Annotated in this window: 46 protein-coding genes (2 of these 46 running past the window's edge); 34 read left to right on the top strand and 12 right to left on the bottom strand. The window is 56.0% G+C overall.

Translation table 11 applies throughout. From position 1 onward, the window contains the following. From H8S61_RS04745 to H8S61_RS04675, 15 genes are all read left to right on the top strand, one after another. Positions 1 to 1,504: the 3' portion of a glycosyltransferase family 4 protein gene (locus H8S61_RS04745; protein ID WP_186938114.1), read on the top strand. It extends 20 nt beyond the left edge of the window; 1,504 of the gene's 1,524 nt are visible here — the last part of the coding sequence; the start codon falls outside the window, past its left edge; its stop codon occupies positions 1,502 to 1,504. A gap of 181 nt (positions 1,505 to 1,685) precedes the next feature. Next, on the top strand, positions 1,686 to 3,434 hold the full coding sequence (locus H8S61_RS04740; protein WP_186938113.1) for a cell wall-binding repeat-containing protein: 1,749 nt from the start codon (positions 1,686 to 1,688) through the stop codon (positions 3,432 to 3,434). Next, entirely contained in the window at positions 3,431 to 5,656 is a 2,226-nt protein-coding gene (locus H8S61_RS04735) for a cell wall-binding repeat-containing protein (RefSeq protein WP_186938112.1), read from the top strand. Before H8S61_RS04740 ends, H8S61_RS04735 begins: the two co-directional genes overlap by 4 nt. A gap of 103 nt (positions 5,657 to 5,759) precedes the next feature. Further along, positions 5,760 to 6,866: a glycosyltransferase family 2 protein gene (locus H8S61_RS04730; protein ID WP_186938111.1), complete on the top strand. Its 1,107-nt coding sequence runs from the start codon at positions 5,760 to 5,762 to the stop codon at positions 6,864 to 6,866. 210 nt (positions 6,867 to 7,076) lie between these two features. Beyond that, positions 7,077 to 11,273, top strand: coding sequence for an RICIN domain-containing protein (locus H8S61_RS04725; RefSeq protein WP_186938110.1), 4,197 nt, complete (start codon positions 7,077 to 7,079; stop codon positions 11,271 to 11,273). A 194-nt stretch (positions 11,274 to 11,467) separates the two neighbouring features. After that, entirely contained in the window at positions 11,468 to 12,592 is a 1,125-nt protein-coding gene (locus H8S61_RS04720) for a glycosyltransferase family 4 protein (protein ID WP_186938109.1), read from the top strand. 12 nt (positions 12,593 to 12,604) lie between these two features. After that, positions 12,605 to 13,594 (top strand): LCP family protein, encoded by a 990-nt coding sequence (locus H8S61_RS04715; protein ID WP_186938108.1) that lies wholly within the window; start codon positions 12,605 to 12,607, stop codon positions 13,592 to 13,594. 74 nt (positions 13,595 to 13,668) lie between these two features. After that, positions 13,669 to 14,487, top strand: coding sequence for an ABC transporter permease (locus tag H8S61_RS04710; protein WP_233789708.1), 819 nt, complete (start codon positions 13,669 to 13,671; stop codon positions 14,485 to 14,487). Next, complete coding sequence (locus H8S61_RS04705) at positions 14,477 to 15,274, top strand: ABC transporter ATP-binding protein (RefSeq protein ID WP_186938107.1); 798 nt, start codon at positions 14,477 to 14,479, stop codon at positions 15,272 to 15,274. The genes H8S61_RS04710 and H8S61_RS04705 overlap by 11 nt, the downstream gene beginning before the upstream one ends. Before the next feature lie 9 nt (positions 15,275 to 15,283). After that, positions 15,284 to 16,012, top strand: coding sequence for an IspD/TarI family cytidylyltransferase (locus H8S61_RS04700; protein WP_186938106.1), 729 nt, complete (start codon positions 15,284 to 15,286; stop codon positions 16,010 to 16,012). Positions 16,013 to 16,014: 2 nt separating this feature from the next. Next, positions 16,015 to 17,040 carry an alcohol dehydrogenase catalytic domain-containing protein gene (locus H8S61_RS04695; protein WP_186938105.1) on the top strand — a complete coding sequence of 342 codons (1,026 nt, stop codon included), beginning with the start codon at positions 16,015 to 16,017 and terminating at the stop codon, positions 17,038 to 17,040. A gap of 15 nt (positions 17,041 to 17,055) precedes the next feature. Next, positions 17,056 to 18,201 (top strand): CDP-glycerol glycerophosphotransferase family protein, encoded by a 1,146-nt coding sequence (locus H8S61_RS04690; RefSeq protein WP_186938104.1) that lies wholly within the window; start codon positions 17,056 to 17,058, stop codon positions 18,199 to 18,201. Between the two features lie 188 nt (positions 18,202 to 18,389). Beyond that, complete coding sequence (locus H8S61_RS04685) at positions 18,390 to 19,499, top strand: DegT/DnrJ/EryC1/StrS family aminotransferase (protein ID WP_186938103.1); 1,110 nt, start codon at positions 18,390 to 18,392, stop codon at positions 19,497 to 19,499. Positions 19,500 to 19,548: 49 nt separating this feature from the next. Then, complete coding sequence (locus H8S61_RS04680) at positions 19,549 to 20,757, top strand: ATP-grasp domain-containing protein (protein WP_186938102.1); 1,209 nt, start codon at positions 19,549 to 19,551, stop codon at positions 20,755 to 20,757. A gap of 48 nt (positions 20,758 to 20,805) precedes the next feature. After that, positions 20,806 to 22,638: a TDP-N-acetylfucosamine:lipid II N-acetylfucosaminyltransferase family protein gene (locus H8S61_RS04675; RefSeq protein WP_186938101.1), complete on the top strand. Its 1,833-nt coding sequence runs from the start codon at positions 20,806 to 20,808 to the stop codon at positions 22,636 to 22,638. Positions 22,639 to 22,674: 36 nt separating this feature from the next. Here H8S61_RS04675 and H8S61_RS04670 read toward each other — a convergent pair whose 3' ends face one another. The 6 genes from H8S61_RS04670 to H8S61_RS04645 all read right to left on the bottom strand — a co-directional run bounded on the left by H8S61_RS04670 (position 22,675) and on the right by H8S61_RS04645 (position 30,256). Next, positions 22,675 to 23,949, bottom strand: coding sequence for a sugar-transfer associated ATP-grasp domain-containing protein (locus tag H8S61_RS04670; RefSeq protein WP_186938100.1), 1,275 nt, complete (start codon positions 23,947 to 23,949; stop codon positions 22,675 to 22,677). Then, positions 23,922 to 24,221: a hypothetical protein gene (locus tag H8S61_RS04665; protein ID WP_186938099.1), complete on the bottom strand. Its 300-nt coding sequence runs from the start codon at positions 24,219 to 24,221 to the stop codon at positions 23,922 to 23,924. The genes H8S61_RS04670 and H8S61_RS04665 overlap by 28 nt, the downstream gene beginning before the upstream one ends. Before the next feature lie 75 nt (positions 24,222 to 24,296). Further along, positions 24,297 to 25,178: an NAD-dependent epimerase/dehydratase family protein gene (locus H8S61_RS04660; RefSeq protein ID WP_186938098.1), complete on the bottom strand. Its 882-nt coding sequence runs from the start codon at positions 25,176 to 25,178 to the stop codon at positions 24,297 to 24,299. A 28-nt stretch (positions 25,179 to 25,206) separates the two neighbouring features. Beyond that, positions 25,207 to 26,184 (bottom strand): aminotransferase class V-fold PLP-dependent enzyme, encoded by a 978-nt coding sequence (locus H8S61_RS04655; protein ID WP_186938097.1) that lies wholly within the window; start codon positions 26,182 to 26,184, stop codon positions 25,207 to 25,209. 20 nt (positions 26,185 to 26,204) lie between these two features. Next, on the bottom strand, positions 26,205 to 27,497 hold the full coding sequence (locus tag H8S61_RS04650) for an ATP-grasp domain-containing protein (RefSeq protein WP_186938096.1): 1,293 nt from the start codon (positions 27,495 to 27,497) through the stop codon (positions 26,205 to 26,207). A 1,658-nt stretch (positions 27,498 to 29,155) separates the two neighbouring features. Next, positions 29,156 to 30,256 (bottom strand): glycosyltransferase family 2 protein, encoded by a 1,101-nt coding sequence (locus H8S61_RS04645; protein ID WP_186938095.1) that lies wholly within the window; start codon positions 30,254 to 30,256, stop codon positions 29,156 to 29,158. A gap of 118 nt (positions 30,257 to 30,374) precedes the next feature. Here H8S61_RS04645 and rfbA point away from each other — a divergent pair, with 118 nt between their 5' ends. The 5 genes from rfbA to H8S61_RS04620 all read left to right on the top strand — a co-directional run bounded on the left by rfbA (position 30,375) and on the right by H8S61_RS04620 (position 35,841). After that, positions 30,375 to 31,268 (top strand): glucose-1-phosphate thymidylyltransferase RfbA, encoded by an 894-nt coding sequence (gene rfbA, locus H8S61_RS04640; protein WP_186938094.1) that lies wholly within the window; start codon positions 30,375 to 30,377, stop codon positions 31,266 to 31,268. A gap of 2 nt (positions 31,269 to 31,270) precedes the next feature. Further along, on the top strand, positions 31,271 to 32,344 hold the full coding sequence (gene rfbB / locus H8S61_RS04635) for a dTDP-glucose 4,6-dehydratase (protein ID WP_186938093.1): 1,074 nt from the start codon (positions 31,271 to 31,273) through the stop codon (positions 32,342 to 32,344). 399 nt (positions 32,345 to 32,743) lie between these two features. Then, complete coding sequence (locus H8S61_RS04630) at positions 32,744 to 33,757, top strand: LCP family protein (RefSeq protein ID WP_233789713.1); 1,014 nt, start codon at positions 32,744 to 32,746, stop codon at positions 33,755 to 33,757. Between the two features lie 54 nt (positions 33,758 to 33,811). Further along, positions 33,812 to 34,834: a glycosyltransferase family 2 protein gene (locus H8S61_RS04625; protein WP_186938091.1), complete on the top strand. Its 1,023-nt coding sequence runs from the start codon at positions 33,812 to 33,814 to the stop codon at positions 34,832 to 34,834. Between the two features lie 20 nt (positions 34,835 to 34,854). Further along, positions 34,855 to 35,841, top strand: coding sequence for an LCP family protein (locus H8S61_RS04620; RefSeq protein ID WP_186938090.1), 987 nt, complete (start codon positions 34,855 to 34,857; stop codon positions 35,839 to 35,841). 56 nt (positions 35,842 to 35,897) lie between these two features. Here the strand turns inward: H8S61_RS04620 and H8S61_RS04615 are convergent, their stop codons facing one another. Next, a complete protein-coding gene (locus tag H8S61_RS04615; protein WP_186938089.1) occupies positions 35,898 to 37,007 on the bottom strand; it encodes a glycosyltransferase family 2 protein in 1,110 nt (369 codons plus the stop codon). A 132-nt stretch (positions 37,008 to 37,139) separates the two neighbouring features. On the opposite strand from H8S61_RS04615, the gene H8S61_RS04610 reads away from it, so the two are divergent. Continuing rightward, a complete protein-coding gene (locus H8S61_RS04610) occupies positions 37,140 to 39,242 on the top strand; it encodes a DUF6541 family protein (RefSeq protein ID WP_186938088.1) in 2,103 nt (700 codons plus the stop codon). Here H8S61_RS04610 and H8S61_RS04605 read toward each other — a convergent pair. Next, complete coding sequence (locus H8S61_RS04605; RefSeq protein ID WP_186938087.1) at positions 39,239 to 40,342, bottom strand: glycosyltransferase family 4 protein; 1,104 nt, start codon at positions 40,340 to 40,342, stop codon at positions 39,239 to 39,241. The genes H8S61_RS04610 and H8S61_RS04605 overlap by 4 nt on opposite strands. A 215-nt stretch (positions 40,343 to 40,557) precedes the next feature. Here H8S61_RS04605 and H8S61_RS04600 point away from each other — a divergent pair, with 215 nt between their 5' ends. The 13 genes from H8S61_RS04600 (at position 40,558) to H8S61_RS04540 (ending at position 54,579) form a co-directional block, all read left to right on the top strand. Next, the gene (locus H8S61_RS04600) at positions 40,558 to 41,259 is read left to right on the top strand and encodes a glycosyltransferase family 2 protein (RefSeq protein ID WP_160943306.1); all 702 of its coding nucleotides are present in this window, start codon (positions 40,558 to 40,560) and stop codon (positions 41,257 to 41,259) included. Continuing rightward, positions 41,256 to 41,636, top strand: a complete 381-nt coding sequence (locus H8S61_RS04595) for a DUF2304 domain-containing protein (RefSeq protein WP_160943307.1) — start codon at positions 41,256 to 41,258, stop codon at positions 41,634 to 41,636. Before H8S61_RS04600 ends, H8S61_RS04595 begins: the two co-directional genes overlap by 4 nt. Then, the gene (locus H8S61_RS04590) at positions 41,614 to 42,405 is read left to right on the top strand and encodes a LicD family protein (protein WP_160943308.1); all 792 of its coding nucleotides are present in this window, start codon (positions 41,614 to 41,616) and stop codon (positions 42,403 to 42,405) included. Before H8S61_RS04595 ends, H8S61_RS04590 begins: the two co-directional genes overlap by 23 nt. 110 nt (positions 42,406 to 42,515) lie before the next feature. Further along, a complete protein-coding gene (locus H8S61_RS04585; protein WP_366457822.1) occupies positions 42,516 to 43,694 on the top strand; it encodes a lipopolysaccharide biosynthesis protein in 1,179 nt (392 codons plus the stop codon). Continuing rightward, positions 43,691 to 44,821, top strand: a complete 1,131-nt coding sequence (locus H8S61_RS04580; RefSeq protein WP_186938085.1) for a glycosyltransferase — start codon at positions 43,691 to 43,693, stop codon at positions 44,819 to 44,821. The genes H8S61_RS04585 and H8S61_RS04580 overlap by 4 nt, the downstream gene beginning before the upstream one ends. A 3-nt stretch (positions 44,822 to 44,824) precedes the next feature. Beyond that, on the top strand, positions 44,825 to 45,673 hold the full coding sequence (locus tag H8S61_RS04575) for a LicD family protein (RefSeq protein WP_160943311.1): 849 nt from the start codon (positions 44,825 to 44,827) through the stop codon (positions 45,671 to 45,673). 102 nt (positions 45,674 to 45,775) lie between these two features. Then, a complete protein-coding gene (locus H8S61_RS04570; protein WP_015760903.1) occupies positions 45,776 to 46,771 on the top strand; it encodes an extracellular solute-binding protein in 996 nt (331 codons plus the stop codon). Then, positions 46,771 to 47,589 (top strand): ABC transporter ATP-binding protein, encoded by an 819-nt coding sequence (locus tag H8S61_RS04565; protein ID WP_229079676.1) that lies wholly within the window; start codon positions 46,771 to 46,773, stop codon positions 47,587 to 47,589. Before H8S61_RS04570 ends, H8S61_RS04565 begins: the two co-directional genes overlap by 1 nt. A 127-nt stretch (positions 47,590 to 47,716) precedes the next feature. Beyond that, positions 47,717 to 49,198, top strand: a complete 1,482-nt coding sequence (locus H8S61_RS04560; RefSeq protein ID WP_366457819.1) for an ABC transporter permease subunit — start codon at positions 47,717 to 47,719, stop codon at positions 49,196 to 49,198. 37 nt (positions 49,199 to 49,235) lie between these two features. Further along, positions 49,236 to 50,138, top strand: a complete 903-nt coding sequence (locus H8S61_RS04555; protein WP_160943312.1) for a sugar phosphate nucleotidyltransferase — start codon at positions 49,236 to 49,238, stop codon at positions 50,136 to 50,138. 176 nt (positions 50,139 to 50,314) lie between these two features. Continuing rightward, complete coding sequence (locus H8S61_RS04550) at positions 50,315 to 52,084, top strand: phosphotransferase (RefSeq protein WP_186938083.1); 1,770 nt, start codon at positions 50,315 to 50,317, stop codon at positions 52,082 to 52,084. A gap of 5 nt (positions 52,085 to 52,089) precedes the next feature. Beyond that, positions 52,090 to 53,301: an ethanolamine utilization protein EutH gene (gene eutH, locus H8S61_RS04545; protein WP_186938082.1), complete on the top strand. Its 1,212-nt coding sequence runs from the start codon at positions 52,090 to 52,092 to the stop codon at positions 53,299 to 53,301. Between the two features lie 312 nt (positions 53,302 to 53,613). Beyond that, a complete protein-coding gene (locus H8S61_RS04540; RefSeq protein ID WP_255466420.1) occupies positions 53,614 to 54,579 on the top strand; it encodes an extracellular solute-binding protein in 966 nt (321 codons plus the stop codon). Between the two features lie 27 nt (positions 54,580 to 54,606). On the opposite strand, the gene H8S61_RS04535 is transcribed toward H8S61_RS04540, so the two are convergent. The 4 genes from H8S61_RS04535 to H8S61_RS04520 form a co-directional block, all read right to left on the bottom strand. After that, on the bottom strand, positions 54,607 to 55,068 hold the full coding sequence (locus H8S61_RS04535) for an Hpt domain-containing protein (protein WP_244977524.1): 462 nt from the start codon (positions 55,066 to 55,068) through the stop codon (positions 54,607 to 54,609). Between the two features lie 12 nt (positions 55,069 to 55,080). Then, complete coding sequence (locus tag H8S61_RS04530; protein ID WP_186938081.1) at positions 55,081 to 55,686, bottom strand: sugar transferase; 606 nt, start codon at positions 55,684 to 55,686, stop codon at positions 55,081 to 55,083. Continuing rightward, on the bottom strand, positions 55,686 to 56,912 hold the full coding sequence (locus tag H8S61_RS04525) for a DegT/DnrJ/EryC1/StrS family aminotransferase (RefSeq protein ID WP_160943317.1): 1,227 nt from the start codon (positions 56,910 to 56,912) through the stop codon (positions 55,686 to 55,688). Before H8S61_RS04525 ends, H8S61_RS04530 begins: the two co-directional genes overlap by 1 nt. A gap of 117 nt (positions 56,913 to 57,029) precedes the next feature. Further along, positions 57,030 to 57,671, bottom strand: the 3' portion of a protein-coding gene (locus tag H8S61_RS04520) for a glycosyltransferase (RefSeq protein WP_255466419.1). The gene runs 594 nt beyond the window's last position; only the last 642 of its 1,236 coding nucleotides appear in the window; its start codon lies beyond the right edge, outside the window; the stop codon is at positions 57,030 to 57,032.

The following is a 57,671-nucleotide window of genomic DNA, read 5'->3' as shown; positions in this document are numbered from 1 at the left end:
CGATGGTCTTTTCCGCTCTGTCATACCTAACGCTGGAGATGCGGGCTATTACCATATTTCCTTCGAGGGTGAAAAGCTTTTGGGGAGTGCGGGCGTGCTATACGTGGTGGACGAATACAACCACGTGCTGGGTGAGGCCACGCTGGGATCTAAGACACTGCTCAAGTTGCCTGCCGCCCAAGAACATGCGCTCTTGGTGAAGGTTTTTCCTCATTCCGGCGTGTTGGTGACTCGTGCAGCCGTGGCTCCCGCGACCGGAGAGGACCCGGTTCGCGCGTTTTGCGATTCGGCGCTCAAGGGCAACGTGGCGGTGGTGGTGCCCGCTTATCCGGCTTATGAGAACACCTACCCTTGCGCGTTCGTTCATGCTCGCGTGCGAGCATATCGCGAGGCGCATGTGGCATGTGATGTTTTGTGCGTTTTTGACTATGAGGGATATTGCGCTTACGAATTCGAAGGTGTACGCGTTCTGCGCATGCCCATGGACGAGCTTGGTCGGCTATTGCGCTGGAGGAGCTATCGAGCGGTTTTGCTGCACTTCTTTGATCTGCGCTATGCCCGCGAGCTTGATCGTGCTGATCTGGACGATACGCCGATCTTTCTGTGGTCGCACAATCCCGAGACTCGTTATTGGGATTGGCCCTTGTTTACTGCGCCGTACTTCAGCGACCTACCCGAGATCTCGCCGAAGCAAGAAGATGAGTTTCGCGAGCGCGATGCGGTCATCGCTCGATACAACTCCAAGCCTAATGTGTCGTGGGTGTTTGTGTCCGAGGCGTTGAAGCAGCGCAGCGAGGAGCTATTGGGCTTTACTTTCAGACGGGCTCATGTAATTCCCAATTTGGTGGACGACAAGATTTTTCGCTTTGAGGAAAAGGATCCCGATCTGCGTAAGAAGGTGTTTCTGACGCGCAAGTTCGACAACGTGTCCACCTATGCATTGGATGTGGTGGCGAACGTTATCGTGGAGTTGAGCCGCCGACCGTTTTTCTCTGACATGGAGTTCGACCTGTACGGTACGGGCGACTTATACGACCGGCTGGTTCAACCCTTGCGCGGATTTCAGAACGTTCGTTTGCACCGTCGCTTTCTGTCGCGCTCCGAGATAGCGAGCGAACATCGAAGTCACGGTATCGCGTTGTATCCTACACGGTTTGACTCGCAGGGTGTGTCGATGGGCGAGGCGGCTATGTCCGGTCTAGTCGTGGTGAGCTCGGACATCGATGCTGCTCGGTGTTTTTTGCCTGACGATCGGGGGTTGCTATGCGAGGTTGAGGACGCCGAGGCGTATGCCGACGCCGTCGAGCGGCTTTACTATGACCAGCGGGCGTTCACGGCCGCTGCGCAGGCGTGTCATGAAAAAGTTCGGCGCTTGTGCGGACGCGAGCAGACCGTCGATCGCGAGATCGCGCTGATCAAAGGGTGTACTGGTCGCGGAGTTATTTGCGCACTCGGTAACATTGTGAGGGATAGGCGTTATCGCTCGGGTATGAGCGCGCACTAGGCTGCGATTATCAGATCGGTGCGGAATCCGAGGTAGGCTTGCGCTTCTGAGCTTATCGTAGCTGCGTGGGTGCCACAGCGCTGTGATTAGTCGCTCCGTTATAGATATGAACGGAAGTTCGCGTGCAAAGCACTTCGTTCGTGGTACGTTGTTCAAAAGGCGAATGGGGAAGGATGTTTCGATGGACTCATCTCGAATGAGCCGCACGTACGTTGCGGCACTGTTTTCGTTATTGCTAGTGTGCCTGCTGGCGATGCCTTCGATCGCTTGGGCAACGACGGAAGAGAACCGGGACCCGGCGAGCGATGCCGAGATTGCCGATGCGTTAACGAGCGGCGTCATCAAGTCCGAGAGAGATGTGGATGACGGGCAATCGGCCGACGGCGAGGCTGCGGCTCTTTCCTCGTCAAGGTTATCGTATCCCGTCTCCGTAAAGAGTTTTTCTGGCGCGACCATGTTCGAGACGGCCGTTGCCGAGGCGAAGGCTGCCTACCCCTCGTCCGATACGGTGATCTTGGCGGGTCCCGGCGACTCCTGGGTCGACGCGCTCGCGGGCGCGGGCTTGGCAGGCGCGCTGGACTGCCCCATCCTGTTCACCGAGCGGACGTCCTTGCACGCCGCGACCAAGGAGGCTCTCGAGCAGATGGGCGTGAAGAGCGCCGTCGTCCTTGGGGGCACGGCCGCCGTCTCTGACGGCGTGGTGGAGGAGCTCAAGGGCATGGGCATCACCTTGAAGGCGCGGCTGGGCGGCGCCGACTGCTACGACACGCAGATGAAGATCTACGACTACGGCCTGGACAACGGCTTGTGGGGCAAGGATGTAGTGATTTTCGCAACAGGCGGGCATTATGGCGATGCGCTGTCGGCTTCGCCCGTGGCGTTCGCCAAGAAGGCTCCCATCTTTCTGGTCGACAGCGCTACGAAGGATTTGAGCGAGGTCCAACGCGAAAGCCTGACGCAGGCTGCGAAAAACGGTTACGGTACAACCGTGTTGATCGCTGGCGGTGTTGAAGCCGTGTCAGCTGCAGCGGCAGGCACTGCTGATTTCGTGAGCTCGCTGGCTGGCGGTTCGGGTGAAAGCACGCGCCTCGGTGGTGCTACGCAGTACGAAACCAGTTCAGCTATTGCTTCGTGGGCGGTCGCTAATGCCGAATTCAGCTGGGATAACACCGCTTTCACTACAGGCGATGCTCCTTACGATGCGCTGGCGGGATCGGTTCTGCAGGGCAAGGCGAAATCGGTGATGTTACTGGTATCGCCTACGAACGTGAGTGCGATATCCGTTGCAGCTGGCGGGAAGGCGAGCGTGTCGTCCTTGCGTATCTTCGGTGGGAAGAGCGCGGTGGAGCCATCGGTACGCATTCGTTTGGCCGAGGCGTTCGATATCCCCGCTGCTTCATTGCCAGGCTTCAAGGTGTATGTCGATGCGGGTCATGGGGAGAATGATACTGGCAACGGTGCGTATGCCTCGGGCGCGGTGAGCGGCGGCTACGTGGAAGCCAAGCTGACGGCTGAGCTGGCCGACATGGTAGGCAACATTCTAAAGAACGACTACGGTGTGAACGTGTACGTAAACGACGATGGCGGGCCGTACAAGTACCGTCATGCCGAGGCGAAAGCGCTAGGATGCGACGCTATCGTTTCCATCCATTTCAACGCCGGGGGAGGAACGGGTACTGAATCCCTCATCCATAACTACAATGCGTCGTTCATGTCGTCTTTCTGGCAAAGCCAGATCCATCCTTACCTTATTAAAGGTGTAGGTTTGACGGATCGAGGCAAGAAAACGCAGGAGGTTGCCATTTTGGGCGGTACGTTGCCGGCGACGCTCTTGGAAGTATGTTTCATCGACAATGCAAGCGACATGAGGCAGTACCAGTCGCGCAAGGTTGAGATTGCTTACGAAATAGCAGAAGGGATCGTATCATGACGTACTCCACAACGAAGAATCGAACGGTCGGTCAGGTGCTACTGGCCTCGGTTCTCGCGATTCTGCTATGCGTGTATTCCGTGCCCATGGCTCCGGTGCGCGCGTATGCTGACGATGGTGATGCGCAAGTGGGCGTAGGATCCAAGGGCCCTACCGCTGATGACGTGTCGAGCGTCAACGATGGATCGGCTGGTGAAGGCGAGAAGGGTAGAACTGGAAATCCAAACAAGATTGAAGGGGCGGAGGATGCCGCCGATGGGGGCGAGGCTGTGCAAGATGCGACCGGTGGTGGTGTCGGCGAGGGCTTGCCCGCTGGTTCGGGCTCGGATCGCCCTGCCGAAGGCGCGGGGCAGGCCCGGGAGGAATCCGGCGAGCTGGAGGCAGCTGAGAACGAGGGTGGCCAAGCGGAAGGTGCGATCGATGAGCCTGAGTTGACCGAAGAAGAGCAAGCCGGGGCGTTCAGCGCGATCACCGACGAGGAGATTGCTGAGGTGCTGTCGGCGTTGGAGGATTCCGAGACTTCGGAGGCGAGCGAGGGGGTTGCGACGCTGTCGCTGAGCGGCTCGGGCGGTGTGAAGAAATACGAAGGCGCGACCATGTTCGAGACGGCCGTTGCCGAGGCGAAGGCTGCCTACCCCTCGTCCGATACGGTGATCTTGGCGGGTCCCGGCGACTCCTGGGTCGACGCGCTCGCGGGCGCGGGCTTGGCAGGCGCGCTGGACTGCCCCATCCTGTTCACCGAGCGGACGTCCTTGCACGCCGCGACCAAGGAGGCTCTCAAGCAGATGGGCGTGAAGAGCGCCGTCGTCCTTGGGGGCACGGCCGCCGTCTCTGACGGCGTGGTGGAGGAGCTCAAGGGCATGGGCATCACCTTGAAGGCGCGGCTGGGCGGCGCCGACTGCTACGACACGCAGATGAAGATCTACGACTACGGCCTGGACAACGGCTTGTGGGCTTCAAGTATGGTTATCGTTGCCACGGGTGGGCACTATGGAGACGCGTTATCTGTGTCACCCGTGGCATTCTCGAAAAAGGCTCCCATCTTTCTGGCTCGAGACGGCAATTTGCCCACGGCTCAGAAGAACGCGTTGACTGCTGCATACAAGCACAAGGAGATTTCATCGGCAGTAATCGTCGGCGGCACTGCGGCTGTGTCGACTCAGGCGGCTGGCTTCTTGCGTGAACTGGGTTCGCTAACGCGCCTCGGTGGTGCTACGCAGTATGAAACCAGCGCGGAGATTGCTGCGTGGGCTGTAAAATATCAGGGGCTTTCGTGGGATGCGGCCGCGTTTACCACTGGCGCGGCTCCTTATGACGCGCTTTCGGGGTCGGTACTGCAGGGAAAGACTAATTCGGTGATGCTACTGGTGGATGATTCGCTGATGGCTGCGGTCAAGGAGGCATCCGTTAACAAGAGCTCAATTTCCAGCATTCGTTTCTTCGGTGGCACGTCGGCGATTTCGCCGAGCCTGCGCACCTTGATCATGAGCTATCTGTCTGACAAGATAACCTATGAAAGCACGGGCGTAAGTCTTTCGCGAATGGCGAGTTTGGAGGGCGTATCTGCAAAGACGTTAAATCCTGATATCGTCAGCTACGAGGACAGCGAATTCTACCAGTTCGCGGTGTTGAACGAGGGCTATTCCGGCAAGGTGACGGCGGCGCAGATCGACGCGTTTATTGAGAAAAACTGCATGTACAGCGAATCCGCTTACGGGGTGACCAGCAAACTACGAGGTACGGGCAAGTACTTCATTGAGGCTGCGAAAACCTATGGTGTGAACGAAGTGTACCTGTTGTCTCATGCCATTCTAGAAAGTGCTTGGGGATGCTCTACGCTTGCCCAGGGTAAGGTGTCCGGTTATAAAGGCTATTTGAATTTCTATGGTATCGGAGCTTACGACCTCGATCCAGATAACGGTGGTGCCGCTTTGGCGAAGAGCAACAAGTGGACGACGCCCCAGAAGGCCATCGTGGGGGCGGCGCAATGGATTGCGAAAAGTGGAAATCGCTATTTAAATAACGCTTACCACCAGAATACTCTGTACAAGATGCGGTGGAACTACGAACAGGCGACCAAGGAGGGCGTCGTGTGGAAACAATATGCCACCAGTCCTACGTGGGCATCCGGCATTTCTAACGTCATGGCCAGCTTCTATTCTTATGCGGGTATCGATAAGGGAAATACGGGCCTTAGGTTCCTCGTGCCATTGTACTCATAAATCGTACAACGCTTAACGATTTGCCATAGTAAGGCGAAGCGCGGCCGGCCGGCACGGCGGTCGCGCTTTTGTCATTGTTTATTCGTCGAATAAGGAGGGTGCCATGTCGTCAGAGCCGCAGGTGTCGGTGATCGTTCCCATGCATAACGCTCGGGATTATATCACGGCGTGCATCGATAGCGTTTTGGCGCAGACGCTCATTAACTTCGAGTTGATTTGCGTCGACGATGGATCGACGGATGAAACATACGCTCTGGTGGAGGAAAGTGCGGCTCGCGACGGACGTGTGCGCTTGCTGCGTCAGCGCAATGCCGGTCCCGGCGCCGCTCGCAATGCGGCGTTGGACTCGGCGCGGGGAAGGTACGTGTACTGCTTAGACGCAGACGATTTCATTGATGCCGGTTTGCTGGAAAATTGCGTTGAGGCGCTGGATCGATCAGGTGCGGATATGGCGCTGGTGGCGTTTCGCACCTATAACGAGCAGTGCCGGCGCGCGTTTCCTGCTGAATGGAGCATGCGGAACGAACGGGAGTTTCCATCGTATCCTTCGGGTTCATTCTCGCGAGAGACAGCGCCCGATCTGTTTTTCGAGACAGTTCAAAACGTTCCTTGGAACAAGGTGGTGCGTCGCGATCTGCTGGAGGGGCGTGGCATCCGCTTTCAGGATCTGCGTCTGACCGAGGATCTCATGTTCTCGTTACCTGCGGCCGTTGCGGCGAAGCGGCTTGTGCGTCTGCCGTCGCCGATGGTGACCCATCGGGAGTTCGCCGGCACGAACGTCATGTCCGACAAGGGTCGGTATCCTCTCGATTTTCTGGATGCATTCGCAGCGTTGCGCACATGGTTGGAAAACGAAGGATTGTACGAACTTCTTCGGGTGGCGTATCAGACGTGGCTGCTCGATGCCGTTTACTATAACTTGCCCACGTACCGCGACTTCGATGCATTTGCGATTGCGTACGATCGTTTGGCTGCAGAGAACTTGCGGGAGTTCGACTTGGCAAGCCTCGATCCCTCGAATGTGCGCGATCGTCGGCACCGGGCGTTGCTGAAAGGTTTGCGGACGGGGTCGAGGGAGCGCTTTCTACTCGCGTGCGCGAATGTCGAAGCAGATGAGGTGCAGGAGCAGAAGTGCGGCTTTCAAGAGCGGCAAACTTCGATGAAATGGCTGGCGGAGCGTATGCGTGATCGTCTGAGGGTCCGTTCTTAGCTCGCAAGGGTAGGCTTTCGTTTCGACCGTACGCTCGGTTTAGCTAACGTACTCGAGACGTTCGCGTACAAGCTTTGTCCGCTTGAGCTTCCATCAACCCGTCCCTCTGGGCATGTAACAAACGACATATTTCGTGCAACAAACGACCGTTCGTTGGGCAGCTTCCCTTTCTATAATACGGGTAGAGAAAGGGCGGATAAAGGGGATGCCATGAACGGAACGGACAAACGAGTTTCGTCGCGTACTGCAAAGGCTCTGCTCGCGGTGGTGCTGGCAATTGGCTTGTGCCCCATTCCGGCCTATGCCGACCAAGAACTCGAGAATTGCTCGACGTATTCGGAAGATCGGAATCGATCAGGTGCGGAAAGCGAGGGTTTGGAAGGGTCGGGAAACGCGGGCGAAGGTGCAGTTAGTTCTAAAGCGTACGATGATATTAGCTCTTTCGTCCATGGAAGCGCCGTCGAAAAAGGTTCGTCTGACGAAGTCGGCGACAAGTTTGAGGATTCTTCGTCCATTGGCCGGACGGAAGGTGGCGCCTCGAGCGACGATTTGGCTTCGTGCGAGGAGGAAGGGCAGGGCGACGTCCCTGAAATGCCGGATGAGGGAGATTTGCCGGACGGATCCGCGAAGATCGACGAGGGGGAGATGCTCGAGCAGGCGATCGCTGGGATGGCGGATGAGGTTGCCGTCGATGCCGAAGCGGCGGACAAGGCTCGTCTTGTCCATGATGCGTTGGCCAAAGCCGTGACGTACGCGCAGGATGTTGAGGGCCTTTCTGAGAACTTGCGGTTGTTCACCGCTTATGGTGCCGTGGTTGATCAAGTCGCCGCGTCGCAGGGTTTCGCGTATGCGTATGAACTCATTATGCAGAAACTGGATATCGAATGCGTCGTGGTCGAACACGTAGAGGAAAACTATGCTTGGAATATTGTGAAGATCGGCGACAGGTGGCTGCACGTCGATGCCGCCGCCGACGCCGTTTTGTATGCCGAGCATTGCGCAGGGGACCATGGTTCGGAATGCGACGGGGAGTGCTATCGGGCGTACTCGTTGGTGACCGACGACTTCATGGCCGCTGATGAGAACGACCAGTTCGCCAAGAAACATGCCTCTTGGATGCTTTCTGACGATCCAGGAGCAACCCCCGACGACGCCGTCAACGATTCGGTCGATGGTTCCATAGTCGAAGACGAGAAGGCCGCCCCAGAACCTTCCGGAGATGGAGACGGTGTCCTGAAGAATGATGATACTCTGACCGAAGGCAAAGACTCATCCCAGAATGAAGGAGCCGAATCAAGCAACGCCGATCCTGATAGCGGAGAGAGTCGAAGCGAAAAGCTCGATGATTTTGCGGAGGCGATGTCGACAGGTTTTACTACTGCTGACTTGAACAGGGTGATTCCTCGTACGTACAACGGAACTGGCCAGTGCCAGGGATATGCGAAGTATATTGGGAGGCAGCTAACAGGAACTGATCCATGTGGGTCGTCGCTTGATGGTTATGGTAATAATGTAAACGCAAATCGCGGGTGGACTAAGTACGGAAGTATTAATGCTGCCGGAGGGTTGCGTGTGGGGGATTTCATACGCATTTATACTCAAGAAGGTGGTCATGCGGCGATTGTGTATAGCGTGGGGAGCGGTACGAATCCGGAAATTCGCGTGACTGAGAAATGGGGTTCAAATGTCAATATAAAAACAGGGGGCTATTTGAACGGCACTGGTTCGCTTCGCTATTTAAATCAGATCAAGAACCATAAAGTCTATTATGTATTGCGATGGACTCAAGACACTCATTCCCACAGCTTCCCGGTGAGTGCCGTATCCTATTACAATGACGTTAACCACACGGTCAACTATGGACGTTGCTCGTGCGGGGCATCGAAGGCGTCTGAGCGACAAAACTGCACGTTCGTTTGGAAAGGCCTCAAGAGCGTGTGCTCCGGCTGCGGCGCGGAGTACGTTTATCATGAAGGCGACGGAGAGTACGTGACCGTGCGAAATACCTCCGTTTTCAATGGGGACAATCCGGATACCGGGTCGCAGATCACCATACCGTCTGGTTTGGTGCTCAAGGTGACTGGTGTAAAAGTGAGCAGCTGGGGCCGGTATGTCGGCAGGGTTACGTACAAGGGTAAGACCGGATACGCTCACTTGGCGGACTTCAAGTTTAACGGCACGGCTGGAAAGCATGTTTTTTCGAGCGGCGTATGCTCGCAGTGCGGCATGGTGCAGGTGGGGAGCGCTCCGGGTATTTACAAAACCAAGACCGATACGACGCTGTACTATCAAAACGTATGGGCGTCTCAGCGTCGGGTCGTCAAGAAGGGCGAGCAGGTGACCATCATAAAGGTTGAGCCCACCACCCATAACTGGTATTGGGGGTATACGCCCGATGGATATGTGGTCGGTATGGACCAGCTGGCAGCTAAGGCTTTCGAATCGGGTCGGAACGGTTCGGTTGCTACCGTTGCGGACGGAACGTACCTCATTACCAGTGCCTATAACACGGCGTTCGCGTTCGACATTTATGACGCGTCAAAGAGTAACGGTGCCCAAGTGCAGCTGTGGCACAACAACGGCAACGTGGCCCAGCAGTTCAAGCTGAAAAAGAACACTGACGGTACTTATCTTATAACCAATGTTGGCTCGGGCAAAGCTCTCGACGCCTCTGGCGGTGGGCTTGTCGATCATACGAACACGGTTCAATGGGACGCCCATAACGGCGCGAACCAGCGCTGGTACGTTGAGCGGTGCGCCGACGGCACGTTCACCTTTCGCAATCAGAACAGCAATCTGTACCTTGACGTGAATGGCGGAAACGTCGCTGCCGGCACGCAGATCCACCAGTATCATGCGAATCAGAGCCATGCGCAGAAATTCAACCTAGTTCCGTTCGGGGGGACCAGCTCGTTCGCCGGCTCCGGTTTGGTGGTTACGGGGGTGAATGAGTCTTACACGTTCACCGGGAGCGCGATATCGCCTAAGCCTACCATCAAGAGACTCGCATATGCTTTAGGAGCGTTGCGCGTGCCCGGGTCTGGGACGTCGTCTGGAGGCTGGACCTATGCCGAAACGTGCACGCTGGAGGCTGGAAAAACCTACTTGGTCGAAGTGGATAGCGTATCGAAGCTCGCCGGCAATGCCTCAGGAGCCGACATGCTCCTGTATGATTTCGAAAGCAATCGCACCATCGTCGAGCATACGTATTCTTTCTCGAAATCGAAGCAGTCGAAAACAATCGTTCCTTCGAAGACGGGCAAGCTCATCATGTACGCCGGGAGGGTGGGGCAATGCCAGGGTTGCGCGTCGCAATGGGATGGCATCCGGGTATACGAAGTCCTCGAGAAGGACAAGGATTACACGCTTTCCTACAAGAACAACGCTACCGTAGGGTCCGGTAGCGTCGTGGTAACGGGAAAGGGATCGATTTCCGGATCGAAATCAATCGGGTTCAGCATCGTCGAATCGACCAAGAAACAACTGGTTCGAAAGGCCGGAAACACTGCTCTGGATACTACTTCGAGTATTGTGCAGGAAGGGTTTGCTAAAGGTTCGTGTGACACGGTGGTGGTTGCGACGATGAACGGGTATTGGGACGCCCTAACGGCTTCTGCCCTTGCGGGGTTGAAACGATGCCCCGTACTATTGACCGATCCGAATGCCCTTAGCTCTCAAGCGGCTTCGGAAATCAAGCGCTTAGGTGCATCGAAGGTTGTCGTTGCTGGCGGCAACGCAGCGGTTTCGAGCAGGGTAGAAACTTCGCTTAAGAGGATATCCTGCGTCAAGAGCGTTCAGCGTTTGTCGGGGCTCACCGCAATCGATACGGGTTTGGCGTTGTATCGTTCCGGCAAAGGAAGCTGGGGGAAGACGGCTATCGTGGCAACATCGGCGACGTTCCAGGATGCGCTCTCCATATCGCCGTACGCGTATGCCAAGAAAGCCCCAATTTTTTTGGCCAACGCCTTTACGCACAAGCTCGATCAGGAAACGCTTTCGGCTGTGAAGTCGGGGGGTTTCACTCGTGTGGTGATCGTAGGCGGTACTGCTGCGGTTTCGAAATCAGTCGAATCTCAGCTCAGGGGCATATCTGTAGTTCGTTTGAGCGGCGCGACGGCGTACGAGACGTCTTCGGAGATAGCTTCTTGGTGCGTGAGCCAGGGAATGAAGGCCGACAATATGGGCATCGCGACAGGGAGATCGTATTACGACGCTCTCACGGGGTCTGCGTTGTGCGGGAAGAAAGGCGCAGTGCTAGTGCTGGTTGACGACGCCAACAGAAGCACGATCGATGCTTTTGTGAAAAGGCAAAAGAAGGCAATCTACCGCACCTTTGTTTTTGGGGGAGAGGCGGCGGTTTCTGGGGCGACGGCATCGTATATTTCTAAGGCGATCAAGGCAACATAGAATGCCCGATTAGGCGGAGGGGCCTGAATCGATTCCTCCGCCTTTCATTCAATCCAAGAGTATCGTTCGCCATCGTACTTCGTGTATGCAAGGTTTGATATCACTCGATGCTGCTATAATGCATAAGTTGGGTTCGTTTTGATCAGGTCGCTTCGCCGTTTTGAGCAAGAAGAGATAGGGTTCACAGGTCTTCCATGGAATGGTACCAAGCTGCAATAGTGTTTTGCGTGGCCTTTGCGGTCACGTATCTCATGGTGCCCGTTTCCAAGAAGATTGCCGTAAGAATAGGGGCTATCGATTATCCGGGCTATCGGCGCGTCAATAGGGGGCCGGTTCCCCGGTGCGGGGGGATCGCGCTGTACGTCGGTCTGATAGCTGCTTGTTTCACCATGTTCCTCGGCGTGCGGTTTTTCGACTGGGATCTGCATGACTTATACATTTTGAGCGACATCAATTATATTTTGCTGTATGTTGGCGTTACCGCTATGTTCACTGTGGGGCTGGTGGACGATATCACCCAGCTCTCACCGGGTGTAAAGTTCGTGGGCCAGATCGTTGCCGCAGCTGTCGTCGCACTTTCGGGCATTACCGTTGGTGCGGTGCGAACCCTGGGTGTGGGCGACTACTTTACGTTAGGTTGGTTGGACTATCCCCTTACTGTGCTGTATTTGGTAGTGTTCGTAAACGTTACGAACCTCATCGATGGGTTGGACGGTCTCGCTTCGGGTCTGGTGGCCATCGTTTCGGCGAGTCTCATGTATCTGGTTTGGGTGCGCGGAAGCTTCACGCTCGTCCTGGTATGTTTGGCGCTCATCGCGGTATGCCTGGCCTTCCTACGATTCAATTTTTTCCCTGCTTCGGTGTTCATGGGGGATTCGGGTTCTCATTTATTAGGCCTGATCGTCGGCATCGTTTCGGTTGTGGGCGTGGTGCGCACGCAGAGTTTTATGATCATGCTTGTGCCTCTAGTGATTGCGGGTGTTCCCGTGCTTGATACGATCTCTGCAATCATCAGGCGCGGACGTGCCCACCAATCCGTCGGGCATGCTGATTTGGGGCACGTTCATCACCGGTTGATGCGCGCGGGTTTAAGCCAGAGACGATCTGTTGCCGTACTGTGGTTGTGCACTGCTGCTCTCGCGGTGGTAGGATGCCTCATGGGAAGCTTTTCAGGGCCGGTGCGCTGGATCGTCTCCCTTGCTTTTGCTGTGGTTTTGTTTTTCGTTATATGGAAATTCGGTCTTTTCAAACCGGTCTTGCGGCATCATTACGACAACAAGGGAAAACGCGGTCCTCGTGTTCCGCGCCACCAACGATAAGCTGCAGAGGCCATGGCTGAAGTATCAGAAGCACAGAAAAGGCAGTCGACGCGAACTGCTGCGGTCACCGTCGCAGTGGTTGTTGTCCTGTCTCTGGTATTCGTTGGATTGGTCGCTTTCTTGGATGGCGTTGCCGATCAAGCGGAGACTGGCAACGCTTCCATTGCCAGCGTCTCTTCAACCGATCCGTTTTACGTACTGTTGATCGGCTCTGATTCGCGTAAAGGGACGGCGTTGTATACGGGAAACAAGGCCGACCACGCGCAGCTTGACCAACACTCCGACATTATGACGCTTATGCGCGTCGATCCGGAGACGTATCTTATTACGCTTGTGTCCATTCCTCGCGATACCGTTTTAGAAGGGTCGTCTTCACGGATCAACGATGCGCTCCTTGACAACGATCCTCAAAAGGTAGTGGACGAGGCCGAGAAACTGACGGGCGTCGAGATACCATATTACATGATGACAACTTTTACGTCCTTCGAGGCGCTAATCGATGCAATGGGAGGCATCGTGGTGGACGTGCCGAAGGATATCAAAGTACCTGATCCGATGACCGCGGAAGACGTTACGGTAAAAGCGGGGGAGGATCGGTATCTCGATGGGTCGGAAGCTCTAGTGCTGGCTCGCGCGCGCAAGGAATACGGTGACAATCAGGAAGCGCTACGTCAGATCAACGTGCGCAATCTCGAGATCGCCATGATACAAAAGGTACTTGATCTTGACAGCGAAAAAACCGCAAACGGCGTGTTGGTGGATCTCGAGGAGAACACGAGCACCAACTTGGACATGGCTGCTGTGGGTTACCTTATGATTGACTTCATCACACATAAAGAAGAAGTGGTTATACACTCATGTACAGGGCCTTATCGAGGCGCCGAAAACGCTGATGGGTTGTGGGTGGTTGAAGAAGATGTCGAAGCATGGGCGGAGCTTATGGAAGTCGTTGATGCGGGAGGGGACCCTTCGGAAATAGTCGAGCTTCCTTCCCACTCCTAGGACGGGCATCGAGGCCCTCGGCCCGCTATGCTATCATGTGACTTTGTCTATACGCGATGTTGAATGGGAGTGTTGTGCTGAGTGCTCTTGCAACGATATTGAGGGACAATTGGGAGTGGCGAAAGCAGATTGGGCGTCTGGCCATCTTCGAGTTGGTTAAGAAGTCTCGCGGAGCCGTATTGAGCTGGGCGTGGTTCTTCATCAAGCCCGGTATGTACATCTTCTGCTTCTGGTTTGCGCTCGACGTGGGTCTTCGCGTGGGAAGCGGATCATCGGACGCGGGTGCCCCGCCGTACATCTTGTGGCTATGCGCGGGTTTGATACCCTGGTTTTTCATGCAGGATATGCTCGGTGCCGGCATTGATGTCATGCATCGTTACCCGTATTTGGTGAACAAGATAAAGTTTCCGCTCAGCGGTATATCCACCATCTTCACGGCGGCAACTATGATTGTGCAGCTTATGCTCATGGTTGCGCTATTCGTCATTTACTTCGCTTGCGGGATGCCGTTTGATGTGTACTTGCTGCAGGTTCCGTTGCTATTGCTTCTCATGTTCGTGTTCTGGGATTTGGCATCTATCCTGTTCAGCCAGCTTTCTGCCATCAGCAAAGATGTCGCGAACCTTATGCATGCTATGTCCACGCCGTTTTTTTGGCTATCGGGTGTCATCTTCAATGTTAAGAGCGTGCCCGTAGAGTGGATACAGGCGATCCTGTACTTCAACCCTATCACGTTCTTCGTGACTTCGTTTCGCGGAGCGTTTTACGACAAAGTGTGGTTCTGGGAAAATCCGCTGCTCTGTGCAGGTTTTGCTACGACGTTCGTAGTCACGCTTGTTGCGGCGGTGTTCGTGTACAAGAAGTTCAACGAGGAGGTGGCCGATGTCCTCTAGCGGACTCTCTTCTTCGTTGGGAGATGCGAAATCGCTCCATAAGACCAGCGTGAGCGATGAGGTCGTCATCCGCTTCGATAGCGTGACGAAGACCTACAATCTCTACAAGAATGATCGAGGCAGGTTTCTTGGCATCTTCAACTACAAGAAGAAAGGCATGTTCCTGGGCAGCGTCGATGCAAGCAAGAACTTGTCATTTGAAATTAAAAAGGGCGAAGCGGTTGCCTTTTTGGGTCGCAACGGTGCTGGTAAGAGCACGGCTCTCAAGATGGTGACAGGCGTGACCCATCCCACCTCTGGCGAGGTGGAGGTGGAAGGTCGCGTAAGCGCGCTACTTGAGCTGACGGCCGGCTTCGATATGCAGTTAACGGGGCGCGAGAATATTGCTCTGCGCGGACAGATTCTCGGACTAAACAAAAAAGAGGTCGGCAGGATTGAGCCGGCCGTAATCGATTTCGCTGAGTTGGGCCTCTACATCGATCAGCCGATGCGAACGTATTCGAGTGGTATGAAAGCGCGTTTGGGATTCGCATTCGCGGTGGCTATCGATCCGGAGATACTGGTGGTCGACGAGGCGTTGTCGGTGGGCGACCGTGCTTTTCAACGCAAGTGCATCGAGCGCATCCGCGAGATCATGATGGACGAGAGCGTGACCGTGCTGTTCGTTACGCATGCATCTGCAACGGCCAAGGAATTCTGCAGTCGGGGCATTGTTTTGGATGAAGGAGCGAAAGTCTTCGACGGCAGCATAAACGATGCGACGGCGTACTACGAAGAGAATTACTAGGAGTGGGCGATGTCTGATCGAACGGGAGACGGACGTGTTTTCGCTGCGATCTTAGCGGGTGGATCGGGTGCGCGCATGGGAAATCCAGACAAGCCGAAGCAGTTCTATCTGCTTGGGGGCAAACCTATTCTCGTGCACACTGTTGAAAAATTCTGTATGACTGGCTTGTTCTGCGAAGTTGCGGTATTGAGCCCCCCTACGTGGATGCGCCAAACGCGTGACCTGATCGAGAAACACTCCCCGCATTATGCTGGAGCTGTCACTGTGTTGGAAGGCGGTCCTACGCGGAGCGATACCATTCTGAATGCACTTCGCTACTTTGAGGGACGATATGGCTCCGCTTGTGATGACGTGATCGTCACTCACGATGCAGTCAGGCCTTTTGTATCGTATCGCATTATCGAGGATAACGTGAAAGCGGCTTGTTTACATGGCGCGTGCAACACCGTTGTTCCTGCAACCGATACGATCGTGGAAAGCTGCGATGCCGATACCATTTCGTCCATTCCCGACCGCAGCAAGCTCTATCAGGGTCAAACTCCGCAATCGTTCAACTTGCCTAAGTTGAAAGCTTACATGGAGCAGTTGACCGAATCGGAGAAGGGTTCTCTGACCGATGCATGCAAGATATTCGTGGTTAACGGTGAGAGGGTCGTGCTGGTGCCGGGGGACGTCTCTAACATGAAGATCACGTATCCTCAGGATATGCGTATTGCTGAAGCGCTGATAGGGGAGTAGCAGTGCTCAACTGTGTGTATAGGCTGATCGCTCCACGTATGTTCGAACCGGTGGAAATCGACGTTTCGACGCAGGGGAAGCGCGCGATCGTGCGTCCGACACACCTTTCGATATGCAATGCTGATATGCGCTATTATCTGGGGAAGAGAAGTGTTGAGGCGCTTTCGAAAAAACTGCCTATGTCTCTTATCCACGAAGGTATCGGCACGGTGGTCGAAGATCCAACTGGTTTGTTCAGCCGAGGAGACCGCGTAGTACTTTTGCCGAACAACCCGCACGAGTCCAGCGAGCATGTGGCAGAGAATTACCTTTCCAGCAGCGAATTCTGCGGGAGCGGGTTCGATGGTTTCATGCAAGAGTACCTAGTGATGCCCCCTTCCCGCCTAGTTGCTTTGCCTTTGGGCGTCGATGCGAATATCGCCGCATTCACTGAATTGGTTAGCGTCGCCGTACATGCGGTTACCCGTTTCGAAGCTATTGCCCATGAACGCCGTGATGTCGTAGGGGTTTGGGGTGATGGGAACCTGGGCTTTATTGTCGCTTTGGTTCTGAGAATGCTGTATCCTGACATGTTGATTGTCGTGTTCGGGCGCAATAGTTTCAAGTTGGCTGACTTCACGTTCGCTGATCGCGTTTGCTTGTCGCATGAAGCGGCCGACCTCCCTACGGTAGACCATGCGTTTGAATGCTGTGGTGGATACGGAAGCGCTAAGGCAATTGAGCAGATCATTGATCTCGTCAAGCCTGAAGGGACGATTTCGCTATTGGGCGTGAGCGAGAATCCGGTGCCCGTAAACACACGCATGGTTCTGGAGAAGGGACTGAGGTTGTTCGGTAGCAGTAGAAGCGGCAGAGCGGATTTTTTGCGAACTGTCCAGCTGTACCAAGAGCATCCTTCGATGCTCGAGTATTTGAAGTCACTGGTCGGTGATGTGATCCCCGTTCGAACCACGCAAGATATGACAAGCGCTTTCGAAGCCGATGTATGCAAGCCCATGGGGAAGACCGTCATGCAGTGGAACGTATAAGGTAAGGTTGCCAGGGTGAGTTTTAAGAAACTGCTCGTAACTTGCGCTAAGGCTGTGTTCAATGCGCTGTATCGACTTTTTGGGTTGCTTGGTCGGCGCGACGAGGTCCTTTTTGTTTCAAGGCAGTCCGAGAAACCTTCTTTGGATTTCCTAGAGTGCGGAGCAGAGTTTCAAAAGCGAGGTTGTCGTCCTGTGTACCTTGCAAGACGGCTTACAAGAAAAACGCTAGTCGCTTATGCTTTTCATACGCTCAAAGAGACGTATCATTTGGCACGTTGCAGGGTGTGCGTTCTTGATCGGTACGATCCTGTCGTCAGCCTAATTCGCTTTGACTGCGAACCTTCAAAAGAAGTTGATTCGGCACGACATCGAGAATTCCCGCGTGTTCCGGTGATTCTGCAGCTATGGCACGCATTCGGTGCATTCAAGAAGTTTGGTTACCAGACCATTGATGTTTCGGAGGGCCATTCCGATCAGGAAGCCGCTCTCTTCAGGATACACCGTAACTATTCCTGGGTAATTTGCTCGGGCGAGGGCGCTCGTGATGCTTTTGCAGAAGCGTTCTCGTACCCTCGAAACAGGGTGCTCCCGCTTTGCCGTCCCGAATACCGAAAGCTCATCGAGATTCGAGATGTGGTTGCCGGCTCCTGCAACGCCTCGCTAACATCGTTGCTTTTTGTTCCCACAGTACGAAAATATGACAAAACCGCACATCCTTTTCGAGATCTGCATGGCGTTCGCGACCACTTATTCGATTCCGAACGCTACGAGTCTCTGTGGGCGTTTCACCCCCTCGAAACGGGCGAAGAGGCTTCTCTCGGCGTTCCGCCTGCACTTCTCAACGCAGAGTATGTGATAACCGATTACTCGTCGATCGTCTATGAGGCCTATTTGCTAGGCAAGCGCGCTGTGTTTTATATTCCCGATATCGATCATTATCGTCGTTCTCCGGGCTTGAACTCCGATCCGGCTCTCTTGTGCCCCGATCTGGTCGCTTTCAGCGCTCAGGAGCTTGTGGCAAAGCTTGATGCGTGGCGCAACGATCCGGATAGCTATCCGTTCGATCAGTTCGAAAGGTTCGTGGGAGATTCTTTCGAGGGCGCAAGCGACGACCCTGCTTTGGCGATTGTAGAATTTGCCTTATCAACGATGAGCCGCTGATTCGTTCTCGAAGGCGCGATTGTTCGTGTCGGTTATTGTGTCTGTTGTTCCGGGCGGCATCATTTTCGGCAAGATATAGTAAAATGAGTCTATGCATAAATTACAGCTTGGGAACATTTGCGCAATGTAGGCCCGGTTTTATGTGGATACCCTGATTCCTGACGCACGCATGTTGAAAGACGATGATCATGGATAAGCGAAAAATATTCGTAACGCATTCCTCCATGCCTTTACTGGAAGAGTACATTGAGGAAATAGCTCCGCTTTGGGAGTCTCATTGGCTCACAAATAGGGGAGCTAAGCATCTGCAGCTCGAAACAGATCTATTGCACTACCTGGGGGCGAAGAACATCTCCTTGTTCACCAATGGGCATGCTGCGCTTGAATGTCTGCTCGAGGCGATGCACTTGGAAGGCGAAATTATCACCACACCTTTCACGTTTGCCTCCACGACCCACGCAATTGTACGTCGAGGGCTGACTCCGGTATTTGCCGACATCAATCGAGATGATTATACGATTGATCCAGCGAGCGTCGAGAGCCTTGTCACCTCTCGCACTTGCGCGATCATGCCCGTTCACGTGTATGGAAACCTCTGTGATACGGAGGCTATCGGCCGTATCGCCGATAGATATGGCTTAAAGGTGATCTACGATGCTGCGCATGCGTTCGGCGTGAAAAGGAATGGTGTTCCTGTATCGGAATTTGGCGACGCATCGATGTTCTCATTCCATGCGACGAAGGTGTTCAATACCATTGAAGGTGGGGCTGTAGTATATAGCGATGCCGCTTTGAGTGACATGCTTGAGCGATGCAAAAATTTTGGGCTAGCTGATTCTGAAACGGTTGATTTTGTTGGTACGAATGCAAAGATGAATGAGTTCTCAGCGGCGATGGGATTATGCAACCTTCGCCACGTGGATAGCGAGATCGCCAAGCGCCGATTAGTGGTGGAGCGCTACAACGAGCGTCTTTCGCGTGTAGAAGGCGTGCGGTTGTGCTCCATTCCGATGGGGGTCAAGCACAACTACGCCTATATGCCAATCGTGATTGAGGATCAGTTCGGTATTTCGAGAGACGACCTGGCTTCAGCCTTGGCCAACGAGGGTATTTTTGCGCGCAAGTACTTCTTCCCGCTGATCACCGATTTCGACTGCTACCGCGAATCGTATGATTCGAGAGCCACTCCCATCGCGAGGGATGTATCTTCTCGCGTGCTTACCCTTCCGCTTTACGCTGACTTGAACCTCTCGGACGTCGATGTGATATGCGATGTCATCTCGGCTTGTTCTCGTTGAGCTTTGAGTTTAGTCTGCACTGATCAAAGAACCTGAAAAGAGGAATGCTATGAACCCAGCCGTACTATTGCTTGGTGGCTCCGAGCAGCAAATCATTGCTATAGAGACGGCGTGCAAGCTTGGGTATCGTACTGTGCTGTGTGATTATCTTGAAGATAACCCAGGGCAAGCGTACGCTGATTCGTTCTATTTGGTGAGCACGACGGATAAGGAAGCCGTGCTTTCGGTAGCGCGTAAGGAGTGTGTTGACGGCATTGTCGCGTACGCTTCGGATCCTGCAGCCCCCACTGCGTCTTTCGTGTCTGAGGAACTTGATTTACCTGGACTGCGGTACTCAATGGCTTTGAATTTTTGCGAGAAGCATCGTTTTCGCACCTTTCTTTCGGATAATGGGTTCAATGTTCCGAGATCGCTCGAATTCAATGTAGACGAAGGGGTTGCTGCTGATGCTGTCGAGGCGTTTCGCTTCCCGGTGGTTGTGAAGCCTACGGATTCTTCTGGTAGCAAGGGTGTCACCATTGTTCGCTCGCGGAACGAGCTGGAAGGTGCCGTTGAAGCGGCGAAAGTTTATTCGCGGAATAGAGTGTTGATCATCGAAGAGTTCATCGAAAGGGCTCACCAGCATGTTGTTGAAGCCGAGCTGACGGTTTCGGGAGGCGAAGTGGTGACATGGGGCCTAATCAACAGCATTCGGGATACGGAGTCAAACCCTCTTCTACCGGCGGCTTACAGCTACCCTCTCGAGCTCGACTATGCCCAGAAATCTATAGTGAAAGAAGAGATTGCTGCGCTGATTCATGCGAGCGGCATGCAAGCAGGGTCTTTCAACATCGAAATGATCATCGACGCAGATGGCAGATTATTCTTCCTTGATGCCGGACCTCGAAACGGTGGCAACATGCTACCCGACTTTATATCGATGATTGCACGCGGCGATATCGTTGAAGCGACTTTGCGCATGGCGATGGGGGAACGACCGGGCAGCGAGATAGCTCTCGATGGAGAAGAAGGAGGCTTCTGGGGCCTCGTCGTGTTTCATTCTTCGCAGGATGGCGTGTTCTCGCATGTTGACTATTCTTCAACGGCTAGGAATAGTCTCGTGAAAGAGTGCATGTTTGTCGAGCCAGGTGATGAAGTCAAGCGGTTTGTGACATGCGACAAGGCATTCGGGTTTGCCTTCCTGCATTTTGAAAAGGAGCAGGAAAAGCTGGACGTGATGAACGATTTGGGCAGGCATGTGCGAATCGTACTGCAGTAGGTAATGTTATGAATCTGAAAGCGAAAAGTCGATAAAGCAGAGGAAGCGATGAAGTATCTTCATATTATCCCGCCAAGTATAAGAATGATGACTACATACGTAAACTTTATTGAGGATAATTTCGCTGAAGCGGATCAGCATGATTTCGTATCGATACGTCCTATTCCTAATGGTGAAGCAGAGCTGTTCGATGCCGATAATAGATTTGGCCTGTCGGGCGATGGAGTGAAGAAGCTCAAAAACCTACGAAAATTGATCAAAGAATATGACCATGTCATTTGGTACAGTTTTATCGTCCCTCATAGGTATGCGTTATTCCTTGCTGTGCATCCGCGTGTTAGGAAAAAGTCGACATGGATTGTTTGGGGCATGGATCTGCATAACTGGCAGATAAAGGGTGGCTCATTGTCGGCAAGGGTTAAGAACTGGGCCCATCGTGCAGCACGCCGGGGATTCAATACCGTGGTTTGTCTGGAAGAGGATGACAGGACTAAATATCTGAGAGAGCTCAATGCTCATGGGGTGTGCGTACGAGCGAACCTTCCCATGAGTAAAGAATCGTTTCGCGAGCTTGAAGGGATGAGAATAGCCGGAGATCGAGGTACTGGCAAGACATTCATTCAGGTGGAACACAATTCCCATAGCTTCAACAACCATCTTTCAATTCTCGACAGCTTAGCTGCAGTCGACTGTGAGGATTTCGAATACTATCTGCCTCTCGCTTATGGGACAGCTGACGATTGGGAGGGTAATCCAAGCGATTATCGGGATTTGGTTGTTGAGCGGTCCGAGGAGCTTTTTGAGAGTCGCTCACATGTTTTGTATTCAATGATGCCGACCGATGCCTACACTCGTTTTCTTTGGAATATGGATATAGCTATATTCGGTAGTGAACGCCAGAATGGCCTTGGCAATATCCTCCGCTTGCTTTATGTGGGGAACAAGGTGTTTCTTCCTCGAGCAAATCCAACCTACAAGCGATTGAAGGATCTCGGATACGAAGTCTTCGCGACAGACGATATTGCCTACATGAGTACAGAGGAATTTCTTGAAAAGCCATCGAAAAAGGCAGTATCGGACGTGTGCGATTGGATCATGGAATCATATTATCCAGACAATCTCGCTCATATGTGGCGGCATGTATTCAAGGTAATGAATCGGGAGGAGACCGTCGAAGAGTACGATGCTCGAGCTCATCAAGGTGGGATGGTGGTGAGGCGTCCCGAACCTTTCGAAAGCACGCCAAAGTTCAAAGAGGGCACTCTCAATCTTAAACCTTACATCTGGAAAGGACATCATCGCGGTACCTGTGGTCATGTTTACATTGTCGGGTCGGGAGAATCGGCCTATCGCATGACTAATACCGCTATGCATTTGCGCCAGGGAATGTACGTGAAGGGCTTTATTTGCGAGAGCGATGAGCTGGAGAATGCTCTCGACGCGGTTTATTACGAAGGCTCGCTTCACTCACATTTTCCCTTTACTGAGACTGATCGTTTCATTTTGGCTGGGGCTACGCCGGAAGCTCGAGAATATGCTTACAATGCTCTGGTCGAACAGGAAGCCAATTTGGAATCCTTTATCGCCAACAGCGCTATGCTAGGAAAAGATGTGGAGGTTGATGATGCCTCTCTTGTGAGCCAGGGAAGCTTTGTCAACTCGGGCACGCGTATTGGCAAAGGCGTATATATTGGTCATGATGTGGTTATTGGCTTGAACTGTTCCATTGGAGATTGGTGCATTGTGGAAGACGGGGTTTACCTGGGGGATGGAGTATGCCTGGAGCCTCGGTGCGTTCTTCGTGCGAAATCTGCAGTTGAGAGTCGTTGCGTTCTCGAAAGCGGTACATGCGTTCCTTTCTCCGAGATTGTCTCCTTTTGATCGTAAGGAGACAATCTCGGAGCGGTCGTTCCGGAGTTATATTTTGGGAAGCTCTGTTGTTGAATGGCTGATCGAGACCGTGCAGTCTTTCGGTACTCCCGCGAATGCGTTCTTGTCTATGTTGGCAACGGATGACGGGATACAGATAGAGGTCACCTCCTTGCCGGCGAAAGCTCGTCCGAGAATCCTGGTTACCTTTTTACCTCGAAGCGTTTCCGGAACTTTTACCGATAGCGCTTGGCCTGCGTATCTTACAATTTCCACGTGATCGCAATACTCTCGATAATCCCAGTTCCAGTTCGCACGATCGTAGAAGAATCGTTTGATGAGAATGTCATCCAGAATGGGTTTCAGCGTTTCCTTGTCGATATAAGAGGGTATTCCGTTCATTTCGAGGAGTTCTGCGGAGCCGCAGCAGTTGAGCTCGATGAGAATGGCTTCGCCTTGCTCGTCGATAGCGAAATCCCACGAGATATAGCGTAGCTGGGGTATTGTGGAGTGGAGCTGCTTTGCTTTGTCGACCGCTTTCTGATAGTTGTACAGCTTGTGTCCAGCAAATTCGAATCCGCTTGGATGCCTGTCGTACCGAACCCCGTGATGGTCGACTGCAAATGAAGCGCAGATGCCGTCTTCGTTCACGCTGCAAGCGATGCCCCCAGCAGCCCAGTTGTCAACCTTTTTGTCGGTACCTCCCATTCTCCATACGGTTCCAATAAGTCTCACTTCGTTTTTTATGAAAAGCGTTGCGATTCTGAGCGTGTTCAGGGAGTCGGGGTGTGCCGCCGCATATGATTCATGGTTCTTTATGACTTCCTGGCAAATAAACTTCTCCTTCATGCGGGAGAACACGTGATTGATCGCCTCTGCATCAGAGTTCTTGTCAAGGAATTCGATGCCCTTGCCCTCTTCTCCGTCGTCCGGTTTGATAATGAGCTGCCGGGTGGTTGGCTTTCGCAGTTCGGCGGTGACAATGTCGATTGCCTCTTGTCGCGTAATCAGCCGTCGATCTTCCGTATAATAGCGTGCCCACATATTACGGATAATGGTTTTCGGGTGCTTTGCCTGGGGAAAAACGAGATCCAAAAAGTTCTTGTTTCGAATGAGCGCAACCGTGATGTGGTTCCAATAACGATTGAGGTAATAGTACTGAAGGCCGAATCCGATATAGGAGGCATTGAATGCGCCGGATATGCCTGAGAAATATCTTTGCGTTTCAGGATTGTTCTTGTAGGCGAAAGAGTATCGATCCCAAAATTCTGCAATATCCTTTTTCTGTTCTTCGGTTAGTTCGTTTTCAGGATCAACAGCCATTCTGAATAGGTATTCATCCCGCTCGTATACTTGTCGCATCTTGCTCTGAGCGTTTCTTCGAGCATTGACAATATCCGCGATCCGTTCAAAAAAGCGCCCCCTGCACACGCTGTTTTCATCGACGGGGGGGGGGTATTCGTTTCAAAAGCCTCAAAGGCGCTCGAGAGATTGTTCTCGCTCACTTGAGTCAAGATCGCGGAAATGTCCTTACCTTGTTGCTGAATTGTATTCATAATCAATTCCAGATTGATCTGCATTTGCCTAGTCATCATTCTTCTATCCTTTCTTCGGATGTTCAGCCCGGTACCGGGCTTCAAAACCATAACACAGAGCATGGAGCATTGTCGCTACTCTTCGTAATGGTTAAAGATGCATTCAATGGAATCACGAAGGTCGTGTGATGGCGTCCACGCGAAATCAGAGAAGAATCTCGAGCTATCGAGTCCTGAATTGTGCCATGGCCGATCAGTGTCGTACGTTGCTCGTACCTGGTAGCCACGTTGCTTTGCCGTCCGCTCTATCGCAGACATGATGGTGTCGAACGCATAGCCCCCACATTGCGGGCCGAGATTGTATACGTCTTTCCATGTCGTCGGTTCGTGTAGCGTCATAGTGACGAGAGCGTCAGCCGCATCACGGATATCAAGGAAGCCAAAAATCTGATCGCTTCCTTTTGCTGTGATAGGCTCGCCGTTGATGATTTTCTTGGCGAAGAAGTTGATAAAGCGCTGGTCGAATTCTGGTCCTATCAGGCTCGCAAGCCTGATGTGCGCATGCGGCGTGTCGGCGAGCAGCGCATTGCAGATAAGTTCGGCGGAATATTTTCCCAACGCGTACCCGCTGGTCGGATTCAGAGGCTCTTTCTCGTCTGCATACTGCTCGCGTGTTTGAGAATAAACGCTTTGCGACGAAATGTTGATGACCGATTTTACTCCGTTCTCCTTGGCGGCTGTAAAAAGGTCATAGGTGTATGCCAAACCGGATGCCAGCTCCTTTCCCTCTTCTGATCGGGGAAAGGAGCAATTAACGAGAATGTCGATTGGCTGGGAGCTGAGAGCGGAGAAATCACAGCGATTTACATGCATGAACATCTCGGTGTGCGAAAAGCTGGCATTGAGCCGCTCGCGCTTGGAGGAAAGCGCCAAAACGGCATTTCCAGAGTTCAGCAGCAGCCTCGTCATTTTGAAGCCCAGATATCCCGAAGCGCCCGCGATCGCGATGTGTTTCATCGTGCTTGTCCTTTCGTGCGGCCTGCTTCTATGCGATTCCATTGGTTCGGCAGGAGCGTTTAAGGCTATCGATCAAATCCGGATACAAAGAAGCATCGACATCCTGGTGTACGGGAAGATTGAGAACGCATGCCGCGAGTCTCCTGCTCTCTTCGAACCGGGGATCGTCTCTGAGCGGTTCGATGAGGGTATGATACAAGCTTGTGGCGCCGAAACCAAGCTCGTTCATGTCCAGGTACACCTTGAAGCGGTCGCTGGATAGCAATGCTATCGGAAATGTTTGAGGAACGGTGTAATCGTAACTCGATAGGGTTCTGATAGGTGTCCAAAGGTCGAGATTCTTGTCCATGAGTTCTTGCACAGCAAGGAAGTTGTTCCTGCACGTTTGAGAGATGCTTCGGAAGTCGTATATCCAAGGGTCGGCTTCAGGCGACGGGTCTTTGCTTCCCGAATAGCTTAAATTAGTTAGGGCGTCATTCGTTATGCGAAGCATGCCCCCTTGCTCGAACGGGAATTGCTTGTGCAGTGAAAAGAAGCAAGCGTCGCAATAATGGTTTTGTCGATAGTGGTAGGTGAAAAAGGAATGAGCGTTGTCTTCGAGTACGATGCCACCGGCATTCTTGACGATTTTGTATACGATTCGCTCGCTCGGATCTACGAAACCAAAATAGTTCACCTGGAGAAATATGAACGTCCGCTCGCCGAGGTCTCGCACGATTCTCGCCACGTCGGTCACGTCGATGCGAAGATCGTTGGTCATTCGGTAAAATGAGAAATCAATCAAACCTTTGTCGCTGAGCTCGACGATGGGATCGAAGATTCCGCTCCCTTCTTTTGGCGATACTCCAATGTATGAAGGCAGGAGAACTGTTGTAGGGGAGAATGAACTCTTCTCGACGGCGACCCTGGCAATGAAGTCCTTCATTGCATTTCGAGCAGCACTGTAGTAGTAATCACGCTTGAGATGACTGTGACGCTGGTTCTGCGTTTTGCATATCATGGTCATTGCTTGTCCTATTCTATTGGCTAATCGAGATCGAAAAGACGTTCAGGATCGAGCTTCAATGCAAGGCTGCGCCCTTCAACATCGAAGACGTTGACGTGGTCGTTGATATATCGAACATCTTCTGCCATTTGCTCGCGATCATCGCATATCAAGAAAAAACGGATCATGAGTTGGTGAAGCGTGTTTCCGTCTGGCGTCGTGGAACCGACAGGGTAGCGTGACTCGAAGTCGATGACACGGGGGAGGTGCTCAACAGTTTCTTCTAAGCCTCGAATATCCCCAACGACTCCATGCTTGGCTATGAAGGAGACGACCCCGCACGACTTTCCTTTCATGTGCGGATCATCCGGCCACGTTCCCGTCAAATAGGAATCCGAGAGCAAAGAGTCGACGATCATGGTCGCATAGTTGACGCCGTTGATTCTCTCGATGTAGCGATAGGGGCATTCGCCCGCTCCTCTGAGCCCGCCCTCGAAAATGGCGAAATCCTTCGTTTCTGGATCGAACATGCCCTGGATAAAAAGCACACCGTACCGGACTCCCGTGCTTTCACAAAGACGTATCATGGATTCGTTGACGCTTTCAATATACTCATCGACGAAGAGAGATGGATAGATACGAGCAGCGGGTATGGTGGTGACTACGCCATCATGAACTGCCGTTGGGTATCGATTGTCGATGCAAGAAAGGGTTGCTTTGCCATCGAACAAGGTGTAATGGGCGGTGAATTCATGGCCCTTGACAAACTGTTCCAGAATGATTTTGCCGCTGGTCGATGCATTGAAAGCATCTGAAATGCTTGCCAGGAGCGTCTCTTTGTCGGGGCAGATGTGAACACCTGCGGACGATGAGGCGTCGACTGGTTTGATGACGGCGGGATAGGAAATTTCGTCAGGAAGGGATTCGGGCATGGACGTGCCTGAATAATATGTCTGGGGACACGGTACTCCGTGCTCTATGCATTTTTTCCGAAATAGCTCCTTGTCGGCAATGTCGTTCCACTGCTCTTCGGTGCAATAAAAGGGGAGTCCGCATCGCTTCGAAAGCCGCATCGATTGGATTAGGTTGAACTCGCTAATGCCCGAGTACACGCAGTCGACAGAGTGGTCGTTAACGATGCGCTCAAGCGCATCAAGGTCGGCGGTGCTGACGAGAAACGATTCGTCGGCGTAGCTCTTAGCGGGCGATTTATCCTGGTTGTAATAGTCGGCCACGAGTACGCGCGCGCCGTGGCTCCGAGCGTGGAGAATGAGGTCGATTGCTCCTGTACTGGTGCCGAGAATCAGCATCGTCTTGCCTGAGAACTTACCCATGTTGATGACCTCCCCGAAGCTAGTTTGTGTGCTCTATTAGTTTATCGTATTATGCCTGCTATTGCGCAGCGGTTCGTCGAGTAAGCGGCGTGAAGTTAATGGGTGCGACTCTGCCTTCCGATGGCGACAATTTCTTTATCTACGCCGGTTGCGAAACGGATCTTGGCGGAGAAGTTGGAGGCGTTAGCACGGGGCGGCTCCAGCCTCTTCCGACGAATCGTCTGAGAAGGCCATCGCGTCGGCTTTCGTGCAAGCTCGAACCTAAGCCTTCTGCGCCTTTCCTTATTACCGTCCCGCAGCGCGTTGTGTGTCTCCGAGAGCGGCTCGCAGAGAGCCTTGCCGGCGAGAGTTCGGTGGAGAATGCTGTACCGTGTTTTCTATAGGGATCTTTTTATCCTTCAATCTTGGTCGATAGAAGGATAAAAAGATCCCTATAGATCCTCAAAACCCTGATCTCTCGGGCGGGGCTTTCGTCACCTCTGGATCGGAGTCGATCGACTGCCCCTCCTCAACAATACTGTCACTTGGGTTTTCGGACCTGACCGCCATCCCAACCCAATTAACTCGGTGCTTGCTTTTGCACTGGTTTGCATGCTGAGCATCGTATTGACGTTTGCGCTTTTATGGAAGTCGCTCTCACTTCTATTCAACAAGATCATTAACGCAAGCTTTACACAGTCAGGATTGATGGCGAAACATCGAACGAGCGAGTACGTTCAAGACTCCTCCGAAGAAGAACTTGCGAAGAACGACCGAAGCGAGTCACGCGACGCGCCCTAAAGTATTGAGAATGGGCACATGCAAGAAGTGCGCAGCGAGAGTTCTGCCGCCGAGCTTGGTGATCGCCAACTTTTTACGAGGGGTAAGCAGCAAGAGAGCTGTTCCGCTGATCCATGTGATTCCGTAACAGACGACACGTCCGAAAACGGTACTTTGATTCGGAGTCCACACCTTGTCAAGCGAAGCATAGCTATTATAGCCAACTGCTAGTTTGAGGAAGGTATCCGGGGTGTCGCCTGCGAGGTAGCATGCGGCGAGCGCGATCGTCAACGCGCTGCGGCGATTGCTTTGGATTCGGGACGTGATTGAATGATGGCGATGGCGTTCAAGGGCTTTATGCAGTCTGCGCAGTATCCTAGGAGGAAGGACGGTGCAAATACCGCCGTGCGTGAAAGGGAGGGGATTCATTGAACATCTGGCTGAATCCGACGAGCATCCCCAGCACGAAGCAGTCCGCGCTCGCGGGAAAGGTTTGGTTTTCGCCATGAACGGGATGGTTATGGATCACCATGCTGTAGAAAGCATATGCCAGGCGATCGAATTGGTAGAGAAGGCGTTGTGGCAGCGATCTGGCCGATAAGCCAAAGAACGGTGTAGAGGAGTACGTGCAGTATAATAAATCCGATTATGCGATTGACGTCCAGACCCGTTTCCCGCCGGTATGCGCTTTGCGCGAAGAGACCCGATATGAATACGAATACGGGCATGGGGAACAATTAGATGAAGTTGAGGATCACGTTCGAGGCATGACTCCGAGCGTTTATGCGAGTCAGCATGTGTTGAGAGCGACGAGAAAGATTAGGACGAATTTTAATTATCGAAGTACGAGATTCGCTTGAGGGGAGGGAGTGGTGCTTTCGTGGTTTCCTTTCGCGGTGCTAATGGCGAATGGTTTGCAGCGCCGTCGCGATGATATCGATTACGCGACGAATTCTTGTCGAAAGCATCTTGTTGTACGGTGGGAGCGGCGCTGACTTCTCGAGCTTGTCAATCGTCGAACGATGCTCGCTTGGAGCATACGACGCACCAATCCGAACGCGGAAGAGCCGTTCGATTAGCTCCCGATGCTCGTTGAGAAGGTTCCAAGTATCCTGCTCGCTGTCGCATTCGATGGAGCCTTTGATCAGCTTTGCCAGATCGTCACGTTCGCGGTGCTCTAGGGTGCGGACGATACTCCGAGACGGCTTTTCGTGTGTGAAGAAATCGATCATGCCTTCATCGAGTTCAATCCATCCTTGTTTGCTTTTACGCCAGAATTCGTATCGGTTTTCAAAGCTAAACGATCCAGAATCGGTGCGCCTGTGAACGGACATGGTCTCATCGATGTACCCGAAGCGGCCAGTGTTCACTTGAAGCGCCCAGAGAGGGAAGTCGCCGAGTCCTTTTCCGAAGTACCAAGGTGGAAAACCTATGCCGTAATCCCATCGAATGAACATCGAAGACGTGTGCACGAAACCGAACGGAATGAAATTCTCGAGCCTGTATGACTTCTTCTTGAAAAAACGGACGTTTCCGCTTGGCCATCGCAATCGTCCATCTTTGGTGTGGGAGAAGTCCTTGCTTTGGAACCAGGTGCCATCGGAGGTTTCGATGCTGATCTCGACATCGTGAAAGCATGCGCGCATTTCGGGATGGGACTTCATATAGTCGTATTGCTTCTGCAGCTTGAGGGGGTCGGTCCAGTAATCGTCACCATCGCAGAATGCGATAAAGGGAGCACAGGTGTGGGAGATCATGTCCTCCCAGTTTCGGCCGGCGCCGATATTGGCTTCTCGGATGAAAGGGACCACAATATCGGGGTATCGCTCGGCGTAAGCCCGAACGATACCCGTTGTCCGGTCATGGCTCTTGTCGTCGCTCACGTAGATGCGAAATGGGAACGAAGTCTGCTGTGCGACGAAGCTGTCGAGTGCTGTCTCGATGTACTTCTCGTGGTTGTAGGCGGTGCATATGACCGTGACTTGAGGCTCGTTTCCCATGCGAATGCTCATTTCTTAGAGTGGCATCTCTTTTTGTTGGTATTATAGTAACGCAAAAGTAACAAGTTGGCGTGCATTCGCATGTCCATGACTCAGGCGCAGAGTTGAAAGGAAAACCATGAAGGGGATCATTCTGGCGGGTGGGTCAGGAACCCGTTTGTATCCGTTGACGACGGTGACGTCGAAGCAGTTGTTGCCGGTGTACGACAAGCCAATGATTTACTACCCGCTGTCAACGCTGATGCTGGCGGGCATTCGCGATATTCTTGTCATCTCGACGCCTCAAGATCTCCCCAATTTCAAGCGTTTGCTGCGGGATGGTTCCCATTTTGGCCTCAAGCTGTCGTACGCCGAGCAGCCTGAACCTAATGGCCTTGCTCAGGCCTTCGTAATTGGTGAGGAGTTCATCGACGGCGATCCCTGCGCGCTCATTCTCGGTGACAACATCTTCTACGGCAACGGTTTAGGGCGACATCTCATCAGGGCTCGCAAAATGGAGCACGGTGCCACAGTGTTCGGATACTATGTCGACGATCCCGAGCGCTTCGGTGTTGTGGAGTTCGATGCCGATGGCAAGGCCGTATCCATCGAGGAGAAACCGGAGCACCCTCGCTCGAACTTCGCGGTGACAGGTTTGTACTTCTACGACAGTCGGGTGTGTGGGTTCGCGAAAAAGGTAAAGCCCTCCGCGCGCGGCGAATACGAGATCACGAGTTTGAATCAGATGTATCTTGACGACGGATCTCTCAACGTGGTCACGCTTGGGCGTGGCTACTCGTGGCTGGACACCGGTACGATGGATTCGCTTTTCGAGGCAGCAGAGCTCGTGCGTGTAGTCGAGAACTCCCAGCATATGCAAATTGCGTCCATAGAGGAGATCGCATATCGTCAAGGTTGGATCGCGCTTGAGACTTTGAGGGAATCAGCCCAAAAATATGGCAAATCGCCTTACGGCGAGTATTTGCAGCGTGTTGCGAGCGGCGAGATATTCGTTCCAAGGAAAGATGACTAATTATGACTAAAACCTATCTTGTAACGGGCGGTGCTGGCTTCATCGGCAGCAATTTCGTTCTGTACATGCTGAAAGAGTATGACAACATTCGCATTGTCAACGTGGATAAGCTCACCTACGCGGGCAACCTTGAGAATCTGAAAGATATCGAGTGCGATGCTCGCCATGTGTTCAGCCAGGCTGATATTTGTGATAAACCTGCCATAGAGAAGCTCTTTGCCGATTACGACATCGATTACGTGGTGAACTTCGCCGCCGAGAGCCATGTCGATCGCTCCATCGAAACCCCTGAGGTGTTCGCCCAGACCAACGTCATGGGTACGGTGACGCTGCTCAATGCTGCAAAAACCGCGTGGGAGAGGCCGGACGGCACCTTCGGGGATCGTAAGTTCCTACAAGTTTCCACTGATGAGGTGTATGGAAGCCTTTCGATCGACGAGCCCGACACGTTCTTCCGGGAAGACACGCCGCTCAATCCGCACAGCCCGTACTCGTCCTCAAAAGCCGCCGCAGATTTTTTTGTGAAAGCGTATGGGGACACGTATGGGCTTCCCATCAACATCACGCGCTGTTCGAACAATTATGGGCCGTTTCAATTTCCTGAAAAGCTCATCCCTCTCATGATCAACAACGCTCTTATGCACGAGAGCCTGCCGGTGTACGGCGATGGACTGAACGTGCGCGATTGGCTTTACGTCGAAGATCACTGCAAAGCTATTGACATGGTCGTGAGCAATGGCGTGCTGGGCGAGGTGTATAACGTTGGCGGTCATAACGAGCGTCCAAATATCTTCATTGTGAAGAAGATCATCGAAGAAGCGTCGAAGGCTGTTTGCGACCCTGAGATCACTGAGGCTTTGATCGCTTACGTGCAGGATCGTAAGGGGCATGATAGGCGCTATGGCATAGCGCCCGATAAGATCAAAGCGGATCTCGGCTGGTATCCTGAAACCAAGTTCGAAGATGGCATCGTGCTCACAATCAAATGGTACCTGGCTCATAAAGATTGGATGGAGCATGTTACCAGCGGTGCGTATCGGGATTACTACGAGAGAATGTATGGTTTGAGGGATTAGCGCCTTCGCGCTCCCCCTGCTTTGGATGGTGTGTTCTGTTTTTAGGGAGAGTCGGGCTCTGTGCTATTATGATCTGCGTTCGTTTCCGATTGCTAGGGAGGTGCATCGTTGACAGGGTCTGACCGTTCTCGCAAGGGGATACCTAGGGGCAGGGCTCGGAGCGGAGCACCTGCGAACGGAGGCGCTCATCCGACTGGGCATCATGTGCAGAGACCCCCTCTTTCGCCGAGTGACTTCAACTCACATTCGAGCCGAGATGCCCCCCGTTCGCATATCCAGCAATCTCGCATGCAACGAGGCTATCGTCCCGGAGACGCTTCGTATGCGCCTCGAGCAGCTGGCCGCCCTACTGCTCAAGAGCTTTACCCTGATCACGTTAGAAAGCGCAATCGGTCGCGCTTGTCGAAGCGCATTGGTTTGTCTGCGCTCGCGGTTCTTCTTGTGATCTTGCTTGCGGGCGGCGGTTATGCGCTCTGGTATTCCAACGCACTCAATAACGCGCTTTTCATGGGCTCCGAGCAGGATGCTTCGGTCAACGCTGCTCTAACGGCGGGCGAGGCGGGCAAGCCTTTCTATATGCTCGTGTTGGGATCGGATTCACGCGAAGGTTCCGGTACTTCGGACAAGGAAGCCGAGTCTGGCGATAATCAGCGTTCGGATGTGATGATCCTGCTGCGCGTGGACCCTGCTAGCAGGCAGGTGACCATGGTGTCCATACCGCGCGATACTCCGCTTATGCTGGAAGATGGGCGGGTGGTAAAAATCAATGAGGCGTACAACCTCGGCGGAGCAGCTTACTCCATCCGCGCAGTGTCTGACCTGACAGGCGTTCCCATCTCTCACTACGCGGAAGTCCATTTTTCCGAGTTCCAGGAGCTTGTTGATAAGCTCGGTGGCATCACGGTGGACGTTCCCGTGGAGATATCGTATCAGGATGCGCTAACGGGCGAGACAGTGAAGCTGGAGCCGGGCGTGCAAACGCTCGACGGTCAGGAGGCTCAGATATTCGCGCGTGCCCGTCACGAGTACGGCGACAACCAAGAGGCTAAGCGGCAGAGCAATATTCGCCAGTTATTCCAAGCCATTGTCGACGAAGTGCTGCAAAAGTCGTTGACGGAGCTGCCGGGAACTGTGCTGGATCTCGCGTCATGCGTGGGAACTGATATGGATACGGCCGACATCGTGTCCTTGGCGCTGCAGTTCGCTGGCGCGTCGGGTAAAGTGACCATGTACAGCTGCACGGGTCCCAGCAACGGGGATTTCTTTGAAGAGCACGATGGCATGTGGTTGTGCTACGAGAATCCCGAAGGATGGGCCACGCTCATGGCAGACGTCGATGCCGGGGAGGATCCCAGTAGCTTGGACGTGGAGTCGATGGCTATCGTCCCGCAGGCGCTCGACGCGGCGGCGTAGTTGTTCGCGAGGCGCCTTGCATGGCGCCAGCATCGTTAGAAAGGTGAGCCTCGCATGCCCGCAATATCGGTCATCGTTCCCATGTACAACGTTCGCCCCTATATCGGGCAATGCATAGAGTCGCTTCAGCGACAGACGTTTCCGGACTTCGAAGCCATCTGCATCGACGATGGATCGACTGACGATACGCTTTCTTTTGCACGGGGCGCTGTGAAAGGGGACGAGAGGTTTTCTTTCATCTCGCAGGCGAATGCGGGTCAGTCGGCTGCGAGAAACGTCGGCATCGACAGAGCGGTGGGAACGTACCTTCTGTTCTTGGATTCAGATGATTATTACGAAGAGCATGCGTTGCAAGCGTTGTATGATCGGGCAGAGCGCGACGGGCTGGATGATTTGTTTTTTTCAGCCCGCTCTGAATACGAGAACGCTCGTATGCGGGGGCGATACCGTGATGACTACGATAACCGCGAGGATATACGCGGCAACATGACGGGTCGCGAGCTTCTGGTGCGGTTCGTCGAGGGGGGCTCGTTTTGCGTGTCTCCGGCGATGCAATTCATACGGCGCGACTTTCTTGAAGCCTCGGGCATTCGTTTTCCCGAGGGTATCGTCCATGAGGATAATCTATTTACCTGTATGGTGCTTGCCTATGCGCAACGTGCGGGATTCCTGAATGAGCCATTGTACGTAAGAAGGGTACGTCCAGGTTCGACTATGACTGAAAAGCGCGGAGTCAAGCACGTGTACGGTCATTTTAAGAGCGCGTACGAGCTTGAGAAATGGTTGCATTTGAATGGGAAAGATGGTTGGCGCACATTTCACAAGTCGCTGCTGCACCATATTGCTTTCTGCTATGATTTGGCGGCTTTCGATGCCCTGTCGATCGAAGAATCCGTTCTGGACGCATGGGCTTGCGAACTTCCTTACGATGAGGAACTATCTTTTCGCCTTCATGTCATTGAGCATGCTCGGGAAATGGGCGGAGTTCGTAAAGAGTACACTGAGTCAACGACGTATCGGGCGGGCCGTGCTATTATGGCCCTGCCTTGTTGGCTGAAGGATCGCGTTGGCTGTTAGTTTGCTGGCGCTCGAAAGGGATGGTTTTCGTGAAGCTCAAACAAATCGTATGCGCCGCCGCAATTGCGTGCAGCGTGTTTTCGGTATTGTTGCTTGCGGGTTGCCAGCAGCAACCTACCGATGAGGGCGTTTCTGACACGCAGCTCATGAAGGAAGCGAGCGACGGGGAGGGGAAGGCTCAAGAAGCTCCCTTTTATGTGCTGGTTGTCGGTAACGATTCGCGCACCGGCACGACGGAAATCACGAAAGAGGAGTACGCTGACGGTACGGGGCGTTCCGATACCATGATGCTTGCGCGGATCGATCCGAAATCGTTTCAGGTGACGTTGGTGTCCGTGCCTCGTGATACCGAGACGACGCTCGATGGTTCCGTGACGAAAATCAACGAGGCATATCGACAGGGGGGTATCGAGGGTGCGATCGAGCAGGTTGAGTTGCTGACGGGTGTGAAAATCACCTACTATCTCGATATGGGCTTCGTTGAGTTCGAAAACTTCGTAAACGAGCTTGGCGGCATAACGGCAAATGTGCCTATCGATATGCATCTTGCAGATATCGTTTCCGGTCCCAATATTGAACTGAGCGCCGGTACGCAGCAACTTGACGGTCCTCAATCGCTTGTATTGGCTCGTATGCGCAAAATGTACGCTGGCGACATTGAAGCATGCCGGCAAATTCAGGATCGCCAGATTGTAGAGGTGGCCATAGATAAGGTTGCTTCAGACCCCGCAGGCGCTGCTGCTCACATTGACGCATTGGTTGACAACGTCGATACGAATTGGCCTATCGATGAATTGACGACCGTGGTTTCGAGCTTCACATCGAACGCCGACAAGATCAAGGTTCTCTCCGGAACCGGTCCGTATGTCGGCGATTTCATGGAGGAGCACGATGGCATGTGGCTGGTTCCTCGGGACGAGGCGACGTGGAAGAAGGTTATGGAAGTGGTTGATGCTGGAGGCGACCCGACGACGGTTGTTCCGTTGCCGGAAGTTCAAGCGGCGTAAAACGCGGTTTTGCTAAAGAGGAGGGGGCGTCGTGTTTGGACGCCCCCTCCTCTCTTCTAGTTGCCGCCGGCTCGCTTGTCTTTCTTTGCGAAGTAGCTGGTCAAGGTATACCACGTGAACGAGGGGCCCACGTTCTTAAGGTTGTACAGCCCCTGCTTGACGAGCCCCCATGCATAGGGGAGGTTGCTCGCTTGCGGTTCGGGCATGTCGCGCAGGTCGGCAAACATCCGCTTGCAGCCGGGCGGGATCTCGGCATCCGACAACACGAGATCGGCATCCATGCGCTCGAACATGCGGGTTGCCGCCGTGCGCACCTCTTCGTGCGACAGGTCGACTTCTTCGAGCACGCCGCTCAAATAGGTGAACCCGCGGCTGTTGTGGGCACGCAACACGGTTTCGTCGTCCATCCCAATGCGTTCGAGCACGTCCATCATGTCGTTCCAGCGCTCGAAGGGCAACAACGTGTTGTTGAGCGCGAACGACTTCGACTTCTCGGGCGTTTCTTCCCGGTAGCAGTAATACGGTTTGTCGAGGTAGGCGATGCGCTCGGCTTGGCAGAGCGTTTCAATCAGGAACGGATTGTCAGCCCATCCAGCGCCGGGATATTCGCGAAACCGAATGCCGTGTACGTCGAGGAACGACTTCCGGTAGACGGCCGACCAGATTGACGGATGGTGGGTCAGCAGATGCGCCGCGTCGCGGATGACGAACGGCTGGCGGGGCGGCTTGATGCGGTTGCGATAGCTGCAGTTCAGCTTGCGCTGCTCGGGCGTGTCGGGCATCCAGATGCGCCAGTACGGGGTCTTCACGATGTCGACTGGGCCGTCAAGCGTTGCTGCGAAGGCGAGCATGTCGGCGTACATGCCGGGCTCGATCCAGTCGTCGGGCTCGACGATGGATATCCAGCTGCCGTGCGCCTCCTCAAGACCGCGGTTGCAGGTTGCGCCGTAGCCCTGGTTCTGCTTGTCGATGACGCGGATGCGCTCATCGCGATCGGCGTATGCCTGCATGATGGCAAGCGAACCGTCGGTGCTGCCGTCGTTGAGGCAGATGATGTCGAGCTCGCGGTGCGTTTGCGCCAAAACGCTGTCGAGGCATTGTTCGAGATACGGCTCGGCGTTGAATATGGGAACGATGATGCTGATCAGGGACTGCGATGCGCTCATGGGGTCCGTTCCTTCGATACAGCCGTCCTTCCGCGCGATTGCGAAGGGCGGATCTGAGTAAGTTTCCTACTTTCGTTCATGATAGCGTAAAATACCGAGAATACTGGTAAAAGGCGAGGGGAGACCGCTTTTATGTGGAACATGTTTGTCGTGTCGGTTCTTGCGGGGATCGTCTTTTTGTACGTCCCGGGGTTCTTGTTGCTTCGGGCATGCCGACTGCCTCGCCTGACCGCGCTCGTTTCCGCCCCTTTGCTTTCCATCGTGGGGTACCTGCTGCTTTGCTTGCTGTATGCGAAGCTCGGGGTCTTCAGCTCTTGGATGACCCTTGTCATCCCGCTGTTTCTCGTGGGGACGGTTGCGCTCGTCGCAGGTTCCATCTTGGGGCGGGGGATTGAGGTGGCGTGCGGTGCTCGCTTCTCGCCAGATGGCGATCCTCGCGTCGCTGGGGGGCGCGAAGGGGGATGGACGTCCGACTGGGTGCTGCTCGGATTGTACGTGCTGGTGGGGCTCGTCGTCTCCGCTGCCTGCTTCGCGCTGTTCCTGGACGGCCCCGATTCCTTCCCTCAAGAGTACGATAACGTGCACCATCTGGGCGTAACGCTCGGTTTCGTCCAGTCGGGCAACTGGTCGCCCTTTGCCGCCACCCTGTATGCGTCCGCAGCTGATTCCGCCATCAATCCTCTACCCGGCGTCGGGTACTATCCAACCGCCTGGAACTGCTTGTGCGCGCTTGTGGTGAGCGTGCTGGGGGTTTCCACCGCGCTTGCGGCGAACGCGGTGAATTTTGCATTCATCGCCGTGGTGTTTCCGTCGGGCATGTTCTTGCTCATGCGAATCATGTTTCCGAAGAAGCCCGGCATTGTTGCATGGGGCTCTCTCTGCGCGCTGGCGTTCTCCGCTTTTCCCTGGATGTTGCTGTTGTTCGGGCCCTTGTACCCGAACATGATCGCGTTCTGCCTGCTACCGCTCGTCCTGTTTTCCTTCATGAGCTTGTTCTCGAAGGGGGTGGGCATTGCAGGTCGCGCGGCTGCGGCGCTGCTGTTTCTCTTGGGGATGCTGTGCTGCGCGTTCGCTCAGCCGAACGCGGCTTTCACGGCGGCGGTGTTCCTGGCACCGTTTTGCGCTCGGCAGGCGTACCGGGCGGCGAGTCGTATCCCGGTACCGGCTGGGCGCCAGCGGCTCGTGCAGGTTGCATGTTGCGCTGGGGCGTGCGCGGCAATGGCTGTTGTGTGGTACGTTTTGTACAAAGCGCCTTTTCTCCAGAGCGTCGTGTCTCATTCGTGGCCGGCGATTTCTTCGAAGCCCGAAGCGTTTGTCGATACCCTTTTGCTGGGTTTTCGTGCGGGCGGCGTCCAGGTTGTTCTCGCCGCACTCGTGATCGTAGGCGCACTTTACACGCTGCGTAGGAGAGAATATCTCTGGCTCTCGGTTTCGTATGCGATCATGGCGCTGTTCTATATTGTCGATGCATCGTCCGACGGTCCCCTGCAGCATTTACTCACGGGTTTTTGGTATACCGATTCGTGCCGCGTCGCGGCATCGGCAGCCTTGTTCGCCATCCCTTTGGCGAGTATGGGCTTATGGGCGGCGGCACAGGGTCTCCGCCGGTTGGCGGAGCGGATGTTTCCGAAGGCTTCTCCTCGAAAGATCGGAATCGGTGGAACCTGCGTTGTGGCGGTCGCTTTCGTCCTTGCGAATTACTATCCTGGCATCGCTCTGCCCGTCGACGGTGTCAAGGTGACGGCTCTCGAATGGACGATGTCGTACATGCATCGGCAAAACGACGCAGACGAGTTGCGCGTGTACGGTGCGGACGAGCGTGCGTTCGTTCAAGAGGCGCTGTCCGTCCTTCCCGAGGATGCATTGTTGATCAACGTACCCGACGACGGGTCTGCATTCGCTTATGCGGTCGATGGGGCGCGGGTGTATTATCGCTACCTGAGAACGTATGGCGAAGACGACGAAACAGAGGAAAGCGAACTCATCAGGAGCAAATTGTCTGAGATTTCCGCCAACCAAGACGTCCGCGATGCGGTCGATAAGATCGGGGCCGAGTACCTCATCGTGCTCGATCAGGGAAAGTCCGAACAGGAAAGTCCTCGCTTGTTCACGTATGAGAACGGGAAAAACTGGAAAGGCATCGATTCCGTCGATGACGATACTCCCGGATTCGAAATCGTGCTGAGCAGGGACGATATGCGCTTGTACCGAATTACTGCAGCGCACCTTGGCTAAAGGCCTCGGCGCTCCTGGGCGCGTCGGCATGCTTCAACAGCGTGCTCGGCAGTTTTCTCCCAGGAGCATTCGGAACGAACGCGCCGCCCAACGCTCTGCCCCTGTGATCGCAGTTGTTGACGGTTTTCGACGGCTCGCTCAAGCACTCGACGTATGGTTTCGGGCGTCTTGTCGGGAATGACGGTCCCAAAATTCTCATCGGGGATGAGCTCGTCCACGCCGCCGACGTCGGTGACGATGATCGGAGTGCTGCAGGCAGCTGCTTCAAGTAGCGTCGTGGCGAACCCTTCGGACCGCGAGGGGAGACACAAGGCATCGACCTGCATAAGCAGTGCGGCGATGTCTTCGCTGGAAAGCTTGCCAAGGAGGTGCAACCGGCTGCTTGCTTGCGTCCGCAGCGTTTCGAGGAGCGGTCCGTCACCAGCCACGAACAGGGCAATGCTTTGCGCGGACGACCACTCTGCAACGGCTTGTGCGAGCTCGAGAACCCCCTTTTCTCCAACGAGTCGACCAACGAAAGCCACAGCGAAGGTATCGTTCGGCAAACCGAACTCGCTTCGGAAATCGCGTTTGCTCGCATTGGATACGTAGCCATCGGCCGAGATGGCGTTGGGGAGCTCGCCTTGCGAGGCGATGCCGAAGTGGGAGAGCCATGCGCTCGACTTACGGGATACGGCGTAGTACGAGGCGGCGTATCGTCGCCCGGCACGCGTCACGGCGTGCTCGACCAGCTTGACGCCCGCATCGACGAGGGGACTACCCGTCGTCAAATGTGCGGATCCGTGCTCGATGAGTATCGGTGCGATGCCTTTTGCCCGAGCGAACGCAAGACCTTCGAGGGAATGCAGATAGAACCTTGTGTTGACGATAACGTAATCGATGCGCTCGTTTTGCAGATGAGACCAAAGCGCTCGGTATCGGCTGTTTTTCTGGGCGACGGGATACCGGTTGTTCAGGCATCCTCTGCAAGGGAGCCTCACTACTTCAATGCCGTTTTCGACGGCGGTTTCTCTCGAGCCGTGGGTTGCCAGCGTCGCCACGATGATCCGATAGCCTGCTTCAGCCAATGTCTGCGCGAGGTTCTCGGTGTACGCTTCCACGCCGCCCATGCTGGGAGGATAGAGCGCGGAGAATATGCAAATGCACGGTGATGACATGAGTATCTTCCATGCTTCCTTGAATTGAACTGGTCGAATCCATCCATTATACGATTTGATTCGCTTTTATGTCACTCCAACGTTAGAATGGAACATCGACGTTTTCGGTGGTGCTCTGCGCCTATCGGAAAACCTGCTTGGGCGGAAAACGAAGGGCTATGGACAGCAAAACGAGGGTAATCGCCGTTATTCCGGCATACAATGAAGAAGCGAATATCGTCTCGACGATCGAGGATTTGAAGCGGCATGCTCCCGAAGTCGATTACGTGGTCATCAACGACGGGTCAAAGGACGCGACGGCCTCCATTTGCGAAGAGCGTGGCTATCATTTCATTTCTCTTCCCGTCAACCTTGGTCTTGCCGGCGCATTTCAAACAGGGATGAAGTATGCGTGCGCGCACGCATACGACTACGCGATACAGTTCGACGCCGACGGGCAGCATTCCGCGGCCTATATAGCGGAAATGGTGGCCACTGCCGATCGCACCGGCGCCAACATCGTCGTGGGCTCGCGCTTCTCCGCGAGAAAGAAACCGCTTTCCGCTCGCATGGCGGGGTCTGCCCTCATCACGGCGATGATCTTCCTGACGACCGGCAAGCGCATTCAGGATCCGACGTCGGGTATGCGGCTGTTCGACGCTTCGATGATCCCCCTGTTCGCCCATGAGCTCGATTTCGGGCCCGAGCCCGACACGCTCTCTTTCTTGATGCGGCGAGGTTGCACGGTTGAAGAGGTCCAGGTGGAGATGCGCGAGCGTACGGCTGGCGAGAGCTACCTGAGCTTCACGAAGTCGGTTTCGTACATGCTGCGCATCAGCATCTCCATCCTGCTTGTGCAGTGGTTCAGGAGGAAGCGATGACCATCCTGTTCAAAGTTGCCCTCATCGGCGGCGCGATATGCGCGCTCGCTTTCGTCTTGCGCAGGATTCGCAAGTCCGAGGTCAAGATAGCCGATTCGACCTTCTGGTTCCTCTTTGCCGTCAGCCTGGTGCTTCTGGCCCTGTTTCCCCAGATCGCATTTTTCTTTTCCGATCTGCTCGCCATCGAGTCGCCCGCCAATTTCGTCTTCTTGTACGTGATAGCGGCCTTGGTCATCCGAGAGTTCAACTCTACGGTGGAGCTGTCGCAACTGCGCAGCAAGCTTGCTGCGCTTGCGCAGGAGCAAGCGTTGCGCGAGGCGCGAGCGAGGGAGTGCGAAGGCGGTGAGCTTCGCTATGGAGCGTCTGACGATCGATGACATGAAAGCCATCCAGCTCGAATTGATGGACGAGCTGGATAGGGTATGTCGCGAGCAGGATATTCGCTACTTCCTCGGGTACGGGAGCCTGCTCGGGGCCGTGCGGCACGGTGGGTTCATTCCTTGGGATGACGATATGGACGTCGTCATGCTGCGTTCGGAGTACGAACGTCTGCTCTCGGGATTCGACGGGTGGAAATCGAGCGATCGGTTCGCGCTTGCTTCGTACCGCGATGGCGAATCGATATACCCGTTCGTGAAGCTGGTCGACACGACGACGCGCGTTCTGGAGAACTTCGTCGACAAGGGCACGGCTACGGGCGTGTGGGTGGATTTGTTCCCGCTCGACGACGTGGATCCCGAGAACCGAGCGCCGTTCAGGAGGAACGCTCGGCTGTCCCTGACGCGCAGTTTCATCGTGACCGATCCGTCGGTGGGAACGAACGGCTTCGTGAAGCTCGTGAAACGGGTGGTGTGTCCGTTCGCCCATCGGCTCGATGCGTTGAAGTACGCGTGCGCCATCGACGAGAACGCTCGCGGCGCCTGCCCCGAAGGGTCCGACACCGTTGCCGACGTCGTCGGCGAGGGGAAGACGAGCTTGCTGTTCCCGAAGAGCCTCTTCGAGCCGATCGAGATGCAGTTCGAGGATAGGACGTATTCCGCACCGGCGGGTTACGAGCGGTTCCTGGAGATCCAGTACGGGGACTGGCGCACGCCGCCGTCCGAGGGCGACCGTGCAATCCACACCTTCGAGGCATACCGCCTATGAGGCCGTCGTCTCGTTCGGGCCATGACGTGCAGCCCCTGTCCACGAAACAGAACATGCTGTGGAACTCTGCGGGCTCTATGACGTATTTGGCGTGCCAATGGCTGACGACGGTGTTCGTCGTGCGTTTGTCTGCAGGCTACGACGATGCGGGCCTGCTCTCGCTGGCGATGTCGGTCGTGGGGATCTTCGGCACGTTCGCGAACTACAAGATGGGGACCTATCAGATTTCCGATATCAAGCACGAGAACGAGCTGAGCGAATACCTGGGCTTCCGCTGCTTGACGTTGGGGCTGGCGTTCGTGGCATGCATGGTGTACGCGTATCTGACGTGCGCGCCGTATACGTTGCTTACCATCGCGCTGTTCTTCTTGTTCAAAGCCGTGGGCTTGCTCATCGATATCCTGCATGGCGCAGATCAGCAGCATCGTCGTATGGACTATATCGGAAAATCCTTCATTGCCCAGGGCGTCAGCACGCTCGTTGCCTTCGTGGCGGCGTTCTGGGCGACTCAGAATCTGAACGTCGCCATCGTGTCCATGACCCTTGCCGCGCTTCTCGTGCTCGCTTTGTTCGACATTCCGAGGACGCGGCGGTTCGAGCGCATCTCCGTTCGCCTGTCGCGCAGCAAGGCGTGGTACTTCTTGAAGGTCTCGCTGCCGGCGGTTCTCGCTTCTTTGGCTGCGAGCGCGATCTTCACCATCCCTAAGCAGTATTTGGCGGCGGTTTCGGGAGATGCGGCTCTCGGCATCTACGCTTCGGTAGCCGCTCCGGCGCTGATCATCCAAATGGGCGCGACGTATCTGTACGGTCCGCTCCTCGATGTGTTTCCCCGCTACTTCTTCAACGGCGATCGAGCCGGGTTCCTCAAGCTGCTTGGAAAAACGGTCGGCGGCATCGTGCTGGTGAGCGTCGCATGCTCCATCGTCTTGGAATTCATCGGGTCGTGGGCGCTGCAGCTGCTGTTCGGCGCGAGCATCGAGCCGTACGTGTACCTACTGCAGCCGATCATCTTGTCTACGGTCGCGACGGCGTTCCTGTGGTTCTTCGGCGACCTGCTGATCACGCTGAGGAATTTCAAGGCGAATTTTATCGGGAACGCCGTCGCGTTCGTCGCGGTGGTGCCTTTGACGTTTCCTTTCGTCACCATGTGGGATATGAATGGGGTGAGCTTCGCCGGAACGGCCGCGTGCCTGGCGGGCGTGCTCACGTTGTTGGCTTTCCTCGTGTCGACGATTCGCCGAGGTCCCGATCGCGCGCGTCCTGAGGTCGAGAAGGGGGAGGCGGCATGATGCGCATCCTGCACGTGATCGGAGCTATGGACCGAGGCGGTGCCGAGACCATGATCATGAACCTGTACCGGGCGATCGATCGATCGCGCGTGCAGTTCGATTTTCTCGTCCACGAGCAGAGGGTATGCGATTACGATGAGGAGATCCAGGACCTCGGCGGCAAGGTGTACCGGGCCCTCCCTCGTTTCACGCTGTTGAACTATCCGGTCTATCGCAAACGCTGCCGGGAATTCTTCTCCGGTCATCCTGAACATCCTATCGTGCACGGTCATATCGCGAGCAGCGCTGCGGTGTATCTTCGCGAGGCGAAACGGCAGGGCCGCGTGACGATTGCGCACAGCCACGCCCAAAACTACCCGTTATCCGTTCCCGAGCTGGGATTCAGGGCGCTCGCGTACCCCATCCGATTCGTCGCGGACGAGTTCCTCGCCTGCTCGATCGAGGCCGGTCGCGATCGGTTCGGCAAGGCGATCGTCGAGGGCGATCGGTTTCAGGTGGTGAAGAACGCGATCGACGTCGATCGGTACGCCAACGATCCGATCGCGCATGAGCAGGCTAAGCGGTTGCTCGGGTACGAAGGCGTGCCTCTGATCGGCCACGTGGGAAGATTCGACCCGATCAAAAACCATACGTATCTTATCGAGGTGTTCTCCGAGGCGAGGCGCCGCATTCCGGGCGCCAAGCTTCTGCTGGTGGGCAGGGGGCCGTCCGAGGAGGAAGTCCGACGAGCTGTGCGCGAAGCTCATCTTGAGGACGACGTCGTGTTCTGCGGAGTAACCGATCGCGTAGCCGACGTGCTGAAAGCCCTCGATGCGTTCGTGTTCCCCTCGTTTTCGGAAGGTCTGTCGATGGCCGCGGTGGAGGCTCAAGCTGCCGGCGTGCCGTGCGTGCTGTCGACGGGGGTTCCCGAGTTGGCGGTGATCGCGCCGCAATTCACCGTCCGCTTGCCGCTCGACGCGGGAAGCGGCGTCTGGGCCGACGCGGTGGAGCGGGCTGTTCGCGCCGGTGCCGGCCGATCCGAAGGCGCGGACGCCGCGCGACGCAGCGGATACGATATCTCCGATACGTCGCGATGGCTCGACGCGTACTATGCGGAGGTGCTGGAGAAGACGGCGGGGGGAGTGTAGGGCGTGCAATACGAACAGGATGAATTGCGCAGACTGCAGTTGGTCGAGCTCGATATCCTGCGCGATATCGACAAGGTGTGCCGCGAGCACGGGATCCGGTACTTCCTGGATTCGGGCACGCTTCTGGGAGCGGTGCGTCACGGCGGCTTCATACCCTGGGACGACGACGTCGATCTGGGCATGCCGCGACACGATTACGAGCGTTTCCTGGAAATCGCCCCGCGGGCGCTTGGCGATGCTTACGTTGTCGCCGATCCTCATAGATGCAATGAGCAGGCTGGCATGTTCGCAAAAGTGTGGAAGCGCGGTACAAAATTCTTTACTGAGGAGACGGTCGAAGCGGGGATTCCGCAAGGTATTTTCGTAGATGTTTTTCCTTACGATCGGTTGCACGCCGACGAGAAGATCGCTTGGAGGCAGCGGTTTATGTGCCGGGTTTGGCAGAGCGCGTTGTACCTCTACCATTCGAAATGCATCACCGTGCCTCATGCGGGATTGCTTGGCGCGCTGGAGAGGGGCGCGTGTCGAGTGGCTCATATGATTGTCAAGAGGTGTTTCAGCCGAGAACGTATCGTCGAGGGATTCGAAACGTGGGCATCGCAAGGTGGTAGCGATCCGGGTTCGGCTTACGCTGCTCTGTCGTGCGCTACGGCGCACTTTCCCGAAAGCGTTCTCTTCCCGGTTGAGCGTATAACGTTCGAAGGGGCTGCGTTTTCAGCTCCTGCGTGCGTTGAGGCGTATCTTGACGACATGTATGGCATCGATTGGCGCGAGCTTCCATCGCCGAAGCATCGTCGCAACCACGCTCCGGTTGAACTTGATTTTGGGGATGCTGAGTACGCGGTGGTTTAATCTATGCGCGGTGTTCATTTTTTATACAACCTTTACAAATATGAACAACATAGATATGCTTTAGCTCGATAATCTGATTCTATTGCGAAGCGAGGAATGTGCATGCCCCTTGTGATGACCCGGCGATCGTTTTTGGCGGTTGCGGCGGGTGCGGCTGCGTCGCTTGCCTTGTCGGGATGCAGCTCCGCGAGCGATAACACCGTGGTGATCTACTCGTGCGGCGAGGGCGAGGCGAACGAGGTGCTGCTCGAGGCCATGCATCGCGATCTGCCGCAGTACGATATCCGCTTGCACTACGTGTCGACCGGCACGTGCGCGGCGAAGCTCCAGAACGAGGGTACGTCGAGCGAGGCCGATATCGTTCTCATGCTCGAGGGCGGTTACCTCAGGCAGATTCAACCGAGCCTGGCGAAGCTGACCTCGTACGATTTCGAAGTGTTCGAAGACGATCTGCTCGATGGCTCGAGTACCTACCTTCCCTTCAGGCGCGAGAGCGCATGCGTTGCCATGAACGTCGGGGAGCTGACCGCTCGCGGCATCGCCATCCCCGAGACGTACGACGATCTGCTCGATCCAACGTACCGTGGGCTCATCACGATGGCGAATCCGAAATCTTCCGGTACGGGCTACAACTTCGTTAAGAGTCTTGTGAACACGCGGGGCGAGGATGCGGCCTTCGAGTACTTTGACAAGCTGGCCGAGAACGTGTACCAGTTCTCGTCGTCGGGATCGGGGCCGGTCAACGCGCTTGTGCAAGGAGAGGCGTTGATCGGGTTCGGTCTCACCTACCAAGCGGTGTCCGAGATCAACAAGGGCGTGCCCATCGAGGTGCGGTTCTTCGAGGAGGGCTCGCCTTGGACGATGAACGGCGTGGCGGTGGTCGACGGCAAGCAGGATAAGCCGGCGGTGCGAGCCGTTATGGATTGGATGTTCAGCACGGGCATCCTGCTGGACAAGCAGGAGTTCGTCCCGGACAAGGTGTTCGTCGATCAACATACCGAGATCCCGAACTACCCGCAGGATACGCACTACGCGGACATGGAAGGCGTGTTCGACATCGACGAGAAAAAGCGGTTGCTAGGGAAGTGGAAGTACTGATGACGAGCGAACAGGAACACACGATGGTCGACACGACGTCAAATCGCGAGACGCTTGCGGACGAGCCGAAACTTCGCATCAGCGGCTTAGTTAAGCGTTTCGAGGGATCCGAGGTCCTGCACGGTCTCGATTTCGATGTGCGGGATGGCGAATTCCTTTCCATCCTGGGACCTTCGGGGTGCGGTAAGACGACCACGTTGCGCATTCTCATCGGTCTGCTGGCACCCGACGAGGGCTTGATCGCCCTCGACGGGCGCGACATCACGACGGCGTCGCCCGACGCGCGCGGCATGGGCATCGTGTTCCAGAATTACGCCCTGTTCGAGAACATGACGGTGCGCGGCAACGTTGAGTACGCCTTGAAGTTCAAGCCCGATCTGAAGGCCCGTCGGCGCGAGATCGCCCAGCGCGTGCTCGAGCAGCTCGGCCTTGCGGAGCACCTCGACAAGAGCGTGCGGCAGCTGTCGGGCGGCCAGCAGCAGCGCGTGTCCATCGCCCGCACGCTGGCGCTCAATCCCGAGGTCATCCTGTTCGATGAGCCCATGAGCGCGCTCGACGTGGAAACGCGCCTGTCGCTGCGCCTCGAGCTCAAGCGCATCCAGCGGGAGTTCGGCACGACGATGGTGTACATCACGCACGACCAGGAGGAGGCGTTCGCGCTGTCCGACCGCGTGATGGTGATGGGGGAGGGCAGCATCCATCAGCTGGCCGCGCCCGAGGAGATCATCGCCAACCCGGCCGACGACTACGTTGCCGACTTCGTGGTGAAGAACCTCAACATCAAAATGGACTCGCTTGCGCGATTCATGGATCGGTAGGCGGCTCGTGAAGCGAAAGGGTACGTTCAATCTCACTCGAGTGGTTCTTGCTGCCTTCTTCCTCTTTGCTGCCGTGCTGCCTTTGCTGGGGATGTTCTCGCAACTGGCGAGTCCGGGGGCGTCCGAGGTGTTCGGCACGGAGCAGTTCAAGACCGCCTGCCTCAACTCCATCGGCGTGTCGCTTACTTCGACGGTCATCTCGCTGGCGCTCGCGCTGGCGATGTCGTGGGTGCTCTGCCGCACGAACATACGCGCCAAGGGCGTCATCGCCGTCGTCATGACGCTCCCTATGCTCATCCCTTCGCTCGCGCTCGGCATGGGACTGGTGTTCTTGCTCGGATCGAACGGGGTCATCACGAACGCGCTTGGGCTCGATTTTTCGCTGTATGGGTTCTGGGGCATCGTGATGGGTTCGGTGCTGTACTCGTTCCCCTCGGCGTTCTTGTTGCTGTACGACGTGCTCAAGTACGAAGACGCATCGCCGTACGAGGCCGCCGATGTCCTGGGAATCCCGAAGGTCAACCAGTTCCTCAGCATCACGCTGCCGTATCTGCGCAAGCCGCTCATCTCGGCCGTGTTCGCCACTTTCACGCTCGTGGTGACCGACTACGGCGTACCGCTCATGGTGGGCGGCAAGACCACGACGCTGCCGGTGCTCATGTACCAGGAGGTTATCGGCCTGCTGAATTACAACACGGGCGTGGCTATCGGCTTCGTGCTGCTCATACCGGCCGTGGTGGCGTTCCTCGTCGACGTGCTCAATGCCGACAAGGGGAAGTCGTCGTTCGTGTCCAAAGCGTTCGATATCAAGCGCAATGTGGCGCGCGACGCGATCGGCTACGTCGCCGGCATCGTGGCATCGGTGGCCATCCTCCTCCCGCTCGGATCGTTCGTGCTCGTATCGTTCGTGCGGAAGTATCCGGTGGATTTGACGGCGACGTTCGACAACGTGGGCCGTGCGCTCAACATGAATGTGGGCGATTACTGGATCAATTCGATCATCATCGCCTGCGCTGTTGCGCTCATCGGCACAACGCTTGCGTATTTCGCGGCATATGTGACGGCTCGCTTGGGCGGTCGTTTTGCGAAGATGCTGCACCTCGTCTGCATCACGACGCTCGCCATCCCCGGTATCGTGCTGGGTTTGTCGTACGTGCTGTTCTTCAAGGGTTCCCTTCTGTACGGCACGTTCGCCATCCTGATCTTGGTCAACCTCGTCCACTTCTTCGCCTCGCCGTACCTCATGGCTTACAATTCGCTGGGCAAGGTGAACGAGAACCTGGAAGCGGTCGGCTCCACGATGGGGATCGGGCGGGGGAGCATCTTGAAGGACGTTCTCATCCCGCAGACGACGGGCACCATCATCGAGATGGTGGGCTACTTCTTCGTAAACTGCATGGTTACCATTTCCGCCGTGGCGTTCTTGTCCACGACGCTCGACATGCCGCTCGCGTTGCTGATCACCGACCTCGATGCGCAACGTCTGACGGAGTGCGCCGCGTTCGTGTCGTTGATCATCCTGCTCACCAACATTGCCTTCAAGCTGGTGCTTGCGGGCGTGAAGAAAGCTATCAACCGTGCCGGTTCGCCCTCCGCTTCGGCGGCTTAGCGAACAAGGTGCTTGCCAAATGAGGAAAGGTTCGCTCATGTCCCGTTCGCTCGATGTGAAGGATTTCAAAATACTGACCGCGCTTGAGGCGCGTGTGAGCGAGTCGCTGACGCAGCGCGAGATCGCCGCGGCTGCCGATCTGTCCGTAGGCACGGTCAACCGCGCGATGGCCGACCTGCACGAGCGGGGCTTCGTGCGCGAGGGCATGCTGTCGGCGGCGGGCCTGGAAGCGCTCGAGCCGTATCGCGTCAAGCGCGCGGTGCTCATCGCAGCCGGGTTCGGCTCCCGCTTGGTTCCCATCACGCTGAACACGCCCAAGCCGCTCATTCGCGTGCGGGGCCAGCGCATCATCGACTCGCTGCTCGATGCGGTGTCCGCCGCGGGCATCGAGGAGGTGTACGTGGTGCGCGGGTACCTTGCCGAGCAGTTCGATCAGTTGCTGTACAAGTACCCCCACGTGAAGTTCATCGAGAACCCCTTCTACAACGAGGCGAACAACATCTCTTCGGCCGTGGCGGCGAAGGATCTGCTGCAGAACGCCTACGTGTTCGAGTCCGACCTGCTGCTGTACAACCCGAAACTCATCACGAAGTACCAGTATTCGTCGAACTACCTGGGTGTGCCGGTGCCGGTTACCGACGACTGGTGCTTTCAGACGCGCCGCGGCGTGATCACGGGGCTCACGGTGGGCGGAACGGACTGCCACCACATGTTCGGTATCTCCTATTGGACCGAAGAGGACGGCAGAAAGCTCGCCGACGACGTGCCGGCCACGTTCGCCATGCCGGGCGGCAAGGAGCGGTACTGGGACGAGGTGGCGCTGCGCTACTTCGCGCGCAACTACGAGGTGTCGGTGCGCGAGTGCACGTTCGACGATGTGATCGAGATCGACACGTACCGCGAACTGCAGCAGCTCGATAGGTCCTATGTAGTCGAATAGGTGCATCATGTTTCAAATTTGGTTTTCAATTTGAAAAATTGATCAAATATGAGGTACAAATTAGCGTAATAACAGAATAGTCGTTCATTATTTACTTTTTCTTTACAAAAATGAACATTGCGGTTAGAATTCCTCCCGGACTATAAGACAGTATGCGGATCAACGGGAGGATCGTCGTGTCGCTGGAGAAGAACGAGTTCAAAACCCTAGTCGCGTCGATGGACGAAGGCGTGTACACGCAGCGCGCCTTGGCCGATGCGTCAGGGCTTTCGCTCGGCACGGTCAACCGATTGTGCCAGACGCTGCGCGATCGTGGGCTCATGGACGGGTTCTACGTCACGGCGGAGGGTTATCGCGCCTTGCAGCCGTACAAAGTAGAGAACGCTATCATCATGGCTGCGGGACTGTCCTCGCGCTTTGCGCCGCTCTCTTACGAGAAGCCCAAGGGCGTGCTCAACGTGCGGGGCGAAGTGCTGATCGAGCGGCAGATCCGCCAGCTCAAAGCCGCCGGTATCGACGACATCACGGTGGTGGTCGGCTATATGAAGGAAGCGTTCTTCTATCTTGAGGATCTGTACGGGGTGACCATCCGCGTGAACGAGGAGTACGTCGCTCGCAACAACAATTCCACCCTCATGCTCGTTCGGGAGCAGCTGGGCAATACCTACATCTGCTCGTCCGACGATTACTTCACCGAGAACGTTTTCGAGCCGTACGTGTACGAAGCGTACTATGCGGGCATGTATTTCGAGGGTCCCACCGACGAGTACTGCATGAAGACGGCACGCGATGGGCGAATCATCGGCGTTACCGTCGGCGGCGCCGATGCGTTCGGCATGCTCGGGCACGCGTACTTTGATCGCGCGTTCTCCAGCGCGTTCTCGGCCATTCTCGAGAACGAATACGATTGGCCCGAGACGGCGCCCAAGCTTTGGGAGGACCTGTTTCGCGACCATGTGAAAGATCTGCGCATGGTGTTGCGCTCCTACGGACCGGGTGTCATCTACGAATTCGATTCCCTTTCCGATCTTAAGCAGTTTGACCAGGATTTCCTGACGAACGTCGACTCGGAGATCCTCGACAACATCTGCGACGTGCTCGGTTGCACGCGCGACCGCGTCGAGGGCATCGTGCCGATCAAGGAAGGCCTCACCAACCTTTCCTTCAGATTCTCGGTCGACGGTGCTTCGTACGTATATCGGCACCCCGGTCCCGGCACGGACGAGATCATCAACCGACGAAGCGAGGCGTACTCCCAGGCTGTCGCCAAAAAGCTCGGCATCGATGACACGTTCATCTTTCAAGATACCCGGAAAGGTTGGAAGGTGTCGCGCTTCGTGAAGGATTGCAAGCCGTTCGATTACCACGACGGGAGCCATGTCGAGCAGGCTATGGACCTGATCCGCCGTTTGCACCAGAGCGGCGAGACGTCGCAGTGGACGTACGACCTGTTCGAGAAAGCCCAGTCCATGATGGCGCTGCTCGGTGCGCGTTCCTATCCGTCGTTCCCGGATTACGAGCCCCTGCGCGATCGCGCGGCGCGCCTCGACGCCTTGGTGAAGAGGGATGGCGTTGCGCCATGCCTGTGCCACAACGATTTTTACAACCCGAACTTCCTCGTATCCGAAGAGGCGATGTACCTTATCGACTGGGAGTATTCGGCGATGTCGGATTACGCTTCCGATCTCGGCGTGTTCATCTGCTGCTCCGACTACGACGAGGACGAGGCGGATCGCGTGCTCGAGACGTACTTCCAGCGGGCATTGACCGCCGAGGAATACCGCCATTGCATCGCTTTCGTGGCGCTTGCCGCCTACCACTGGTTCATCTGGGCCTTGTATAAAGAGGCTGCAGGCGATTCGGTGGGAGAGTGGTTGTACCTGTGGTACCGATACGCCAAGACGTATTCGGCCAAAGCGCTTGCGCTCTACGAAGACGAGAGGTAGTCGAGATGGAGATGATCGGAACGGCCGTGGTGTACATCATCATGGCGTGTGCATTGGCGGGCGCCGTCGCATCGGCCATCAAGCCGGAGAGCGAGCTCGGCCGGCAATTCGTGGCCGGCATCGACTCCATCGGCCCCATCTTCCTTCCCGTAGCGGGCATCATGGCATCGGCTCCTTATCTGACGGCGTTCGTGAGCACGGTCTTCGGGCCGGCGTACGGGGCGCTCGGCGCCGACCCAGCCATGGCGGCGACGACGTTCATCGCCATCGACATGGGCGGATACCAGCTGGCGGACGCGCTTGCGCAGACGCGTGAGAGCTGGATCATGGCGATGATGACCGGGTATATGGCGGGCGCAACCATCGTTTTCACGATACCGGTGGCGCTGAAGATGCTCGAGAAACGCGATCGGAAGTACTTGGCGCTCGGAGTGATGAGCGGCCTTCTCGCGATTCCTATCGGCGTGCTCGTTGCGAGCGTCATCATCGCGCTTTCGCACCCGGTTATCCGGGAGGTCGTATCGACGAACGCCGAAGCGACCTATCAGCTTGCGTTGAGCTTCGCCCAGATCGGCGTCAACCTCGTGCCGCTGATCATCATATGCGTTGCGCTGGCATTGGGGCTCAAGTTCAAGCCCGACGCCATGATCAAGGGGTTCATCGTATTCGGTCGCGTGATGGAAGCGACGCTCAAAATCGTGTTCGTGCTGGCGGTTATCGAATACTTCACGGGCATCTTCACCACGGTCTTCGGCTCCTTCGGGTTCGATCCTATCATCGCCGACGAGGAGGATATCTTCCGAGCGCTCGAGGTGTCGGGTGCTATCGGCATGATGTTGTGCGGCGCGTTTCCCATGGTGTACCTCATCAAGCGCTATCTTGCGAAGCCACTCGCCAAAATCGGCGGCGCGGTGGGGCTGAGTTCGGATGCAACCGCTGGCTTGCTGGCCGCCTCGGCGAACGTGCTTGCGGCGCTGTCGATGGTGAAAGACCTCAAGGCGCGCGACAAGGTGCTGGTCATGTCGTTTGCCGTGTGCTGCGCGTTTCTGTTCGGCGATCATCTGTCGTTCACGGCGAACTTCCAACCGACGCTGATCGTGCCGGTGCTTGTAGGGAAGCTGTCGGCGGGTGTGTGTGCCGTCGTGTTCGCAAGCTTGCTTGCCGTGAAGAAGGCTGAGGAACTCGAGCGGATCGATAGGGCAGAAGCCGAAAACTAGAAAAACAATCCGGATCGTCGAAGCACCCCTTCCCCCATCGTGGCCAATGGGAGAAGGGGTGCTTTGTTTTATGTTCAATTACTATATTCAATTTACATTATTGAACACACTTGATATGATCTTTACATTCCGAAAAGGGATGATGATCGTAAATAGGTATATTTTGCGTTCATAAATATAAGTAAACACTAAGAATTGTACAAACGATTCTCTTGTTTCATATGGTCAAAATCGAGAAGAGCAAAGGTGGTGAGAGGGGGTCGGAGTGCGTGCGACCTTGACGCGATGCTTCAGTTGACGCGAAAAGAATTCTTGCTCGGCGCGCTGGGTGCGGCATGCGCCTTGGCTCTGCCGGGGTGTTCGGGACGATCCGAGAACACGGTCGTCATGTACTCGTGTGCCGAGGGCGTGCGCAACGAGTCGCTGCTTGCGGCGATGCATGATCGGTTTCCCGCCTACGACATTCGTTTGCGCTACATTCCCACGGGCAACTGCGCGGCGAAGCTCAAGATGGAAGGAGCGCAATCCGAAGCCGATATCGTTTTGGGCCTTGAAGGCGGTTACCTTAAACAGGTGTCGGATCAATTCGAGGAGCTTCCGGCATCGGATGCATCCCGCTATTGCGCCGACCTGGTGGATGCCGATAACCGCTTCTTTCCGTTTTCGCGTGAAAGCGCTTGCATCGCGATTAACGAGGCGGCGTTTTCCGAGCGCGGCCTCACCGCGCCCCGTTGCTACGAGGATCTGACCGATCCTGCGTTTCGCGGCCTGGTGACCATGCCGAACCCCAAGTCATCGGGCACGGGGTACAATTTCGTCAAGAGCCTGGTGAACGCCTGGGGTGAGGATGAAGCGTTTGCGTACTTCGATCGCCTGGCTGAGAACGTGTACCAATTCACCTCCTCAGGGTCGGGCCCGGTGAATGCGCTCGTGCAAGGCGAAGCCGCCATCGGCCTGGGAATGACCTTCCAGACCGTTTCCGAGATCAACCAAGGCGTGCCGCTGCGGGTGCTGTTCTTCGAGGAGGGTGCCCCCTGGGCCGTGTACGGCTTGGGCATCGTCCAAGGTCGGGAGGATAACGCCGTCGTCCACGAAGTGTTCGAGTGGCTCGCCACCGAAGGCGTGAAGATCGACAACGAAACGTACGTGCCCGATCAGGTTCTCATCGACTTCAAAGCCGAGATTCCGAACTATCCGACCGATATCGTGTATGCCGACATGACGGGTATCACCGATCCGGACGAGAAGCAACGCCTGCTGGCGAAGTGGAAGTACTAGAAGGAGCGGCAGGAACGCTTGTCGCGTCTACCCCTGCAGGATCGCCAGGGCTTCGACCACGGCTTCGTGGCTCTCGCGGAGTTCGGGCATGAGGGCGCGTGCGCTGTCCAGATCGTCGGCGCGCAGCGCATCGGTGATGCGCGCGGCCAGGTCGTAGAGGCGCACGAACGACAAGTTGCCCGCGACGCCCTTGAGGGAATGGGCCTCGCGCTCGGCCGCGGCGGTATCGCCGGAGGCCATCGCGGCTTCCAACCGGTCGAAATGCGGATCGTTCGCGTACTTCGAGGCGAGACGAACGAACAGGGCCTCGTTGCCGCCGAAGCGCTCCATCGCCTCCGCATAGTCGATGCCGTACTGTGCAAGCTTTGCGTTCAATTCGTTCGTCATGATCTCACTCTCCTGCATGCTCTCCCGTCGTACGCCTGCGTTGCGCGGCGCACGTTCATGATAGAGGGTGGGAGCCGTGCGCGGCGGGTCGGAAGGGGTCACGTTAGCCGACCGTTACTTCGCCGACGCATCGTCCTCCACGAACACGCCTTCCTGGTTGAATACTGCGGAGAACGTCTTGAAGAACACCTTCACGTCGAGCGGGAAGGAAACGTTGCGCACGTAGAACACGTCGAGCGCCAAACGGTCGTGCCAGGGCAGCGAGTTGCGCCCGTACACGGCGGCGTACCCGGTGATACCGGGCTTCACGGTGAGCTTGAGGTGCTCGTCGCCTTCGTAGAGCTCCGTCTCGCGGCGCAGGTCGGGGCGGGGCCCCACGACGCTCATGTCGCCTTTCAGCACGTTGAGGAACTGCGGCATCTCGTCGAGCGACGTCTTGCGCATGAAGGCGCCCACGCGCGTCATGCGGGGGTCGTCCGCGCCGTTGTAGGTGGAGCCGTCCTCCATGACGAGGTCGGGCGCGTTCACCCGCATCGAGCGCAGCTTGTACATCTTGAAGTCGCGCCCGCCGAGCCCCACGCGCGGCGCGTTGTAGAACACGGGTCCCTTGTCCTCGAAGTGGATGAACGGCGCCAGCACCGCGATGATGATCAGCACGAAGGGCAGTGCCACGAGCCCTACGACCAGGTCGCACACGCGCTTTCCGAACCGTGCGTACATCAGCGGACGCCCTCCGCCTCGAGCTTGTCGTAGGCGCGCCCGAACGACGCCGCCACGTAGTCCACGTCGTCGTCGGAGAGCAGCGTGTGCAGCGGCAGCGTCACCTCGTTCTCGAACTGCGCGAGCGCGTTCGGGAAATCGGCGATGTCGAAGCCGAGATCGCGATACGCGGTGAGCAGCGGCAGCGGCTTGTAGTGCACGTTCGTGGCCACGCCGTCGTCCGCCATGCGCTCGATTAGCGCGTTGCGGAACGCCTGCGACTTGGCCCTCAGGCGCACGAACATGAGGTGCCCGCTCGATTCGCCGCCCTCGCCGTAGTGCTGCAGCAGCTCGACGTCACGGTCGCGCAGGTTGCGCTCGTAGCGTTCGACGATTGCGCGCCGGCGGGCGAGCGAGGCGGGGTAGCGGCGCAGCTGCGCAAGCCCGAGCGCCGCCTGGATGTCGGTCATGTTGCACTTCCAGCCGGGGAAGGCGATGTCGTACTCCCAGGCGCCCGCGCGGTTCTTCGCCAGCGCGTCCTTCGTCTGGCCGTGCAGGGATTGCAGCATGAACTGGCGGTACAGCTCGTCGGAGTCGAACGCGCCCGCGCGCCACGCGAGCGCGCCGCCCTCGGCCGTGGTCAGGTTCTTCACGGCGTGGAACGAGAAGGCGGTGAAGTCGGCCACCGACCCGGAGGGACGTCCCCGATACGTCGCGCCGAACGAGTGGGCGGCGTCGGCCAGGACGATGACGCGGTCGAAGGCGCGCTGCAGCTCGGTCGCGGGCTTCCAGCGGTCGCGCACGGCGTCGAGCGCGGCGAACAGGCGCTCGTAGTCTGCCATGCGCCCGGCGATGTCGACGGGGATGATGGCGCGCGTGCGCTCGGTGACGAGGCCGGGCAGGGCGTCGTAGTCCATCTCGTAGGAGCCGGGCGCCACGTCGCACAGCACGGGGGTCGCGCCCACGTGGCAGATGACCGAACAGGAGGCGGTGTAGGTGTACGCGCTCGTGATCACTTCGTCCCCGGGTCCCACGCCGATGGCGCGCAGGGCGCATTCGAGCGCCGCGGTGGCCGAGGCGAACGTGGCGGCGCGGTCGGCCTGCGCGAAGCGGGCGATCTCACGCTCGAATTCCTTCGTCTTCGGGCCGGTGGTGATCCAGCCGCTCCTCAGCGCGTCGGCGACCTCGTCGAGCTCGGCCTGGGTGATGTCCGGCGGGGAGAACGAAATGCGTTTCTGCTCAGTCAAGATTGCTCCTTGGTACCCTATAAACGACGTGCGACCTGCATGATCGCACGCAATCAGCGTATGCAAGCTCCCTATTTTGACGCGCCGCGCCCGGTTTGGCGAGGCGCTCAACCAAAATCACAGCAACGTGCGCAGCAAATCCACGATCTCGCGATACGCGCGGGGCTGGTCGAACTCGCTCTCGGCGACGGCGCGTGCCTTCGAGCCCATGATCTTGCGCAGCGACGCGTGCCCCGCGAGCTTGGCGATGGCGTCGGCGAGCGCTTCGGCATCTTCCGCCTCGACGTTCACGCCGAAGCCGTCGGCGGTCACCTTCGCGCGGAACTCGGGGCTCGAGCCCGTGTTGATCATGGGGTTGCCGCTGGCCAGGTAGTCGCCGATCTTCGTCACGATGCTCTGAACCGCCGACGTGACGAGCGAGTTCACCACGATGTCGGACGCGCACAGGTAGGCGGCCATCAGCTCGTAGGCCGTGTAACCCAGGAAGTCCGCCGGGGCGTCGAGCTGCGCCGCGAGCGCCTCGAGCTTCTCGCGGTCGGGGCCGTCGCCGAGCACCTTCACGCGCACGGGGGGCAAGGCCGGCGCCTGGTCGTCGTCCTTCGACGCCGCCCGTGCGAGGCGTCGGCGCTCGAGCAGCGCGGCGGCCTCGACGAGCGTGGCCACGTCGTAGCTGGCGCCGAGCGTTCCGGCGTAGGCGACCCACAGCTCGCCTTCCGGCTTGTCCACCTCGGGCGCGTGCGCGCGGGCTCCTTCGTCGAA

Origin of the sequence: Eggerthella hominis (genome assembly GCF_014287365.1) — a bacterium.
Classification (GTDB): domain Bacteria; phylum Actinomycetota; class Coriobacteriia; order Coriobacteriales; family Eggerthellaceae; genus Eggerthella; species Eggerthella guodeyinii.
This window is presented reverse-complemented; position numbering and strand designations above follow the sequence as displayed.

Coding starts and splice junctions, on each gene's coding strand:
- H8S61_RS04580 (WP_186938085.1), top strand. CDS start 43,691: ATGATGCGCATCCTGCACGTGATCGGAGCTATGGACCGAGGCGGTGCC.
- H8S61_RS04700 (WP_186938106.1), top strand. CDS start 15,284: ATGTCTGATCGAACGGGAGACGGACGTGTTTTCGCTGCGATCTTAGCG.
- H8S61_RS04670 (WP_186938100.1), bottom strand. CDS start 23,949: ATGGCTGTTGATCCTGAAAACGAACTAACCGAAGAACAGAAAAAGGAT.
- H8S61_RS04685 (WP_186938103.1), top strand. CDS start 18,390: ATGGATAAGCGAAAAATATTCGTAACGCATTCCTCCATGCCTTTACTG.
- H8S61_RS04595 (WP_160943307.1), top strand. CDS start 41,256: ATGACCATCCTGTTCAAAGTTGCCCTCATCGGCGGCGCGATATGCGCG.
- H8S61_RS04665 (WP_186938099.1), bottom strand. CDS start 24,221: ATGATGACTAGGCAAATGCAGATCAATCTGGAATTGATTATGAATACA.
- H8S61_RS04555 (WP_160943312.1), top strand. CDS start 49,236: ATGTCCCGTTCGCTCGATGTGAAGGATTTCAAAATACTGACCGCGCTT.
- H8S61_RS04705 (WP_186938107.1), top strand. CDS start 14,477: ATGTCCTCTAGCGGACTCTCTTCTTCGTTGGGAGATGCGAAATCGCTC.
- H8S61_RS04740 (WP_186938113.1), top strand. CDS start 1,686: ATGGACTCATCTCGAATGAGCCGCACGTACGTTGCGGCACTGTTTTCG.
- H8S61_RS04715 (WP_186938108.1), top strand. CDS start 12,605: ATGGCTGAAGTATCAGAAGCACAGAAAAGGCAGTCGACGCGAACTGCT.
- H8S61_RS04620 (WP_186938090.1), top strand. CDS start 34,855: ATGGTTTTCGTGAAGCTCAAACAAATCGTATGCGCCGCCGCAATTGCG.
- H8S61_RS04590 (WP_160943308.1), top strand. CDS start 41,614: ATGGAGCGTCTGACGATCGATGACATGAAAGCCATCCAGCTCGAATTG.
- H8S61_RS04645 (WP_186938095.1), bottom strand. CDS start 30,256: ATGGGAAACGAGCCTCAAGTCACGGTCATATGCACCGCCTACAACCAC.
- H8S61_RS04610 (WP_186938088.1), top strand. CDS start 37,140: ATGTGGAACATGTTTGTCGTGTCGGTTCTTGCGGGGATCGTCTTTTTG.
- H8S61_RS04615 (WP_186938089.1), bottom strand. CDS start 37,007: ATGAGCGCATCGCAGTCCCTGATCAGCATCATCGTTCCCATATTCAAC.
- H8S61_RS04735 (WP_186938112.1), top strand. CDS start 3,431: ATGACGTACTCCACAACGAAGAATCGAACGGTCGGTCAGGTGCTACTG.
- H8S61_RS04655 (WP_186938097.1), bottom strand. CDS start 26,184: ATGACCATGATATGCAAAACGCAGAACCAGCGTCACAGTCATCTCAAG.
- H8S61_RS04625 (WP_186938091.1), top strand. CDS start 33,812: ATGCCCGCAATATCGGTCATCGTTCCCATGTACAACGTTCGCCCCTAT.
- H8S61_RS04660 (WP_186938098.1), bottom strand. CDS start 25,178: ATGAAACACATCGCGATCGCGGGCGCTTCGGGATATCTGGGCTTCAAA.
- rfbB (WP_186938093.1), top strand. CDS start 31,271: ATGACTAAAACCTATCTTGTAACGGGCGGTGCTGGCTTCATCGGCAGC.
- H8S61_RS04570 (WP_015760903.1), top strand. CDS start 45,776: ATGCCCCTTGTGATGACCCGGCGATCGTTTTTGGCGGTTGCGGCGGGT.
- rfbA (WP_186938094.1), top strand. CDS start 30,375: ATGAAGGGGATCATTCTGGCGGGTGGGTCAGGAACCCGTTTGTATCCG.
- H8S61_RS04730 (WP_186938111.1), top strand. CDS start 5,760: ATGTCGTCAGAGCCGCAGGTGTCGGTGATCGTTCCCATGCATAACGCT.
- H8S61_RS04725 (WP_186938110.1), top strand. CDS start 7,077: ATGAACGGAACGGACAAACGAGTTTCGTCGCGTACTGCAAAGGCTCTG.
- H8S61_RS04680 (WP_186938102.1), top strand. CDS start 19,549: ATGAACCCAGCCGTACTATTGCTTGGTGGCTCCGAGCAGCAAATCATT.
- eutH (WP_186938082.1), top strand. CDS start 52,090: ATGGAGATGATCGGAACGGCCGTGGTGTACATCATCATGGCGTGTGCA.
- H8S61_RS04600 (WP_160943306.1), top strand. CDS start 40,558: ATGGACAGCAAAACGAGGGTAATCGCCGTTATTCCGGCATACAATGAA.
- H8S61_RS04530 (WP_186938081.1), bottom strand. CDS start 55,686: ATGTACGCACGGTTCGGAAAGCGCGTGTGCGACCTGGTCGTAGGGCTC.
- H8S61_RS04650 (WP_186938096.1), bottom strand. CDS start 27,497: ATGGGTAAGTTCTCAGGCAAGACGATGCTGATTCTCGGCACCAGTACA.
- H8S61_RS04720 (WP_186938109.1), top strand. CDS start 11,468: ATGGAATGGTACCAAGCTGCAATAGTGTTTTGCGTGGCCTTTGCGGTC.
- H8S61_RS04675 (WP_186938101.1), top strand. CDS start 20,806: ATGAAGTATCTTCATATTATCCCGCCAAGTATAAGAATGATGACTACA.
- H8S61_RS04565 (WP_229079676.1), top strand. CDS start 46,771: ATGACGAGCGAACAGGAACACACGATGGTCGACACGACGTCAAATCGC.